The sequence below is a fragment of the Anaerobium acetethylicum genome (assembly GCF_900096945.1).
Classification (GTDB): domain Bacteria; phylum Bacillota; class Clostridia; order Lachnospirales; family Lachnospiraceae; genus Anaerobium; species Anaerobium acetethylicum.
In genome coordinates, this window is record NZ_FMKA01000030.1 from 1 (window position 1) to 45,419 (window position 45,419).

The window sequence follows — 45,419 nt, forward strand, 5'->3', positions numbered from 1 at the left end:
CAGAACCATTAAAGGCAGATACAGATGAAGATGGAGTTTCAGATGGAAAAGAGATTGAATTAGGAACAGATCCACTTACACTTCAGACAAGTTTTTTTCAGTTGGAACAGAAGAATATGTGTTATGGTTATGGAAAGGAGATTACTGGAATCTGCACAGTGGAGCAGAGATGGGCTTGTATACATCTCCTGGCATCTATTCAGGAACCGAACAGTATGATGCCGTTGATTTTGAAGTCCCCATGAACTTGAGTTTGTACAACTATTATGGAAAGAGCAGTATTGAAAATATATTCAATTGGTCGCCGGAGGAAGACCAGTGGTGGATTACAGGTTTTAGTGGACAGAATCCGGATTTTATAGAACCGAATAGAGATTTAATGGCAATAGTTGGAACTGTTGATTTGTCGAAATATACTGATATATATGGAACTAAAAAATAAATATAATAAAAATAAAAGCGATTATTCAAAGAAAAATTTAGAGATGATTTTTGATGATAATGGGCATATGGTATGGATAAACTGGTACGAAGGGGTAACAAAATGAAAATAGGAAAGATATTTTTAAGTTCGTTTTTGTGTCTAATCTTGTTGTCATTAAGCGGATGCGTCAGGTCCAGTGGAGATTACCTTACGGATGAACAGATAACGGAACAAGTCAGCAATGAATTAATGGAAGCCTTGGTAAATAAAGATCTACGGGCTGTAAAAGCATTATTGTGTCCATATTTTCAAGAAACACACTCAGAGCTGGATGAAGAAATCAGTGGTATATTCGATTTCATGGATGGGAACATCATATCCTATGATGAACCAGACGGTGCTCTTTCGGGTGGTGCGACTACAGATTGGGGATGGGTAGAAAAATATGCCATGCCTGAAATAATAAATATTAAAACTAGCAGTGGTAAGAAGTATGAAATATACTATATGTACTATTTTATTAATAAGGAACAGCCGGAATTGTTAGGTATTTCATCTATTAATGTGGTTTTAAATAATGACAAAGATGATACACCGATTATACAATATATTATTGACGCGGAGGAAAGTAGTGATTAAAAGAACATGGTGGGAATTATAAGATTATAGGATTAGGATATCCTTAAGAATTAAAGTTGATCTCGTCCTTTTGGAAACATTAGGGCGAGAGTTTTTTCGTGCTATTATAATTGACAATATCGATACTCGATGATACAATATCGACAAACGATATTATAATTCCATAATGAGGAGGAGCTTATGCCCAGAGAGCAGTTACAGACTTTAACCGAGCCTATGTATTATATTCTATTGGCACTTAAGGAGGAGTGCTGTGGTGTGGATATTATGAAAAGGATAGAAGTGATATCCCATGGGAGAATTACAGTAGGCCCTGGCACTTTGTATGCATTGTTAGATAAGTTTCAGAAAGCAGGATTAATTATTGAGACAAGGGTAGAGGGGAGAAAGCGAAGTTATATCATCAGTGAAAAAGGATATGAGGTGCTGAAGAAGGAGTATTATAGGTTGATAACGATGGTTGAGGAGGGGAAAACCATCCTGGAAAGATAAGGATGGAAGTGTTGCTATGAATAATAAAAAGAAAAAAATCAAAAGAAAAATGTTTTTTGCCAGCTCATATGAAATAAGGGCGATAGAAAATTTTCTGGAGGAAGAAGCAGAAAAGGGTTGGATGTTTGAGCGGTGTTCAGGTATGTTCTACGTGTTTGAAGAATGTGAACCTGTTAAGTTAAAATTCCAGGTAGATTACTTTGACAAAGCTACTATTTTTGATACAAATCCTGAATCTAATACACTGGACTATATCGAATACTGCAGTGAATCAGGTTGGCAGCATGTATTTAGCTCCGGGAAGATGCAAATCTTTTATTCTGTTCAGGACAATCCGGTGCCGATTCAGACAGATGAGAAGATGAAGCTTAAACTTGTTTGCAAGGCTACAATTTTGGCAAACTGGATTAACTGGATTTTGCTTCCGCTCATATGGGGATTGTTCAATGTAAGGGAAATGGTGGATGAACTATTGAATCCGAACTATTACTTTGCCTATTCGAGAAGTTTAACTGAGCTGAGTGAGGTGGGATTTGTGGTTTTCTGGCTGGCATTTACATTGCTTAGCATTGTTAACATGGCTCGATTTGGAATTTTCTGTTTCCGAAATAAAAGAAGATTGAAAAATGGATTGGGTATTCAGTATTACAGCTCAAAAAATATAAAAAAATATGGTGTTTTTCATCAAATATATTTAATATCCTTATTGGTGCTTCTGGCTGCATTATTTACAAAGGATCATGTATCATTATATTTAATGATAGAATTCATTGTTACTATATTAATGATCTTTTTGATCAGTAAAATGACATATAGCAAATGGGCAAATAGAAAAGCCAATATTGTCATTATGCTTGTTTTTCCTATTGTTGTAGCAAATGCGTTAATCTTTGCTTTTATGGGTTCTATTAGCAGGGGCGATGCTAAATTAATCTCTGGCGATGCGATTTATGTTTACTCAACAGATGATATTGATCTGACGCTGGAAGATCTGGGGGTTGATAAGCCGGATGAATTCTTATATGAAGAGACAGTCCATGATAAAGCAAAATCATTTTTGGGCATGAGAGAAGTGTATAGTGACTATTATAATACAGAGGACAATTCATACGGATACTCGATTGAAATATTCTCCAGCAAATATAAGTCAATAATGGATACATATAATCAACTGGTACTTGAAGATGAATATTATACCTACACAGGACTGACAGCTACGAAGAATACCTGGTGTTCTGACCAGGTGCTCTATGGAACGGGTGAAGATGTATCTATGTATGTAGTTGTACAAGATGGTATTACATTTGTGATTGAAGGTCATTTGAATCAGGAACAGGCTGCAGAAGTATCTTCTTATTATATGAACATGGCTAGTGCACTGACACGTTGACATCTTGACAAATGACTTGCCTTAGTTTCCATCTGCGGCGTTGTCGTCAATCAGCGTAGCCACCGCTAGGCCTCATTCCTTCGCCTTGCAGAATGAAAACTAATTCAGCGTCATTAGCTTAAGTGTCAATGTGTCAGCACACTAGAGGGGTATAGACATTTTGTTAATAAATATTTCCATGAAATTGAAAACGCTCCGCACTGCAAAGCGCCTTCGCCCTCAAGATTACGGGCCAAAGGCGCTGTGCATGGCGGAGTCACTTTGTTATAGTTTAATCATGATCAGCAGCAGGAACTCAAAATAATATTCCTAAGCTTTCTGGTCAGTGCTGTCGTTCCGCAATTGGTTTTCTGCATCATAAAAAGAATAGTAAGGTCATCGTTCGGGCAATTGCAGAAATATGCACCAAGCCACCCATCCCAGCCGTATTCGCCAGGACTTCCTAAATCCCCTGCTTTGCTGCAGTCTGTCAATACGCGCATCAGATTGCCGTAGCTGTGTCCGGCCAGGGTAAGCCAGTTGTCGAAGCTGTTCTGCTGGCTGCTGTTTAATGTGGCTGAGGTGAGATAGTTTACAGTGCGGGTCTTCAGGATTCGTTTTCCATCATACTGTCCGCCCTGCATGAGCATTCCAGCAAATTTTGCATAATCGTCCAGGGTAGAAACCAGCCCGGCCCCGCCGGATTCAAATGCAGGTTTCCTGTCCATTCTATTGTTGATGCCCAGGTGGTTTCCTGTATAGACCTGTAATCTTCCGGCTTCGTCATCCTCATAGACCTTAACCAGCCGATTACTTTTTTCTTCTGGCACCCAGAATCCGGTATCCTGCATTTCCAGCGGTCGGAATATCTCATCGGCTAAAAATTCCCCAAAGCGCTTGCCGCTGACGATTTCAATAACGGCGCCCAGCACATCAGCTGATGCACCGTATTCCCAGGAGGCTCCGGGATGGAAGGCAAGAGGGCATTTGCCCAGCCGGTTCATTGCGTCAATGGTATTCAGTGGAGACTTGCTGTTGAGGCCGTTTTCAATCTCCTGGAACAGAGTCTGGGTTTCTCTTCCGGCCGGATGATCTCCGGCGTATACCAGCCCGGATGTCATGGAAAGCAGATCCTTTATGAGCATCTCCCTTGCGGCAGGAATAAGTTGTCCGTTCTGCGCTGCCTTCTGTTCTTTGAATCCGTTCAGGTATTTGCTGACAGGATCGTACAGGTCGATTGCCCCTCTTTCCAGGAGTATCATCATGGCAGCTGCTGTTATAGGCTTGGTCATGGAGTATAATCTGAATATGGAATCCCTTCTGACAGGCCTTTTCTCTTCCCGGTCTGCAAAGCCATCTTCGTGATAAAAAATCTCTTTTCCATTCTTCAGAACCAGTAAATTTCCACCGGCGATTGTTTCGTTTTCAATGTTAGCTGTAAGGACTTTTTTAATCTGATTGATTTCTGTTGTATGCAACATTGTTTCTCCCCTTTGTAGTAGTAGCTTGGATGGTATGGATTTGAATATAATGGTCTTTTTTATAGTAATGGAGTCAGGTATCTGAGTCAACTGTTAATTTGAAGGGCATACCAGGGGCGTTGCGGAAATTCCTGTTAGTTACGGTTCACGAATGGAACGCTGACTTATATATAGTTACTGTTCGCGGAGTGAACAGTAATTATATAATCGAAAACAGGGAAAATGCCGATAAATCTAATTGAGAACGTAATCTGCAAGTGTTACAATAGTAGTAACTGTTCAGAACCCCTGTCTCGCGAGGTGTTTTTATGCTGAATTTGCATAAAAACCCGAGACATGCGTGCGCCAAATTGCTGATTTAGCAATTTGAGTGCATCATCTGTGACTATGAAGGACGTAGTCCTGAATAGTTACTAGTTTACAATGTATGGAGGATGGTTTTTATGCTACATCAAGTTACACAGATTAAAACAGACGGTTCGGCCGATTATGCCAGGCTGAGCACTTATCTTTGGGAGGATTCAGCGGAAATCCCTATTTCAAAGCGTGCGCTTGTGCTGATCTGTCCAGGCGGCGGATATCACAGGACAACAGACAGAGAGGCTGAAGCAGTCGCCCTTCGCATAATGGCAATGGGGCATCACACAGCGGTACTCAGATATTCTGTGGCACCTGCACGATTCCCGGTAGCCTTGAGAGAGGTTGCACAGTGTGTTGCCATGTTCAGGCGTGAGGCTGAGAACTGGCATATCGATCCGGAGCGCATTGTGGTCATGGGATTTTCAGCAGGCGGCCACCTGGCGGCAAGCTACGGGGTTTACTGGAACAGTCCGGAACTGGCCGGGCTGTGTGGATGCGAAAGCGAATTTCTCAGACCAAATGCACTGATTCTCGGATACCCGGTGATTACAGCAGATCAAAATTACCGGCATGAGGGCAGTATACGGAATCTTCTGGGTGAGGACTGGAAGGATAGCGAACTGCAGAAGATGGTTTCCCTTGAAAAGCATGTAGGGGTTCAGACGCCTAAAACGTTCATCTGGAATACATTCGCAGATGAAACGGTACCGCCGGAAAATTCTCTCTTATGGGCGCAGGCGCTGATGCAGAAGAAGATTCCTGTTGAATACCATATGTTTGAAAAAGGCGGCCACGGATTGTCGTTAGCCAATGAGCTGACAGACAATCAGGATCATGTCTGTATCCAGCAAGAATGCCAAAGCTGGATTGATCTTGTTGAGACATGGTTAAGAAATCTATAATAATTGGAGAGGCTTATGGAAAATAAAAAGTATATGATCTTATGTGTGGCGGGGCAGTCTAATGCTGTCGGCTACGACGAATCCCTTATTGCTTCGGACTATCTTTCACAGTTTGACGGGAGCCGCATTCATCAGCTTGGTCTGTATGAGGACGATAACCTGAAAATCATACCGCTTGGAGCATGCGCCCAGAGCTACCAGGATATGAGGCCTTTTGGGAACCCCCAAAATCCTGTTCCCGGGCAGGGAACAAAGGGAATCCACCTTCCATTGTCAAATCTGCTGCTTGACGAAATACCGGAAGACTATGATATTCTGGTGATTTCATGCGCTTACGGCGGATCAGGATTTACAGTGGGAGAAGAGGGCGGCTATGATGAGAAAATGCTGCGCCCCCATCCTGGAATTCTCAGATGGGGGTCCGGTTCGCCATACTACAAGGGGATGAAAGACAGAATCGCATACGCATTGAACCAGAATCCGGACAACCGGTTTTTAGGTGTGGTGTGGATTCAGGGCGAACATGACAACAATGATGCAGCAGGACAAATTGCAGGATTCAAGGGAATGACCGAGGATTTCTTCGGGTATTTCAAGGAAGCGTTTCCGGACCGCGTGTATAAAGGAAGCTGGAACAGAAGCATCTGGTACAATGTCGAAACAGTCTCCCATTGGTATAGTCAGGGACAGTGCCCGCAAATCTGGGAGCATTACCGTGAGTGGAATCCTGACACTTATGTAGAGATCCCAAGAGATACGGATTCCAACGAAGTCAACGGCACAGGAATCACTGCTTCCATACGTGCCTGCCATTATGGAAATAATGCATATCTGAAAGTGGTTGCGCCAAAGACGGCAGCGAAGATGAGGGAACGCTTTTATACGTAAATGATTGAAATTAGAGGCAAAAGATGTTATGCTACCAAAGGTAAATGTGAAAAGTGTATCTTTGTTACATAAAGAATCAATTGCAGAAATACGATTGATAAGATGAATTGTTGAAGAGCTTGCTTTTGCAGGCTCTTTTTTATCTCACCGGGCGAGTGCTGTGTGATAAAAACGCTCCGCGTAAGATGAAATAGAAAGATGCACGAAGTTGAAAAATCACAGATGATCAACTTCTATAAGGGCCTGTTCAGTTTATGGATTGTGCCCGGAATTGAAAGGCAAAGGTATTAAAATGATAAAAGCGGATAAGTTATCCTACTCATTTCCACAAAAGGATCTGTTTCATGAGATTTCATTTTCGTTAGAAGATGGCCAGCATTGCGCTCTCATAGGGGCAAGCGGCAGTGGAAAAAGTACATTGATAGATATGATCATGGATCCGGAAAGATATATGTTTGATGGAAAGCTGGAGATAGCCCCTGGCTGCAGGATCGGATACGTCAGCCAGTTCTCCCAGCTGGACAAGACAAAAGAAATTACCGTGTTCGAATATATAGGTGAAGAATTCATAAAGCTGCAAAATGAAATAACCTCTATCTGTGCCGAAATGGAAACCTCTTCAGATATTGATTCATTACTGGAGAAATACCAGCAGGCGCTGGATGCATTTCAGGCAATTGACGGGGATGATTTTGAAAGTAATATAAATAGGAAGCTGAACTTAGCAAATCTGGGCAGGCATGCAGACCTGCCGGTGTCAAAACTCAGCGGCGGGGAATTTAAACTGGTTCAGGTGATCAAAGAAATGCTCACAGTGCCGGATCTGATGATTATGGATGAACCGGATGTATTTTTGGACTTTGAAAACCTGAATGCACTTAAAAATCTCATAAATTCGCACAAAGGGACAATGCTGATCATCACCCATAACAGGTATCTGCTGAACCATTGCTTCAATAAAATCCTGCATCTTGAAAACAAGGAGATTCAGGAATTTGATGGAAGATATATGGATTATAACTTCTCCTTGCTGCAGAGCAAAATCGAGCTTCAGGAACTTGCGATTGCTGATGATGAGGAAATTGAGAGAATCGAGCTTATGATTGATAAGCTGAGAAATATCGCCTCCGTATTTACGGAAGCTGCAAGAGGAAAGTCCCTGAATGCAAGGGTTAAAATCCTTGAAAGACTGGAAGCGCGCAGAATCAAAGCGCCCTTCGTAGATATTAAACAGCCGGAAATCGTATTGGCTACGGGCAATGAAGTTGAAGAGACGATTGCCTTACAGGTAAGCGATTACAGTGCAGCTTTTGATGAAATTCTTTTGGAAAATGTCAGTTTTGAGATTAAATCCACTGACAAAGTAGCCATTATCGGTCCGAATGGTACCGGGAAAACTACGTTGCTCCGGGAAATCTATGAAAATAAGCATGATTCAATCCGGATAAATGAAAACTTGAAAGTGGATTTTCTGTCCCAGCTTCAGGGAGAAATATTAAATGAGTCCAATACGGTACAGGAAGAGTTCTTCGAGGCTGGTTTTCAGACTTATGAAGAAATTCAATCCTATCTTTCAGGTTATGGTTTTGAGGAAGAAGTCGTTCATCAAAAGATTGAATCGTTGTCAGGCGGGGAAAAGAATATGCTTCAGCTTGCCAAAATTTCTGCCGGCAAGGCGGATCTGCTGCTTCTGGATGAACCGACAAGCCATCTTGATACTTACTCCCAGATCGCATTGGAAAAAGCCATAGAAAACTATAAGGGTGCAATTCTGATGATTTCACATGATTTTTATTCGATCGTCAACTGCATGGATTATGTTTTGATTATTGAAGATAAGAAGATCAGGAAAATGAGTATGCGTAAATTCAGAAAGATGATTTACAGCAATCATTTTGATAAAGACTATTTAGAGCTTGAACGACAGAAAAAGGAAGTTGAAACGAAAATCGGGTTAGCCCTGAAAAATACTGATTTTGCGCTTGCAAAAGTTCTGTCCGAAGATCTGGAGAAGCTGATTAAGCAATTTTAAAGCTGCGGTTCTGTCCGGGTTTTATGTGACTTTCGCTTCGCTACACTCACAAAAAAAATCTTGCGCCGGATGAAGTGTGAACAGTAACTTCAAGTCGAACAGCAATTCACAACAGTACACAGAATATCTTGTAAATGTTGTTTGAGTATGGTATATTTTATTAATAAAATGAAAAAATAAAAAAAGTCTACTGATAATTAGATGTGAGGTTATGATAATGTTTTTGGATGTAATATTAGCGGTAGCTTATGCAAAGATAAAGGGATATAGAATAAAGCCTGCTTTAAAATCTTATTTCCTGTATCCCTTTATGGCTGTTGAGATATTATCTGTATTTCTGCAAATATGCATATTCATGAAAAATTATACCTTCGTGCAATATACAGGAATCATTCAGAATATTTATCTGTATACTCTGATCATACCCATTTTTGCTTACAGGCTATATAAGCCGGGAATCATAGGCTCTGCATTGATTCTGACAGGAACATTCCTGAACAGGTTCGTAATGAGTCAGAATGCCGGTAAAATGCCCGTCTATGTTTCGTTATCAAAGATAACGGGATATGTTGATGAAGCCGCATTGCAGTCAGTCGATAACATACACATAATAGGAAGCCAAACAGCAAACTATAAATTTCTTGCGGATTTCATTGACATCGGATACAGCATACTGAGCATCGGTGATGTGCTGATTCACTCCTTTATCTTTATCGTCATTTACTACACAATAAAGGAAATCAATGTCAGACAGCAAAATAGAGACTAGAAGAGAGAAGGGCAATTCAGATGGAAGTTCTTAAGATTATAATTTTCGAATACTTACTTGGCTATGTTTTACAGGGCTTTACCATAACACTTGGAGTATATGCCTTTAACCGGTGGAGAATAGAATTGAAGCCTTATGTTCTGGCAAGTGCCCTTGTGATTGTCGGCTCCTATTTTGTAAGGCTGCTGCCCATCGGATTTGGGGTACACGCCATATTGAATGTACTGTTTTTGTTTTTGATCTGCACGTTTTTTTTGCAGATGCCTGCACATACTACGGTCCGCTCGGCGTTGTTGGCTACTGTCCTGCTTGTTGTCTGCGAAATGATAGATACCTGGATTATGGTTACTGTTTTTGGGATTGAGAAATTTGAAAAGCTGATGCTTGTCCCATCTCAGAAAGCGATTTTAGGAGTTCCGGGTTCTTTGCTTTTTGTCATACTGACGGGAATTGCTTATTTGGTTTTGAATAATCCCAGAAAGAGAAAAGGTGAAAGCATTGGAGAAGTTAGCGCATAATATTGCAGAAAAGATCTCAGTGCAGATAGCCTGCGATCAGGATAAGAAGGCGGTAATCGCATATGGCTTGACAGCCATGTTACAGATGGCTGTTATCTTTACAGCGATTTCGATAATTGGTATTCTGTTTGATTTCTGGTATGAAAGCATAGTGATTTTTTCTGGAGTCGGAATCATCAGAAAGTCGACCGGGGGCGCGCATGCCAGAACCATGTACGGATGCATCCTCATCAGTATTTTATCCATAGTACTCCTATCAGCGCTATCCAGATATGGTTTGAATTACCCGGTCAATCAGCCAGGTGAATTTGGGATTACCTTACTGGTCTTCCTGTCATGTTTTGTTGTTTTTTATATCCGTGTACCGGTGGATTCCCCTAATAAGCCCATCGTCAAGCCTGAAAAGATAAAGAGATTAAGAAAGCAGAGCTTTCGGATACTGGTCTTGCTATTCTTTGTTTCGATAAATCTGATTATTTTCAAAGGCCGGAACAGCCGGCTTCCCAGCATTGCCAATAGCGTTAGGCTTACCCTATTATGGCAGGCATTTACATTGACAAAAACAGGAATCCGCTTTTTCGATGCAGTTGATTCGAAATGGAACAGGATTGCAGAAGGGGATTGCACGCGGTAGCGGCAATATCCTGAATCAGCGGATTCCCCTATGGTTTCCGGACTATAGGTGTTTGCTTGAATTTACATATAGATATTCATTTCTATATAATTTTCATTGAAAGGAGATCTGATTATGAAGAAAAGAAATCTCGCTGCAATAGTTGCAGCAGTGGCAACTGTTTTTGCTACTACAATTGCTACATCTGCATGTCTTTGGTATTTTTACCAGCCAGAAGAACCTGACTGTCTGAAAGAAAACTAGAAAAAGGAAAATGAGCTGCTGTAAAGATGTGGCAGGGCAGGAAAAAGCATCTGCGCTTTTAAGATTTACAGCAGTTCCCTTCTTCGGCAAGAATATGGCCGATGAAAATCAAACCCTGAGCATGCAGGCTTGCGTGCATCTTTATGACTATGAAGTGCATAGTCGTGAATAGTCAATCAAATACGTTAATATTGAGAAGGTGAAATCATTGGAAAAAAGTGCTTTGAATTTAAGTGAAACAAAACAGGGGAAAATCAGGACGATGTTTTTTACTGTAAAGATGCTCGCCCTTTTCTTTTCGGCGATTCCTTTATTCCAATATTTTTCCGAAAATTTCAGTATGGGTTTCAACAATAATAATTATAATATATTGTATTCAGTCGGGATAACATTGATAAGCATCTGCTTATTGATGCTTTTTTTAATGTTTATTTTCCAGAGGAATGAGAATGATATCATATTGCAGAAATTGGAAATGGCAATTTTTGTAATTGTTTTTATATTTGCGATCTACGTGAGCGGAGCAAACGAAAGTTATAATAAGTTTATTTTCCTGTTTATCATCATATCCTACACGATTGAATATGGTATGACAACCGGGCTTGCGATTGCTTCGATTTCCAGTGGAGTCATTATCCTCATGGATTTCGCATTCGGAGGAGGTCACAAGGTAAACAGATTTTTCGAGGAGGATATTGCACTGTTTGTCATGTTTTTTCTGACTGCATGGACAATCGGCTTTTATGTCAGGCTTGAAAAATCGCACATAGAATATTTGATCGAGCATGCGAATATCGATGGTCTGACAGGCGCATACAACCATCGTTATTTTCATGAAATCATCGGTAAGATATGGGAAGAGAGTATGGAAAAAAAGGAAGCACTCTCTCTCCTGATGATCGATATTGATTATTTCAAGAAGTATAACGATACGTTTGGCCATAAGCGGGGCGATGAGCTGTTAAGGCAGGTATCGGCAGTGTTTAAGAAAAACCTGAGAAAGACTGATATTTTATGCCGCTACGGCGGAGATGAATTTTGTGTTATTTTAACAGATACAGATAAGGAGCAGGCTACTGTCATCGCAAATCATTTGAGGCAGGCAGTAAGCCGGCATCAGTATAAAGGAGATAAGAATCTGTCAAACGAAGGTCTGACTATATCGGTCGGAGTGTCCACCTTTAATGGTGAGCTGGAAGATTATAATGGCTTTATTGAAAATGCGGATATCGCACTGTACAGAGCAAAGTTTTTACGAAGGAACAGAGTTGAGGTGTATTCATCGGTATTTAACGATATTGAGGAAATCGATAATATGAATGCGGATCTGCTGGAAAACCTAAAACCGCTGAAAACCCTTATCACTGTAATAAATTCCAGGGATTCTTATACCTTTAAGCATGTGGACAGGGTTTTTAAATATTGCCTTCTTGTAGCAGATGCTTTTGAACTTTCACTAGAAGACAAACGTATGCTGCTCTATGCTGCGTATCTTCATGATTTGGGGAAAATCAATGTGGCGAAAGAAACTCTGATCGAAAACAAAAAATTGACTCAGCAGCAGTGGGAAGAATTGAAACAGCATCCAAAAGACAGTGAGGACATGCTTAGACAGATTCAGGGATTTGAGGATGTGGCTACAATCGTTCTCCAGCATCATGAGAAATATGATGGCACAGGATATCCGTATGGCCTGCGTGGCGAGGATATCAATTACCTGGCACGTATTCTGACTGTTGTTGACAGCTTTGATGCAATGACAAACCTGAGGCCCTACCAGAAAACCAAGACCTTTGAAGAGGCACTGAAAGAAATCAAGAGATGCCGGGGTACACATTTTGATGCAGACATAGCGGACAAGTTTATTGAGACTATTAATTCGCTGTAAATGCAGACGGGTAGTTAAAAGTGCATAAAGCGGCTCTTTGTCCGGTTGTGGGTGAGGTTTTGAATGAATCTGCGCTGGACCTGGCAAAAGCTGCTTTTTATTTATCTCATAGGAGCAGATTGTCAAAAACGACCTCTCTCAGAATAAAGAGTCTGCAAAGCAGACTCTTTATTCTGTAAAGTGATAGTTGGTTTTGAGATGTTTTTCTATTATAATAAAAGTGCAGAAACAGAAGGGTATGCCTGAAATGGCTGCTCCTGGAGCTATAAAATACAGCAAAACAGTTCAACATAAAAAGGAGAGAAACAGTATGTTCCGTATCGGTATATGTGATGATGAGGAAGCAATCCGCTCCGAAATAGAAAAAATAATATTGCAATACAGCCTTCAGACCATCGAAGAGATAGAGGTGTTCGTTTTTAAATCAGGTGAGGAAATATGCAGGTTCATGCAGGAGCGGCAGCCCTTGGATCTTGTTTTCCTGGATATTGAGCTGAACATGATGAATGGTGTTGAGGTTGCTGGATTTATCAGGGACAATCTGAAAAATGAGGCTGTCCAGATTGTCTTTGTTTCAGCGAAGGACAGCTATTATCAGCAGCTTTTTGATTCCAGACCCATGCATTTTCTGCACAAGCCTCTGGCCGCCGAATTTGTCATAAAGGATATCCAAAAAGCAATGGAACTGTCGGGTAAAATGGGGCAGGTGTTCTTATATAAGCAGGGACATGCCACGTGCAGGCAGCCGCTGAAAGATATCATATACTTCGAGTCGTTAGGGAGACAGATTAAAATGGCAACGGTGAAGGAGGACATCTGTTTTTATGGGAAGCTGGGAGATGTGACAGATTTCCTGAAGAAGTATCGTTTTTTTGCTACCCATAAATCGTATCTTGTAAATTACATGCATGTCATTGAATTCAGGCAGAAGGAACTGGTGATGTCAAACAAGATTATAATTCCGGTCAGCAGGCAGAAAAGCAGTGAAGTTATGAATATATTGTTAAGTTATGAAAAGGAAGGTGTTTAATATGGAGTTGACTGCGAATGACGTGACATATATATTGGTAAATTTGTTCAGAACCTATGCTATTTTCAAATTGCTGAATATATTTTATGATAGAGAAGGAGTTAATGTAAAATTTGAGATTGCACTCTATTCTGTCTATTGTATAGTTTTAACTTTGGTATGCCTAATTGGAAATGTTCCTTATATAATGCTTTTGTGTAATACTTTAGGACTTTTTGTTCTGACATTTAATTATAAAGGTGGTCTGAAGAGTAAATTTTTATCAGTCATATATGTGTATATAATTAGTATCTGTGTAGAAAGCATAGTTGTACTAATGAGCGGATATGTAAATACGCATATACTTTCAGAAAATAACTATACCTCTATTTTTGGGTTGGTAAGTATTCCGATCATTTTATATGCCGTTGCCCTTCTGATGCAGAACTTTAAAAATGTCAAAAAGGGAAAAAGCGTTCCGGTTTTTTACTGGATCAGTGCCGTTGCCATTCCGCTGGCATCCCTGTTTATTATTATTAACATACTGAATGCGCAGGGACTGGGGATTGTCACGAGGCTGCTTTGTATCGCGTTTCTGTTTTGTATCAACCTGATCACATTCACCTTGTATGATGTCATGGTGAAGGCGCTGGAAGAAAGAATGGACAGAAGACTTCTTACTGAGCAGAATAATTATTACGAAAGACAGTTTGAAATCATGAAAACTTCACTGGAAAGCACCAGAGCAGTGCGCCATGACATGGTGAACCACCTTTCGAGCCTGCGTTTCTTTGTGAAGAGCAAAGAGTATGAAAAAACAGAAGAGTATTTGGAAAAACTGCTGAACCAGTGCGAAAAGCAGAGGGAAACTGTACATTCCGGAAATGTGATTATCGACAGCATCATGAACTACAAGCTTCAGGAAATGGAAAATAAAAATATAGAGGCAGATTGCGAAATTCAGGTACCTGAGAGCCTTGAAATAGAATCCTTTGATATGACAGTTATTTTGGGAAATCTGCTTGATAATGCAATTCATGCGTGTAGCAAGATTGAGCCGGGAGCCAGAAAAATTAAAATTGATATCCGTTTCAATAAGGGGATTCTGGTAATAAAAGTAAAGAATAGCTATAACGGCATAGTTGACTATGAAAACAAAGAAATCGTTACAACAAGCGGGGATAGGCAGAACCATGGTATCGGGCTGCAGAATATAAAAAAGGCAGTGGAAAGAAACCACGGGGTGCTGGATATCGTCCATACGGTGGAATACTTCCTTGTGACAGCTATGCTTTATGTGAATGCAGAAACAGAATAGCAGAATTGAGTTGCGATATATCGATGTTTATACATGCGTCCTGACCGATTATTACATAAAAAGTGCTTTTTGTTACATGTTCACCCACAAAATCAGTTTTATGTATTATGATGATGGAGTACACGAAGGGGAACGGTAGAACGATTGAGAATTTTTGATGGGGAGCATCGTAAATTCAGATATAAAGATCTAAACGAATCGTGTAAATTTCTGAAGGGGAGCATCAGAAATAATTTGTTCGTATCGGATGAGACGGTACTTGGGTGTGTTGAAGGTTTCAGTGTAAACCGGATTCAGGGGAGCCAAATTGAACGGAAATAAGAAGGTGTCAGCCACTGTGAGCAGATTGTTCGCAGTGGCTGGCACCTTCTTTTATGCCAACAGGGCATGTCCTGCATGCACACAAATTGCTGATTCTGCAATTTGTGTGCATCATCTGTGACAATAAAGGACGTAGTTCTGAATAGTTACTTTTCTGGTTATTGATTTGCAATTTCACAGAGCTCGTCAAGAAGCTTTGGAAGTTCTGACTCCATATTGTCATTTGAGAACTGACAGGTGCCGACAGCTTTGTGTCCGCCGCCGTTGTATTTCAGCATCAGGCTTCCTACATTAATATCCGATGTCCTGTTCAGGATGCTGTAGCCGACTGCGGCTGAACAGCCAAGGCCGCCACGTCCGCTGACGATCCAGGCGGAAATATTCTGCTCAGGGTACATGCTGTAAATCATGAATCTGTTTCCGGAATAGATAGGATCCACTTTGCGAAGATCCGAAATAATAACATTTCCATCAACACGGGTATATTTCGAAACCATCTCCTTGAACATGGAAGCCTGTTCGAAGTAAACGTCAATACGTTCTCTGACATCTGGAAGCTCCAGGATTTCGGCTGTAGTCATTGAACGGCATGCATCAATCAGGTTTTCCATTAATTTATAGTTGGGAATTGTGAAGTTTCTCCACCTTCCGAGGCCGGTCCTTGGATCCATGATAAATCCAATCAGAATCCATCCGGTTGGATTCTGCACCTCTTCAATTGTAAGGTTTCCGGAATCCACTTTATCAACGGCGGCCATAAGATCGTCGAATTGAGGAAAGCGTTCCCTTCCACCGTAATATTCATAAATAATTTTTGCGCAGGATGGCGCTAAACGGCTTTCGCCATTGTATCTGCCGGCAAGCTGATTTCTTTCATATTCGCTTGAATGATGGTCGAACCAAAGTCCGCAGCCTTCTGCGAAAGGTACATTTGCAAGACAGTCATTTTCAGTTACTGCTACAAGACCATCCTGTATGTCCTTTGGATGGGCAAATTCCCAGCAATCGATGATTCCGGCTTCTCTAAGCAGGGCACCGCAAGCCAGACCATCAAAATCCGAACGTGTTATTAATTTCATAATATCCTCCTCAAGGCAGTTCCGTATTTGTTGAACAGTAATGTTATCGGCATGTTTTTTACTGTTCTGAACTGCTTTTTGGCAATAGTTGCATAAAAACATCACGCAGGGCAAAGGTTTTGAATAGCCGTTCTAAATCTATCCTAAATCCATCCGCCATCAAGTCTGATGATCTGACCAGTCAGATAGTTATGCCCTCCTGCCAGTGTCCAGATGAGATCGGCCACCTCTTCGGCTTTTCCAAGCCGGCAGCCGGGAATTTCATCAATGAGGCACTGCCTCTCATCCTCTGAAAGGAACTGGTTCATCTCGGTATCGATGACGCCGCAGGCAATGGCATTCACCTGGATGTTGCTGGGTGCAAGTTCCTTCGCAAGAGCCTGTGTAAACGCATTGATGCCCCCTTTAGAAGCGGAATAGGCAACTTCACAGGATGCGCCTGCTACTCCCCATACAGAGGAAATGTTGATGATCTTACCTTCATGGACTGAAAGCATGTGGGGAATCGCCAGCTTCGAACAGTAGAAGACAGCGGTTAGATTGGTGTTGATCACCCTGTTCCATTCATCGGGATCCATTTCTGACAGGAGCCCGATATAGGAAATCCCCGCATTATTGACGACTACATCCGCCCCTCCGAATTCCATGTTGATATCGTGAAACATGTCTTTTACGAATTCAAAATCTCCCACATCCCCTAAAAAAGTCAGGACTCTGACGCCATATGCGGTTTCCAGCTGGAACTTCAGATCCTCAATCTGTTCTGCTGATTTCAGGCAGCATGCAGCGATATCATATCCTTCCCGGGCGAGTTTTATTGCGGCAGCCCTTCCGATTCCTCTTGAAGCCCCGGTTATCAGGGCGGTTTTTCTCTTCATACACAATCATTCCTTCCAAATATGCGGCTGAAATAAATTCATCGCCGGATGCAGTTTTCCACAAGTTCATTATAGGAGTTCGGGCGGTATATTACAATAGATTTGAATGTACAGGTGAACTGATATAAAAATGTAAAAATGAAAATAATATGTAATTTCGGGTTGAGTAATCCGGCGCTGTATTATATGATGATACTGTCAGGTTATATTCACGTGCCATGTGAAAAACCAAAAACGGAAAGGGGTGTATGGAGCAGAAATGAAAACCGCGAAAGCGGACATGTATAGGAGGAAGCTGCGGGCACAGGCTTGGGAGCCAGGCGTTCAGGGGGAACGGATCAAACCTGGCTGAAATTCATGAAGGGGTTCATGGATTTGCGACTATGAAGGATGTAATTCTGCATAGCTGCACCAATCTGTCTGGAACAGACAGAGAAGTGTGTCCAATTGGGAAAAGAGGATTTTTACAAACAAAAGGAGAAGGAACGATGAAAACAAAAAGAATATTGAGTTTGATTTTGGCATGCGTCATGGTTTTTACCATGGTGCCTTTTAGCGGACCTGATTATGTGAATGCAGCTGCGATTACGACGAATCTTGCGCTGCAGGGAACGGCTACAGCTTCGGATTCCGAGGCTTCTACACTGGGTGCTGCAAACGCAGTTGACGGTGTTGTGAACTATGATGCGAATTCCGGCCAGTCAAGATGGGCCAGCAACACGACATCAGCATCAGAAACCAGCCCGAAGTGGCTTCAGGTCGATCTTGGAAGCGTACAGACTTTCCAATCTTTGGAAATCGAATGGGAAAGAAAAAATGCTTCCGCATACAAGGTGCAGATCTCAAATGACGCTTCAAGCTGGACAGACGTTTATACAGCTGCATCCGCGCCGGCTGGCTATAGGGAAACCATCAGGCTGTCAGCAGAGGCGACTGCACGTTATGTCAGGCTTTACATTACGGCTTACGGGTCGAATGCGCCGAAAAGGGGTGCTGATGGATCTGACGTGGCGGTAAACTGGAATACCGTATCGGTATTTGAATTCAGAGTACTCCAGACAGTGGAAAACACGAATCTGGCACTTGCGGCTACGGCTACTGCTTCAGGCGCTGAGGCGGCAACGCTGGCTGCTGGCAAGGCAGCAGATGGAGCAGCAGCGACAAGATGGGCAAGTGAAGCAAGACAGGCAAGCGCGGCAAATCCACACTGGCTACAGCTTGATCTGGGTACATCTAAGACCATCAGCAGTTTTGCAATCCTATGGGAGAGAACCAATGCTACAGGCTATTGCGTTGAAGTGTCAGATGACGCACAGACTTGGTCTCCAGTTTTTTCGGCCACATCACAGCCGGCAATGCATCAGCAGCAGGTAAATCTTGCGGCAGCTGTACAGGCGCGTTATATAAGGGTAAGAATCGATACCTTTAATTCCACAGGGGTGAACGCAGCTGGAACCAGCGTCACCTGGAACACTGTCTCCATCTATGAGTTTGAGGTTTACGGACATCCGCTTGATATCCAGACAGAAACGCTGGAATCAGTTGCAGCAGGAATTGAGGTTCCGGCCATTTCAGCCGGCGACACAAAAATGCAGATGCCTGAAGTACCGGATGGATTCGAAATAGAATTTATCGGAGCAGACTATGAACAGATCATAGGCCGCGATCTGACAATCTATACGCCTATCGTTGACAAGACGGTTTCCGTGAACTTTAAAATCACAAAAGGAACTGAATCGAAAGAAACCAATGCGATAGCTGTTCCTGTTCCCGGAAATGCGGGCATAACAGTACCTGAAAATGCAAATCCGGAACCTGCCGTAGTTCCGGAACTTGCAGAATGGAAAGGCAGCACAGGCAACTTCACAATCAGCGATACATCTAAAATCGTTATTAACGCTGCCTACAACGCAGAACTGGCCAAAACAGCAGAGGAATTCAAGGCAGATTATGAGGACGTTACAGGACGGACCATTGAAATTGTATCTGGTTCGGAAGCGGATGCAGCTGCAGGAGACTTCTATTTTACCCTCGGTGCACCGGCATCAGAAGGGTTGATGAAGGAAGGGTATATCGCTGAAATAGGCGATTCGGTAAAAGTCAGAGCGGAAGATCCGACAGGAGCTTACTGGTCAACCAGAACGATCCTTCAGATATTGAAGCAAAATGTGACCACAATTCCAAAAGGAATCACAAGAGATTACCCGAAATTTGAAATCAGGGGATTCATTATTGATGTCGGCAGAAAAACAGTCGAGCTGGAAACATTGAAAGAGATTGCCAAAAATATGGCATGGTATAAACTGAATGATTTGCAGGTGCATCTCAATGACTGTCTGATCTTCCTGGAGGATTATATTACTATTGAAAATGCATATAACGCCTACTCTGGATTCCGATTGGAATCAGGCATAAAGAATAGTGAAGGTGTGGGAATTACCTCGACTGACACCTATTACACAAAAGATGAATTCAGAAGCTTCATCAAGGACTCAAGGGATATAGGAGTAAATATCATCCCTGAAATCGATGCCCCGGCACATGCCCTGGCTATCACAAAAGTATTTCCGGAACTGGCTCTTGAGAGCTTCAGTGGAAGGCGGCCTCTTATTGATCACCTGAATCTTTCCAATCCTGAATCCATAGAACTCGTGAAGGATATTTTCAGTGATTATACAGACGGATCTGATCCTGTGTTTGACAGCGAAACGACAGTCCATATCGGTGCAGACGAATATATGGCAAACGCAGAGCAGTACCGCGCCTTTACAGATGAAATGCTCCGTTACATCCAGGAAGACAAGGACAGGACAGTACGCATGTGGGGCAGCCTTACAATGCTGAAGGGGACAACACCAGTACGCTCAGAAAATGTCCAGATTGACTTGTGGAACAATGGATGGGCAAATCCGCAGGAGATGTATGAAAAAGGCTATGACCTGATCAACACCCAGGATGGCACCCTTTATATGGTTCCGGCAGCAGGGTATTATTATGATTATTTAAATGCACAGAGTTTATACAGCAACTGGAAACCGAACGTTGTAGGAAACTTTACCCTGCCGGCAGGATCTGACCAGATGCTCGGTGCAGCATATGCTCTCTGGAACGACAGCATCGATACCAGAGCAAACGGAATTTCGGAATACGATATTTTTGACCGTTTCTTCAATGCACTTCCTGCATTAAGTGAAAAAATGTGGGGTGAAGGCAAAGACAAGACATATGCAGAACTTACCCAGGTAGTCGCAAAAACAGCAACAGCGCCGAACACGAATCCGTTTGACAAAGTAGAATCAATTGGTTCAGAATATCTGAACTACAGTTTTGATGATGCAGAAATTACGGATGCTTCAGGAAACGGCTATGATGCAGTTAGCAGGAAAAATGTAACACAAGTGAATGGAAAAGAAGGCAACGCAATCAGGCTTGCAGGAGCTGAAAGCTATGTGGAGACTCCTGTTAAAAAGGTGGGACCTGTGAATGCCGTTTCATTCTGGATCAAGAAAGATGGAACTTCCACCCAGGAAGAACAGATCATCTTCGAATCTTCCACAAAATTTGACAATTACGCAATTAAGGCAGTACAGAAAGAAACAGGCAAGGTAGGCTTTTCAAGGGAAGGATATGACTACTCCTTCGACTACACCCTTCCAAATGATACATGGGTACACCTGACGATCAGAGGAATGAAGGATAAAGCTGAATTATATGTAAATAATGAGCTGGTGTCTGCAATCGGTTCCACAGCAGGAGCTCAGATGCATACCACCCTGGTTCTTCCTATTGAAAGAATCGGAAGCAAGACGAATGCATTCACAGGCCTTATCGATGAAGTGAGTGTAACGAATGGAGCAATCCCTGCAGATCCATCACTGATTCCAACAGAAGGCTTTACCATTACATGCGACAACCAGAATGCAGCTGTAAGCGGTAAAGAAGGCCCTGCAGCTTACGCATTTGATGGAAATGAAAGCACCTGGTGGCATTCGAACTATAGCCCGAAAGATGACCTTCCGGCAACTATAGAAATCGATATGAATGCCGTATACAACATCAACAAGTTCACTTATGTACCGAGGACTGACGGTAATTTAAATGGATGTATCACTTCCTATAAACTCTATGTCAGGAAGAATGCATCTGATGAGTGGACTGCAATTACGGAAAATGGTACATGGGAAAACAGTTCAGCAACAAAAGATATCAAATTCGACGCAGCAGAGGCGCGCTATATCAAATTTGTAGCAGTTGCCGGAGGAAGCGGCTTTGCATCAGCTTCGGAATTTAAAATTAACAAGGTAACCGCGGCTGCAGTAACCGGCATATCCCTGAATCAGACTGAGGCAGTCCTGACCGGCATTGGATCAGAACTGCAGCTTTCAGCAGAAGTGACGCCTGATCAGGCATCTGATGCGGCTATAACATGGGAAACGACCGATGCGGCTGTTGCAGCTGTTGACGGAAGCGGAAAAGTGACGGCAACAGGAGAAGGAACAGTAACGATAACGGCAAGAGCAGGAGACCAGACAGCTTCCTGTACCGTGACAGTGCAGACAACACCGCAGGAAAAGATCAATGGCTTTGTAAACAGGCTTTACGACAAGGTGCTTGACAGAACAGCCGCTGCCGAAGAAATAGACTACTATGCGTCATCGCTTGCGAAAAAAGAAAAAACAGGCGCAGATGTAGGATATGGATTCATCTTCAGTGAGGAATTTACAAATCGTGAACTGGGAAATGAAGCTTATGTAGAAGTCCTGTATGAAACCTTTATGGGAAGAGCTTCGGATGCAGGTGGAAAAGCATATTGGATCAATTTTCTTGAAAATGGAGTTTCAAGAAAGTATGTATTCAAAGGCTTTGTAGAATCTCCGGAATATAAGGATATCTGTGCTTCCAGTGGAATCGATAACGGAACTGTCAATCTGCCTGCAGCAGCTGACCAGAATGCGGACCTTACGATGTTTGTCTGCCGCCTGTATGAAAAGGCGCTGGACAGAAGAGCAGAGTCTGATGGGTTGGAATATCATACAGCGAATATCCTTGCAGAAAGGGTAACACCGGTTCAGGCTGCGCAGGACTTCATCTTCTCTCCTGAATTCAAGAACAGGAAACTTTCAGATTCAGACTACGTGAAAGTGTTGTACAGGACATTCATGGGAAGAGAATTTGACCAGGGTGGCCTTGAATATCATATGTCCAGGCTTGAAAATGGAACAGGACGGGAAGAGATCCTGCTTGGTTTTGCGTTTTCACCGGAATTTAAAGGCATCATAGAAGGATTTGGATTGAAATAATTGTAATAAAACAGTAACAAATTACATGAATTAGCAGATGCCGCATATCAGAAGACGTCAAGTCGCTCAATGATATGCGGCATTTATTGGGCTGTTTGGTGAATTTTACAACTTAAATATAAGAAAAGGGCAAGGGAGATATGAAAAATCAACAATTTGCAGGTAAATAGGGAGTTGACAAGAGATATTACGTTTGCTATAATGACAACGTAACAAATTTAATAATTTCGTAACAAATGAGAAATCGGAATATACAGTTATCAAATCAGATAAAGTTAAACATACGTGGAGGTACGTAATGAGTAAATGTGTCATTAAAGTTGCAGCATGTTGTCTTCTTGGTTCACTGATCGTAGGCGGAAATACATTAAAAGCAGACGCCTCACTCCTGGCAGCAAAATTACCTGTAGCAGGAATTACTGTTGCATTGAATGAATGCTATTCAGCTAATCCTAGCGCAGATGTCGTTATAAAAGAATATTTAGCACCTACAGTTAAATCAGAATATGCAGATATCGCGATTGCGCAGGTTGATAATTATATCAACGTAAGGGAAACTGCTGATACGGCCAGCAGAGTCATGGGCAAGCTCTATGACAATTCCGCAGCTACTATTTTAGAAGTAAGCGGAGACTGGTACAGAATTTCATCTGGCAGCGTGGTTGGTTTTGTTAAAGCGGAATATGTAGTAACAGGGGATGCTGCGGCAGAACTTGCAAAAGTAGTAGGAACCAGAATTGCAAAAGTAAATACCACAACCCTTAAGGTAAGGGATCAGGCAAGCACAGATGCAACTGTTCAGACATTAGTGCCGATCGATGAAGAATTCACAGCTATAGAAGAATTAGAAGGCTGGGTAAAAATAGCAGTTGATGCCGATGTAGAAGGATATGTTTCTAGTGAATACGTAGACTTGAGAACGGAATTTGTCCAGGCAGAATCTGCAGAAGAAGAACAGGCAAGATTAGCAGCAGAAGAAGCACAGAGGCAGGCGGCAGCAGAAGCAGCAAGGCAGGCAGATGAAGCGGCAGCAGCAAAAAAGGCAGCGGAAGCAGCGAGAACAGCTTCAGCATCAAAACCAGCAACAACTACTAAATCAACAACAACTTCAACAAGCAAGGTTTCAACACCAAGCGTTGCAGCATCAGGAACCAGACAGGGAATCGTAAGCTATGCCCTTCAGTTTGTAGGCAACCCATATGTATATGGTGGAACAAGCCTCACAAGGGGAACTGATTGTTCAGGATTTACACAGTCAGTATACCGTGATTGCGGAATCAGCATTCCCAGGGATTCAAGATCACAGGCAGCAGCAGGAAATGAAATTTCAGTAAGTGCTGTACAGCCAGGAGATCTGCTTTTCTATTCAAACGGTTCAACGATCAACCATGTGGCTCTTTACATTGGAAATGGCCAGGTTGTACATGCAAGCAATCCATCGAGCGGAATTAAGATTTCTAATATGAGTTACAGAACTCCTTGCAAAGCAGTATCATATATCAATTAAAAACATAAATATAACCACCTCATTGCGAGGTGGTTTTTTATATATAGGAAATTCTTTGAATTTCCTATATATAAAAAACGCTCCGCGAGGAGGCGCATGACGCGCAAGAAGAATATGTCGCAGAAGCGACTGCGCGTCAGCGCGAGAGTTTCGCAAGCGAAACTCTTTGTTCTTTCCAGGAGTGGAGTGTCAAAAGCCCATTTACACAAAGGTGTTCGTCAATTTGCACGGGTTTTCGAATGAGGACGTGATGCAAAACATGTTGATTCGCAGCGCGCTCTCGCTTAGATGAAGACGTAGTGGTACATAGGGCCGCAGAATATGCGGCCCAAGTGCCAACGTCTTCATAAAGCTGCTCGTCAATTCATGTTTTGTATCACTGTGCTGTTGCTGGTGCCTGTGCAAATTGACTAAGCCGGACGTTATAAGAGGGCTTTAGACACGCTGGTCCATATAGGAAATTCCCCGAATTTCCTATATATTAAAAAGGATCTGCGGGGCGGAGCGTAACGCGCAAGAAGAATATGTCGCGGAAGCGGCTGTGCGTCAGCACGAGAGTGTCGCAAGCGAAACTCTTTGCTCTTCCCAGCGCACGTTCGCTTAGAGGAAGACACAGTGGTACGTGGGGGTGCAGAATATAGGGCCAAATACAAACGTCTTCATAAAGCTGCTCATTAAACCGTGTTTTGTATCACTGTATGATAGGTGGAGGATGTGCGTTCGGGCTTGTGCTGCTTGATTGACTGGCGTCAATCGGTTCTCGGCACTGCGAAGTGTCTTCGCTCTCAAGAATGAGGGCGGGAAGAATTTGTTGACAGAACAAGACTTCAGAAAGGGAATTGCACGACAAATAAATCGAAAAGGCAGAAAAGTGTTTTGAGAAAAAACCAAGAATTTTATTGACAAAAAAGGGGTTATACAAGGTGCACAAATACGCCGGAGTTGAATAAAAAAGTCAACAAAAACCCACATAACTGGGAAAAAGTTGTCCACATGAAAAAAATGAGAAAATGGTGAAAAACCGACTTATACACCGACTTATCCACATTGTCCACATTAATCCACACAAAAAGATGTGGGTTGTTTTTATTAAAATTGGAACAGATGTTTTGTGAAGTTATCATAAATCGCAAAATTTTACAAAATAGTACATAAAAATTCTTGACTTTGAAATAGTCAAAATATGAAATGGATAAGCTGAAAATGAATGACATTATTAAGAGTGGAAATAGCCCGGGTTCTGGCCTGAGAATGCGGAATTCATAATAGTCACAGTGTGTTTAGCAAACACAGGTTGTTAAAACAATAATTTATCTGAATACTCTTGAAAAGCAGGGGAAATGTGTTATAATTGTATTACGATATTAAAGGGCATTATGGTTGGTCAGATTGACGGGCTGTGCACGACGATATTGTAGAATAAACCAAAAAGGAGTTGGACAGCATGCGTTATATTATCAGTGGCAGAAATCTCGAAATAACAGAAGGATTAAGGACGGCAATCCAAGACAAATTAGGAAAGCTCGAAAGGTACTTCACTCCTGAAACAGAGGTACATGTTACATTAAGCGTTGAAAAAGACAGACAGAAAATCGAGGTAACTATTCCGGTAAAAGGAAATATAATAAGATCAGAGCAGGTCAGCAATGATATGTATGTTTCTATTGATTTGGTTGAAGAAGTGATTGAAAGGCAGCTTAGGAAATATAGAAACAAGCTCGTGGATCATAAACAAGGAGGCGGCAACTTTACAGAGGATTATTTGGAAAGAGAATACGAAGACGATGAGGAAGTAAGAATCATCAGAACTAAAAAATTCGGTATTAAACCAATGTTTCCAGAGGATGCATGCATCCAGATGGAACTGCTGGGACATAGTTTCTTTGTTTTCAATAATGCAGAAACAGATGAAGTCAATGTCGTTTACAAGCGAAAAGGCAGCACATACGGTTTGATAGAACCAAAATTCTAAACGTATACAGGCTGAAACAATTGGTTGACAATATAAAATAGAACTGGTCATCGGCCATAGAGGATGCTCTCCGTAAGGAGGGCATCTTTTTATGCGTTCGGAAAATTCGCCCAATTATATAAAAACAAAGGTGCTTTTTTTATGAAAAGTTTATAAATGAAGAGGCGCAGGGATGTCAAATATTGTTGAATTAAAGGTTTGGTAGTGTTACAATGTAAGGAGCGGTTATCTCAGGATAATACATCTTTAGAATATAGGAGCGGGAACAATGGGATTTGTAGAAAAGATATTTGGAACGCATAGTGAGAGAGAACTGAAAATTATCAGTCCAATTGTGGATAAAATAGAAGGATACAGGCCATCGATGATGGCTCTTACAGATGAAGAGTTAAGAGGAAAGACAAAGGAATACAGAAAACGACTGGAAAACGGAGAGACAATGGATGATCTTCTTCCAGAAGCTTATGCGACCGTAAGGGAAGCTGCCCGCAGAGTTCTCAACATGGAACACTACAGGGTGCAGCTGATCGGCGGTATCATACTCCATCAGGGAAGAATTGCAGAAATGAAGACCGGTGAAGGAAAGACTCTTGTTTCGACTCTTCCAGCATATCTCAATGCACTTCCGGGAAAAGGAGTGCATATCGTTACTGTAAATGACTATCTGGCTCACCGTGATGCTGAATGGATGGGAAAAGTCCATGAATTCTTAGGTCTTACGGTAGGTGTCGTATTAAACTCCAAGACGAATAATGAGAGAAGAGATGCGTATAACTGCGATATCACATATGTAACAAACAATGAACTCGGTTTCGACTACCTGAGAGATAACATGGTTATCTACAAAGAACAGCTTGTATTAAGGGATCTTCACTACGCCGTAATCGATGAAGTCGATTCCGTGCTGATTGATGAAGCAAGGACCCCGCTTATTATTTCGGGTCAGAGCGGAAAATCCACAAAGCTGTATGAGGCATGCGACATTTTAGCTATGCGTCTGGAGAGAGGAAAAGAAAGCGCCGAATTCTCGAAAATGGCTGCAATTATGGGCGAGGAAATCGAAGAAACGGGCGATTTCGTCGTGAATGAAAAGGATAAAGTCGTCAATCTTACAGAAGAAGGCGTAAAAAAGGTTGAGCAGTTCTTCAATATCGAGAACCTTGCAGATCCCGAAAACCTCGAAATCCAGCATAATATCATTCTGGCACTCAGGGCGCACAACCTGATGTTCAGGGATCAGGACTATGTCGTAAAAGATGACCAGGTACTGATTGTTGACGAGTTTACAGGACGTATTATGCCCGGAAGACGTTATTCGGATGGACTTCACCAGGCGATAGAAGCAAAAGAACATGTAAAGGTAAAAAGGGAAAGCAAGACCCTTGCGAATATAACCTTTCAGAATTTCTTCAATAAATACGAGAAAAAATCAGGTATGACAGGTACGGCTCTTACCGAGGAAAAGGAATTCAGGAACATCTATGGAATGGATGTTATTGAAATTCCTACAAACAGGCCGGTACTCAGAATCGACAGGCAGGATGCCGTTTATAAGACAAAACGGGAAAAACTCCATGCTGTAATCGAAGAGATCATTGAGGCGCATAAAAAAGGACAGCCGGTTCTTGTCGGAACAATCACCATTGAGGCATCCGAAGAAATCAGCCATATCCTGAAAAAACGAGGAATCCAGCATAAGGTCCTGAATGCAAAATTCCATGAGCTGGAGGCGGAAATCGTTGCTGAAGCGGGTGCGCACGGAGCGGTTACAATTGCTACTAATATGGCAGGCCGTGGTACCGATATCAAACTTGATGATCTGTCAAAGAGCGTCGGCGGACTGAGAATCATCGGTACAGAAAGACATGAATCGAGACGTATCGATAATCAGCTGAGAGGACGTGCAGGACGTCAGGGAGATCCTGGAGAATCAAGGTTCTACATTTCGCTGGAAGATGATCTTATGAGGCTCTTCGGTTCCGAAAGGCTTCTGAATATGTTCAATACCCTTGGAGTTCCTGAAAATGAACAGATTGAGCACAAGATGCTTTCGAATGCAATTGAAAAAGCGCAGAAGAAGATTGAAAGCAACAACTACGGAATCAGGAAGAACCTTCTTGAATACGATCAGGTCATGAATGAACAGCGTGAAATCATATATACCGAAAGACGCCAGGTGCTTGAAGGGCAGAGCATGAGGGATGCGATCTACAAGATGATTACCGATATCATCGACAATGTGGTGGACAACTGCATTGCTGATGAACAGGCAGCAGAAGAGTGGGATCTTCATGAGCTCAACTCTCTTCTGATTCCGGTTATTCCTGTGCGCGAAGTCAAATTAGACGCAGTAAAGGATTTAAGGAAGAACCAGCTGAAACAGAAGCTGAAAGAAGACGCAGTGAAGCTTTATGAGGAAAAAGAAGCGGAATTCCCTGAAACCGAAACACTTAGGGAAATCGAGCGTGTCATCCTTCTTAAGGTTATCGACCGGAAGTGGATGGATCACATCGATGATATGGACCAGCTTCGCCAGGGTATCGGCCTCCAGGCGTACGGACAGAGAGATCCGCTCGTAGAATACAAATTAAGTGGATACGATATGTTTGATTCCATGACTGCGAGCATACAGGAAGATACAGTAAGGCTCCTGATGCATGTCAGAATCGAACAGAAGGTTGAAAGAGAACAGGTAGCGAAGGTTACAGGTACAAATAAGGATGACAGCATAGCAAAGGCGCCGGTCAAACGTGATACGCAGAAGGTTTATCCGAATGATCCATGTCCATGTGGAAGTGGGAAAAAATACAAACAGTGCTGCGGAAGAAGCTAGGAATTTTGCGTTTGCCGGAGAATTCTGAACATCACTGAGAAAACAGCTTAAAGAGAAAAATACCAAAAAGTTATACATATTCATACCATATGAAAGAGGTGAGAAAATGGTAGAATTAGATCAATTCAAATACAAGCTAAGCACATACAAAACACCATTAACTGAACTGAGGGATTCACTTTGACCTCGCTAATAAGGAAAAGCGGATTCAGGAATTAGAGAGAAAAATGGAGTTTTCGGATTTCTGGGACAATGCAGAGGCTGCCCAGGAATCGATGAAAGAGCTAAAGGGACTGAAAGATTCCATAGAGATTTATGCGGAATTGAAAGAACAGTACGAGGAAATAGAGACGCTTCTTGAAATGGGTTATGAGGAAAACGACGAATCCCTTATCCCGGAAATAGAAGCGGGGCTGAACAGCTTTATAAAGACTTTCGAGGATATGAAGATCAAGACCCTTCTGTCCGGCGAATATGACAGGGATAATGCGATCGTAACCCTGCATGCAGGCGCCGGCGGCACGGAATCCTGCGACTGGACAAGCATGCTTTACCGTATGTACTGCCGTTGGGCAGAGTCCAAAGGATATAAAGTGGAAGTTCTGGACTATCTGGATGGTGAAGAAGCAGGAATCAAATCGGTTACATTCCAGGTGAATGGAGAGAATGCTTTCGGATACCTGAAATCAGAAAAGGGCGTCCACAGGCTTGTAAGGATATCGCCATTCAATTCGGCCGGTAAAAGACAGACATCCTTCGCTTCCTGCGATGTGATGCCTGATATCGAAGAGGATCTTGACATTGAAATCAATGATGATGATCTCAGGATAGATACCTATCGATCAAGCGGTGCCGGAGGACAGCATATCAACAAAACGTCGTCGGCAATCAGGATCACCCACATCCCTACCAATACTGTCGTGCAGTGCCAGAATGAGCGCTCACAGCACAGCAATAAAGATAAGGCGATGCAGATGCTGAAAGCAAAGCTTTATCTGCTGAAGCAGCAGGAGAATGCTGACAAGGTATCGGATATCAGGGGAGAAGTGAAGGAAATAGGCTGGGGAAACCAGATCCGTTCCTACGTTATGCAGCCATATACCATGGTCAAAGATCACAGGACAAATGAAGAAAGCGGAAATGTCAATAGCGTCATGGATGGCAACATTGACATGTTCATCAATGCATATTTAAAATGGTGCAGCTTAGGTAAAAGTCAGGAGGACTAGTATGAAAAGTATGAAACCTGTTATATTCAAACTGAATGGCGAGAATTATGGAATTGACATCAGTTGTGTGAATTCTATCGAGGAGGCGCAGAAGATCAGTGTTATCCAGAATGCATCAAAGCATATAAGGGGGATACTGAACCTTAGGGGAGAAGCGATACCGGTAATCAGTCTGAGGAGCAAATTCGGATATGCAGAAAATGCTTCTGATCAAAGCAGGCTCATAATTACTGGAATGAGCGGGATGCAGATTGCAGTCGAAGTAGATGAAGTGACTGGAATTAAGGACGTAGAGGGGGAAGATATTCTGGAGGCCCCGTCGATTGTAATCAACAGATCAAATGAATATATCAGCAGGATTGTGAAGATGGAACAGAACATCGTGATAATCCTGGATATGGATAAGCTGGTTACCCCTGAAGAACAGGAAGAGATAAAAGATATGATCGAGTCGCTATGACTTCAGAAATCCATAAATGCAGGATACCCGCAGCGTAAGCTGCGGGTATCCTGCATTTATGGGAGATAGTGCGTTGCTGTCTGCAGAGTGAACAGTAACGAATGTACGGCAAAATAAAATAAAAAACAGTTGCGCCATAGATTCAATTATGTTAATATCTTTGTTGTGAGAACAAATGTATTTCAGGTGCAAACAAAAAAGGAAGAGGCATATGACGGAAAATAGCAAATATTTTGTAGTAAAGCAAAAAGCCGTTCCCGACGTATTATTGAAAGTAGTTGAAGCGAAGAGGCTTTTGGAGTCAGAAAGAGTTATGACAGTTCAGGAAGCCACGGACCGGGTCGGTATAAGCAGAAGCTCGTTTTATAAATACAAAGATGACATATTTCCTTTCCATGATAATGCTAAGGGAAAGACAATAACCATGGTGATCCAGATGGATGATGAGCCGGGGCTGTTGTCGGATGTTCTGAAAATTGTTGCGGATTTCAATGCCAATATCCTGACGATTCATCAGAGTATACCTATAAACGGAATTGCATCATTGACATTGAGCGTGGATGTACTGCCAACAACGGGAGACATCTCGAAAATGATTGAAAATATAGAAGAACAAGAAGGCATTCATTATTTGAAAATACTAGCCAGGGAGTGAAAACATGATTAATATAGGGATTTTAGGATACGGCACTGTAGGTTCAGGCGTCGTAGAGGTATTGAATACAAATCAGGAAAGCATCAACAAGAGGGCCGGAGAAGAAATAAATGTCAAATATGTGCTTGACCTCAGAGATTTTCCGGGAGATCCGATTCAGGACAAAATCGTACATGATTTTGAAACGATAAACAACGATCCGGATGTCAGCATCATAGTTGAAGTAATGGGCGGTGTTGAACCGGCATATACATTTGTCAAGAAGGCCCTTGAAAATGGCAAGAGCGTGGCTACTTCCAATAAAGAACTTGTTGCGAAGCATGGCTCTGAGCTTTTAGAACTGGCAAGAAGCAAAAATATCAATTTCTTGTTTGAAGCAAGCGTAGGCGGCGGAATTCCAATCATCAGGCCGCTGAATTCATCTCTTACAGCTGATGAAATCGATGAAATAACTGGTATCCTGAATGGTACCACAAACTATATATTGAGCAAAATGACCCACGAAGGTCTTGAGTTTGCTGATGTTTTAAAGGATGCACAGGACAAAGGCTATGCAGAAAGAAATCCGGAAGCTGACGTCGAAGGATACGATGCATGCAGGAAAATAGCAATCCTGTCGTCGCTTGCATTCGGCTCCCAGGTTGATTACGAAGATATCTATACGGAAGGAATTACAAAAATCACAGCTTCCGATATCAAATATGCAAAAGAGATGGGGAAAGCAATCAAGCTTCTTGCATCAAGCAAAAAAGTGGGAGACAGCTTCTATGCAATGGTAGCTCCTTTCCTCATCGGAGATGAGCATCCTTTATACAGCGTCAACAACGTGTTCAACGGAATCTTCGTACATGGAAATGTGTTAGGAGATGTGATGTTCTACGGAAGCGGAGCTGGAAAGCTTCCGACAGCCAGCGCCGTAGTGGCGGACGTTGTAGATGCGGCAAAACACATGAACAGAAATATCATGACTTTCTGGAGCAGCGGAAAGCTTGAACTTACGGACATCAGTAAATCCGAAAGAAAGTTCTTTGTAAGGATTTCAGGCGGAACAGAAAAACTGGAAAGTATCAAAGCATTGTTCGGACCGGTATCAGTTGTTGCAGTTCCCGAAATGGACGATGAGTTCGGATTTATAACAGAAGTCATTTCAGAAGCAGAATTCAAAGAAAAGGTGGGTCAGTTAGAAGGTGTTATCAACATGATCCGCGTTCAGGACTAGGAGTAGATAAAATGAAGTATGTAGTAGTGTTAGGGGATGGAATGGCTGATGAGCCGATAGCAGAACTTGGGAATAAAACGCCTTTAGAATATGCCAATACACCAGTGTTAGATGCCCTTTCGAAAAACTCGGAAATAGGCCTTGTAAAAACAATTCCGGATGGAATGAATCCGGGAAGCGATACGGCAAACCTTTCAGTGCTGGGATACGATCCGGAGATCTATTATACGGGGCGTTCACCTCTTGAAGCGCTGAGCATAGGCGTGGCCATGAAAGATACGGATATTGCCATCAGATGCAATATCGTGACGGTTTCGGAAGATGACAAGCCTTATGAAGAAAAAACGATCATTGATCACAGTTCCAGCGAAATCAATACGGAGGATGCTGCAGTGCTTCTTGAAGCCGTAAGAAAAGAACTGGAAAATGATATCTATAAATTTTATTTGGGAACAAGCTACAGACACCTTCTGATCTGGGATAAAGGAACGGTTGCAGACCTCACTGCCCCGCATGACATTTTAGGACGTGTCATCGGAAAGTACCTTCCGGATGAAGAAGATTTGAGGGAAATGATGAGAAAGAGCTATGATGTTCTTGTAAATCATCCTATTAATGTGGAAAGAAAAGCAAAAGGCTTAAATCCTGCAAATTCGGTATGGTTCTGGGGAGCTGGAACAAGACCTTCCTTATCCTCTTTCGAAGAGAAGAACCATAAAAAAGGAGCCATGATATCTGCAGTTGATCTTCTTAAGGGAATTGCGGTCGGCGCCGGCATGAAGAATATAAACGTGGAGGGTGCTGATGGAACGCTTCATACGAACTATGAAGGAAAAGCCGAAGCAGCTGTAAAAGTGCTTGTCGAGGACGGATATGATTTTGTATATGTCCACGTTGAAGCCCCGGATGAAATGGGACACCAGGGAAGCGTTGAAAGAAAAGTAAAGGCAATCGAAAATCTGGATGAAAAAGTAATCAGGATTATCAAAGAGGGCCTTGAAAAATCCGGAGAAGACTTCAGGATGATGGTGCTTCCGGACCACCCAACCCCGATATGTGTAAGGACCCATACCAGTGATCCGGTTCCGTATCTTCTCTATGACAGCACGAACGTGCTTGAGAAAGAATGGGATTACAATGAGGCGGATGCCAAAAAGAGTGGCAATTACATTGCGCAGGGACATAAAGCAATGGACTATTTGTTTTCGAATATAAAATAAAAAAATCAGGACTGCAGGAAATTATTCCCGTGGTCCTGATTTTTGTACGTCTGTCCGGTTTTGAGTGAGTGTCAGATCGTGTCTGCTACATATTTAAATCATTGTATTTTCCGTAATCGATATCTGCTTCCGCAGCTGGCGCTTCCGGCTGTTTCATGTCAAGTTCTCCGGTGAGATCCATATAGAAAAAGCACTGGGTGATAGACATATATGGGGTAATCCACAGGAAGCCGATTCCGCAGCTGCAGATACCAAGGAGGCTCCAGCCGAAAAAGCTCAGAATCAGAAAGAAAAGTCTTCCTTTATGGCCAACCATCATTTCACGGCTTTTTCTGATTGCTTCTAAAGCACCTGCTTCGCTGTCGTCATTCAGGATGTAGAATGCCTGGGAACAGCCCAGGGTAAAGCGGAGGGAGAAGACGATGCCCGCAACGTACAGCAGAACGACAGGTATGATGAGCAGCAGTATTGTGTTCGAGTAGCTCATGAATACCGTCAGGATGGCTGCCGGGATAAGAAAAATAGCGGAACCGAACATGATTATCAGAGTTGCAACAATGAATCTGTCAGGGTGGTTCTTAAAACCATAGGTCAGATCCTTCACCTCGCTTGCCCTGCCTCTGGCAAAATTCAGGAAGTAATGGGTAAGTCCTGCCGTCAGCACGCTTTCCAGTAAAGATACAATAATGGTTGCTGAATAATAGGTTATCACAGAAGCAGCTGATTCTTCGTTATAAATCAGATTGAGGATGCTGTTTATGATAAAGGTGATGACAAAAATAATCGCGTAGGCTCCTACGGGTCCGCCATAACGACCTGACAGTCGCTTTTTTGCCAGCGATTTTAGTTCGGATGAAGATCTGTTCATTCTTTTCGGGCTCCAATCTTTCGTGAATTTACTCATAACGACAGGGTGCTGTCGTTATTTAATATAATGTATATGCATATTTTTTATTATAACATATTTTGTAAGGGAAACAAGGAAATCATTCCATGAATTGACAAAAAGGAATGAGGAGACTATACTTCGGATATCGCAATTACAGAGGGTGGATTTTGGCATCCGTGGTTAAAGGAAGTGGATATAATGGGAAAAACAGAAACGATACATAAACCAGAGGCTGTTTACAAAGCGGAAAAGGCAAACAAAGCAGCGCTCTCTGAAAAAACAGATCATGTGCTATATATATGCGGAATTGTTCTGATTGTTCTGATGGCAGCAGGCTATGCCGTGATAAAGGTTTTTCATATATCGTATACGAGCTATATAATCCCGTGCCTGGTAAAGGTCTTTACAGGATACAACTGTCCCGGATGCGGGGGGACAAGGGCCTTCAAAGCATTGATGCGTGGAGATTTAGCTGCGTCCATAGGTTTTCATCCGCTTGTTGCATACGGAGGCCTGATTTTTCTCTGGTACATGGTCAGTAACACCGCCGAGAAAATCATCTGGAAGATAGGGGGAAGGAAAATCCACATAGGCATGAGATATAAGAATGCTTATGTATGGATCGGCTTCGCTATTATGATGGCCAATTTTATAATCAGGAATATCCTGATTTTCATGGTGAAAAATTGATCAAGGCCGGCAGTTCTGTCCTCTCTGAAGAGACAAAACTGCCGGCCTTGGATATGTGTAGCAAACACCTGAAAAAACGATTCTTTAGTACAGATTAATAAGTGCTTTCATAGCCCTCATAGTAGCTTTCCATAAGCTGGCGCATGAATTCCGAATCCGGATTCTGCACAAACCAGACTATGGCGTATATTGTTATGGCGATTGCAAGAAAGAGCCCGGCAATAGAAAAAGCAATGCCGATTTTTGAATTCACAGGCATCTTCTTATCGTTGCCTTTTGAAAGAATTCCGAGGATTATACTGATCGCACCAATGGGAATCGGTGCAATTATGCAGCAGGCGCTGATAAAAGCGGTAATTCCAAGAATCAGTGAGGCTACGGCCAGTGATCCTGAAGATGTTGTTTCGTTCTGTACAGGCTGTTTGTCCTGCTGATAGTAATATTCCATATATATTCCACCTTTTCCTGAATTTTCAATAATCTAGAATGATTGTAACATGTAGGCGTGAGAAAAACAATTATTTGTTTCTGAGAGCATAAACAATTATTTGTTTCTGAGAGCAGCCTTGAACCTGACCGCCATTTGCATTATAATGACAAGAGTCGAAGATGCCATTCGGTGGAACAGCTGGGTGGTAATTAACTGAAGATGCCTGTCGTTCAATAAACGCAGGCAAAGAACCGAAAAAGGAGCCTGAATTATGGATATCATAAAAGCATTAACCTCAGAACTGGGTGTAGAGAAGTGGCAGGTCGAAGCGGCTGTCAATTTAATCGATGAAGGGAACACGATTCCCTTCATTTCAAGGTACAGGAAGGAAGTAACAGGCTCTCTGAACGATGAGGTCCTCAGAAACCTTGATGAGAGGCTTTCCTACCTGAGAAATCTTGAAGATAAGAAGCAGCAGGTGCTCTCAAGCATCGAAGAACAGGGAAAGCTTACAGAAGAGCTGAGAAAACAGATTGTTTCTGCAGCGACGCTTGTGGTAGTGGAGGATCTTTACAGGCCTTACAGGCCGAAAAGAAGGACCAGGGCGACAATCGCAAAGGAAAAAGGGTTGGAGCCGCTGGCAAATATAATCATGCTTCAGATGGCAGAGAAGCCGCTGCTGGAAATTGCAAAGGACTATGTGTCGGCTGAACATGAAGTGCTGACTCCGGAAGATGCACTGGCAGGAGCAAAGGACATTATAGCGGAATACGTTTCTGATGAAGCTGGTTACAGAATTTATATCAGGGACCAGACCATGCAGTCAGGGAAAGTGATTTCAGCAGCGAAGGATCCGGAGGCTGAATCTGTATTTGAAATGTACTATAATTTTGAAGAAGCAGTCTCAAAAATAGCAGGCCACAGGATTCTGGCGCTGAACAGGGGAGAAAAGGAAAAGGTCCTGGTTGTAAAAATTGAGGCACCTGAGGAAAAAATCCTGCGTTATCTTGAAACGAAGGTGATTACTTCTAAAAATCCTTATACGACCCCGGTGCTGCAGGAAACAATTGAGGACAGCTACAAGCGTCTGATTGCACCGGCAATAGAGAGGGAAATCAGGAACATCCTCACCGAAAAAGCAGAAGACGGTGCGATTAAGGTTTTTGGCAAGAATCTGGAACAGCTCCTGATGCAGCCACCAATCGCCAACCAGATTGTCCTTGGGTGGGATCCGGCATTCAGGACGGGATGTAAGCTGGCAGTTGTGGACGGAACCGGGAAAGTCCTTGACACCACGGTAATCTATCCGACAGCACCCCAGAACAAGGTTGAGGAAGCTAAAAAAACCCTGAAAGCCATGATTAAAAAATATAAAATCAGTTTGATCTCAGTAGGAAATGGAACGGCATCCAGAGAATCAGAGACGATTATCGTAGATCTTTTAAAAGAAATAGATGAAAAAGTCCAGTATATAATCGTGAATGAGGCAGGCGCTTCTGTATATTCGGCGAGTAAGCTTGCAACAGAAGAGTTCCCTAATTTTGACGTGGGACAGAGAAGCGCGGCTTCGATTGCAAGAAGGCTGCAGGATCCGCTTGCCGAGCTGGTGAAAATAGATCCGAAATCCATCGGTGTCGGCCAGTACCAGCACGACATGAACCAGAAGAAGCTGGGAGAAGCTTTGTCCGGGGTAGTGGAAGACAGCGTCAACAAGGTCGGCGTCGATCTGAACACGGCTTCGGCTTCGCTCCTGGAATACATTTCTGGCATCAGTAAGGCAGTAGCGAAGAATATTGTTGCCTACAGGGAAGAAAACGGCAGGTTCAGCAGCAGGAAGCAGCTTCTGAAAGTAGCAAAATTAGGACCGAAGGCTTATGAACAGTGTGCAGGCTTTATGAGGATACAGGAGGGCGAAAATCCACTGGATTCCACAAGCGTACATCCGGAAAGCTATGAAGCGGCAATCGGGCTGCTGAAAAAGCTGGGATATACGGCGGAAGACATAAAAAACAGAAGCCTCGCAGGTTTTTCGAAAAAAATAACTGACTACAAGGCAGCTGCAGCAGAACTGGGTGTCGGAGAGATAACCCTCAGGGATATCGTCAAGGAACTTGAAAAACCGGGACGAGACCCGAGGGATGAAATGCCTAAGCCGATTCTGAGGACGGATGTCCTTGATATGAAGGACCTCACGCCGGGAATGATTCTCAAAGGCACCGTGCGAAATGTCATAGACTTCGGCGCATTTGTTGACATAGGAGTTCATCAGGACGGCCTGGTGCATATTTCCCAGCTCAGCGGCAAAAAATTCATCAAGCACCCTCTCGAGGTCGTCAGTGTAGGGGACATCGTGGAGGTCAAGGTCATGAGCGTGGATCTGGCAAAGAAAAGGATACAGCTCACCATGAAAATATAAAGTCTGTCGTGACTGCGTAATAGTCCTGAATAGTTGCTGTCTTCGGCAGGGGCTTCCGCAGGAATGAGCGGTTGACATAAATACCATTGACAAAAGACGGGAATGGCTGTAATATGATTTTTGAAGATAGAATCTGCAGCAAAGCTTTTCAGCAGACGATATCAGTTGATTTTTAATTGAATAAGGAAGTTCTTCGGGGCAGGGTGAAATTCCCGACCGACGGTATAGTCCGTGAGCTGCTTAGGCAGTTGATTTGGTGAGATTCCAAAACCGACAGTAAAGTCTGGATGAGAGAAGAAAAACGCAGTGATAGTCTGATAGTTTAGCCCTGGATATGTTTTTTTGTCCAGGGCTTTTTTGATTTATAGTAAATTCCACGAATTTCTTAATAAATCAAAAACACTCCGTTAACCAGGAATTTTCCTTTAAACACATGAACACAAATACTGTTCATGTGCTGCAAATTAGTGGAAGGCGGCTGCAAGCGTCCGTTTTCGCCAAAACAGAAAAGGAGAGAAAAAAATGAGTTCAAATTCAAACGTTTTACAACAGACAAAAAACATCTTCGGGGTGAAAGAAATTGCCAAGATAGGAATGCTTTCAGCAATAGCGGTTATTCTGATGCTGTTTGAAATTCCGCTATGGTTTGCACCAGGCTTTTATAAAATCGACCTCAGTGAAGTGCCGGTACTGATCGGAACCTTCGCAATGGGGCCTCTTGCAGGAATATTCATAGAAATCATCAAAATCCTGCTTAACCTTTTAATTGACGGCACGGTGACGATAGGTATTGGAGAATTCGCAAACCTCATGATTGGATGTGCGATCATCGTTCCAAGCGGCCTGGTATATAAAAAGATCAGAACAAGAAAAGGCGCGCTGATAGGAATGGCAATCGGAACAGTAGTGATGACGGTTGTAGGATGTCTGCTGAATGCATATGTGCTTCTTCCTTGGTATGCAGGATTTATGGAGGGCGGTCTTGATGCTCTTATCAAAATGGGCACGGCAGTGAACCCTGCGATTACAAGTCTTTCCACATTTGTACTTTTAGTAGTTGCACCATTCAATCTGCTGAAAGGAATTATTGTATCAGCCGTGACCTTGCTGCTGTACAAAAAAATCAGTCCTGTATTCAGCCGCAGGAACGGATAACAGATCAATATACTGAGAGGCCCCTTATGCATGCAGAATGTATAGGGGGCTTTCGTTTGCTGTTCTGCCTGGAGAGAACAGTAATAGTTGCTTTTTCAGCAGTACCCTGCATCAGGCGGTTCTATTGTCATGCCGGAAACACTGTGTTATAATGAAAAATAATTTGACAGCCTGCAGGACAGGCTGTTGTTTGCATGCTTAGGGCAGATTCAGTAATCTGTTCCGTTGCCTGCCTGAACCCGCAACATATACCAAAAAGATAACAGGATGGAAAAAAATGATAATTGAAACATATTCAGCAGAAGAAACGTTTGCTCTTGGCCGGAAAATTGGAGAACAGGCCAAAGCCGGCGATGTTTATACCCTGGTAGGGGACCTGGGAGTCGGAAAAACCGTATTTACCCAGGGGCTTGCAAAAGGCCTGGGAATTGAGGAGCCGATCAGCAGCCCGACATTCACGATAATCCAGATTTACGAGGAAGGCAGGCTGCCTCTGTACCACTTTGATGTGTACCGCATAGGCGACATTGAAGAAATGGAGGAAATCGGATACGAAGACTATTTTTACGGCGAGGGAGTATGCCTGATCGAATGGGCAAACCTGATAGAGGAAATCCTCCCCGAACAGCTCCGTGAAATTACCATCGAGAAGGATCTGGAAAAAGGATTCGATTACCGAAAGATAACAATCGAAGAAAGGAACAGGCAGTTATGAGAATATTAGCATTAGACAGTTCAGGGCTTGTGGCAACAGTAGCGGTCATTGAAGATGAAAATATGATGGCGGAATACACCGTAAATTATAAGAAGACTCATTCTCAGACGCTTCTTCCGATGCTTGATGAAATCGTCAAAATGACGGAACTGGATCTCGGGACCATAGATGCAATTGCTGTTGCCGGCGGTCCGGGTTCATTTACGGGCCTGCGCATAGGCTCGGCCACTGCAAAAGGCATAGGCCTGGCCCTTGGGAAGCCGCTGATCCATGTTCCTACCCTTGATGCCCTTGCGTATAATCTGTACGGAACGGACAAAGTCATTTGTCCAATCATGGATGCAAGAAGAAATCAGGTCTATACCGGAATCTATGAATTCAGTAATAATACATTTCAGGTTATGGTAAAGCAGAAGGCTGTCTCAATTGACGACATAGTAGGCGCTCTGAATAAAATAGGCAGGGAAGTAATCTTCCTCGGTGACGGAGTTCCGGTATACAGAAAAAGAATAGCGGAAATAGCTGAAATTCCGTATTCATTTGCCCCGGCCCATCTGAGCAGGCAGAGAGCGGGAGCAGTCGGAGTCCTGGGTGGAGAATATTTCCGTCAGGGAAAGACTGAGACTGCAGCAGACCACCAGCCTGATTACCTGAGGCTTTCACAGGCTGAAAGGGAACTGGCCGAAAAGCAGCAGGCTGAACTTTAAATAGAAGAATCAGACCGGAAACGGAGGCATGACATGCTGGAAATCAGAGAAATGACTGAATACGACATAGAACAGGTCGGAGAGATCGAGGAAAGCATATTTTCGGTGCCCTGGTCCAGGAAATCCTTCCAGGAGGCGCTAAATAAAGAAAATACCATATATCTTGTGGCTGAATCGGACGGAAAAATTCTTGGCTACTGCGGCTTATGGAACATCATCGGAGAAGGTGAAATAACCAATGTGGCAGTCAGGAGCGAATACCGGAGAAAAAAAATAGCGCGCGCCCTTCTTGAACAGCTTCTTGCGACCGGAAAAGAAAAGGGTGTCGAAGCATTTACGTTAGAGGTCAGGGAAAGCAACACAGGAGCAATCCTGCTGTATGAATCCCTGGGATTCGTACATGAGGGGATCCGGAAGAATTTTTATGAGAAACCACAGGAAAACGCAATCATAATGTGGAAAAGACAGCTGGATTGACAGCAGGAATGTTTAAAAAAAAAGAAATATCACTTGTCAAAAATAACATATAGGACGATATTAGGAAGAGGAACAATTCATGTTAGACGTTTGTTTATTAGGAACCGGCGGAATGATGCCGCTGCCGTACCGAAGGCTGACAGCCTGTATGGCAAGATATAATGGCAGCAGTATTTTGATAGACTGCGGGGAAGGGACCCAGGTTGCAGTAAAAGATAAGGGGTGGAGCTTCAACCCGATTGATGTAATCTGTTTTACCCATTACCATGCTGACCATATCAGCGGTCTTCCGGGACTTTTGCTGACGATGGGTAATGCGGAAAGGACAGCACCTCTGACCATGATTGGTCCGAAAGGGCTTGAAAGGGTTGTTACCGCCCTACGTGTCATAGCGCCGGAACTTCCTTTTGAAATAAAGTATATAGAACTGAACCAGAAAGAACAGGCAGTCGAATTTGAGGGCTATCGGATAGAAGCCTTCAGGGTAAATCATAATGTTGCCTGCTACGGATACAGCATCGTGATTCCAAGGACGGGAAAATTCAATGTTGAAAATGCCCTTAAAAACAATATACCAAAGGAATTCTGGAACAGGCTCCAAAAGGGGCAGACAATTGAAAATGGAGACATCTGCTATACCCCGGACATGGTTCTGGGATCTCCGCGAAAAGGAATCAAGCTTACCTACTGCACAGACACAAGGCCGACCCAGTCTATTGTAGACAACAGCAAAGGAGCCGATCTGCTCATCTGCGAAGGCATGTACGGAGAAAGCGGAAAAGAATCCAAGGCAGCAGAATACAAGCACATGACATTCTACGAAGCGGCAAGGATTGCCCAGCAGGCGGGAGTTCCAGAAATGTGGCTCACCCATTACAGCCCGTCTCTTATAAGACCAGAAGAATTCATGAGAGATGTGAAGAAGATTTTCCCTAACTCAAAAGCCGGAAAAGACGGAAAGACCACAGTGCTTGAATTCGAAGAAGATTAATGATATCAAGGAGGATTCATATGAAAAAACGTTCATCACTTTATGTCCCGCCAACCAGCAGGGAAGGAAACCTGAACGGCGGGAAGAAAACATTGATCAAGAATATAGCCGTCGTAGTGGTTCTTGCAGCCCTGATTCTGCTTTTCTATTACCATATTTCTAATAAAGACGGAAAAACAGACCAGCTCCCTGCAGAACAGACAGAAGTTGAGAAAATACTGGCAGAAGATCTGGAAAAAGAGTACCCGCTGACACCGAAAGAAGTAGTGAAGCTCTACAGCAGTATCATTAGATGCTTCTATAATGAAACATATACAGATGAGGAATTGAAAGCGCTTGGAAATAAGGCAAGGGGACTTTTTGACGAAGAATTCCTGCATGTAAACCCGGAAAAAACATATTTTGAAAATCTGAATGCGGATATTGCCGAATACAAGGCTGCTGAACGCACGATTTTCAATACGATCATAGATGACAGCAGTGCCGTGCAGTACTACACAGAGGCGGACAGGGAGTATGCGGTCCTTAAGGCATCATACACGCTCTCAGATAAGAATGGATACCAAAAAGCAAATCACGAATTCATATTAAGAAAGGATGCAGAAAGCCGATGGAAGATTCTGGGGTGGAAACTTGCAGATACGGCGGCAGAAGCGAACGAAGATGAGTAAAGAAAAAGATATTACGATATTGGCAATAGAATCCTCCTGCGATGAAACGGCGGCGGCAGTAATCAGAAATGGAAGAGAAGTCCTTTCTAACGTTATTTCATCCCAGATAGAACTCCATAAACTCTATGGAGGCGTAGTGCCGGAAATCGCTTCCAGGAAGCATATTGAAAAAATAAATCAGGTTATAGAAGAAGCCCTTTCAGAAGCAGGCATAACACTGGATGATCTCGATGCCATAGGAGTAACCTATGGACCGGGACTGGTAGGCGCCCTTCTGGTAGGTGTGGCAGAGGCAAAAGCGATCAGTTATGTTAAAAATCTGCCTTTAGTAGGCGTGCACCATATTGAAGGCCATATTTCCGCCAACTATATAGAACACCCTGATCTCGAGCCGCAGTTTCTCTGCCTTGTGGTATCGGGAGGCCATACCCATCTGGTACTGGTTAGAGACTATGGAAAATACGAGATAATAGGAAGAACAAGAGATGACGCAGCAGGAGAGGCATTTGACAAGGTCGCAAGGGCTATAGGTCTCGGCTATCCAGGCGGCCCTAAAATCGACAAACTTGCAAAAGAAGGCAATGCGGATGCGATACCGTTCCCGCGCGCCCATATCGAAGGCTCCGTATATGACTTCAGTTTCAGCGGGCTCAAATCCGCTGTACTGAACTATATAAATTCCTGCCAGATGAAAGGTGTGGAAATAAACCGCGCAGATGTTGCGGCTTCTTTTCAGAAGGCTGTTACTGATGTGCTTGTCCATAATGCAATGCAGGCCGTCAAAGAATACGGTATAAAAAAACTGGCAATAGCCGGAGGCGTAGCATCGAATTCATCACTCAGAAACGCCATGAGAGAGGCCTGTGAGAAAAACAATATAGAATTCTATCACCCATCCCCTGTTTTCTGTACAGACAATGCTGCGATGATCGGAGTGGCAGCATATTATGACTACATAAATGGAACCAGACACGGACTCGATCTGAATGCAGTTCCTAATCTTAAATTGGGAGAACGGCAGGACCAGCCGCAATAGCAGATTCACAGAATCGATTGAAGGGGGCTTATTTTTGATAAAGGAAAAAGCAGAAAAAGTTGTTGCAATCGTTCTGGCAGCAGGGCAGGGAACAAGAATGAACAGTCCGATCCAGAAACAGTTTCTTCTGGTAAAGGGTAAGCCTCTTGTTTATTACTCTTTGCTGGAGTTCCAGGAAAGCGATGTTGATGAAATCATCCTCGTCGTTTCTCCGGGCTGTATAGAATCATGCCGCCAGGATATAGTGGAAACTTATAATTTTGATAAAGTTGTCAAGATAATTGAGGGTGGACAAGAGCGTTACAATTCCGTATATAATGGCATAAAAGCCATAGGTTCGTGCGCCTATCTTCTTATTCATGACGGAGCAAGACCGTTTGTAGACCAGGAAATAATAAAAAGAACGATTGAATCAGTAAAAGAGTACAGGGCATGTGTGGTGGGAATGCCGGTAAAAGATACAATAAAGATTGCCGATGGAAAAGAATTCATAAAAGAAACGCCCGACCGGAGTCTGCTATGGCAGATACAGACCCCTCAGGCTTTTGAGTATAGTCTGGTAAAGGATGCCTACGAAAAGGTGCTGGATCTGGCTGATATAAACGTCACGGATGACGCCATGGTTGTAGAGGCGGCAACAGACATAAAAGTAAAGCTTATAAGGGGCTCTTATGAGAATATTAAAATCACAACGCCTGAAGACCTCAAAATAGCTGAGGTTTTCTGTTGTCGATAGTTGTCGATAGGAATTGTGGCATAAGCATTTTGGAATGCTGATGACCAATGCTGATGACCAATACTGATGACCTCGTGTCCATTCATGATTGAGTAGTGGCATGAGGTCAAAAATATGCTAAATATGGCGTTTTGCGGAGTGGCATCATAGGTAAATTATTGCATCTGTTAAAAAAATAAAAAAAATTGAAAATATTATTGACATACGGAATTAAAGGTGATAGAATAACAAATGTCGCTGAAACAGTTGCGGAAAAAGTGGTCAATATGACGGCTGTTTGTAAAAGTTTTCAAAAAGCGATTGTGAAAAAAGAATAAAAAAGTACTTGACAAACAGTTTTCAATAGTATAAAATAGTCAAGCACAGACATGGAGAGGTGTCCGAGTGGTTTAAGGAGCTGGTCTTGAAAACCAGTGATTCCGAAAGGGACCGTGGGTTCGAATCCCACCTTCTCCGTTTTGTATGAAAGCTATTCTGAATAGCATTTGTACATTAAGTAAATTCGGCTTCAGCTTGGAGAAGTACCCAAGTGGCTGAAGGGGCTCCCCTGGAAAGGGAGTAGGTCGTTAATAGCGGCGCGAGGGTTCAAATCCCTCCTTCTCCGTAGGTCTTCTCAAAAAAATAAAAAACGCTTGACACGAAAGTTGATGGATGTTAGAATAATTGAGCTGACCAAATAGGCAGTACACAGAACATTGATAACTGAACAGTGAAACAACCTTGAAAATTCAAAACCAGACAAAGTCTGGAAAAGAGATTTCATGATCGGCCAGGACTTAGTATCCGGCCAATCAAAGAACAGTGTCGAGAGACACGACCTAAAAAACAGTAAAATATGACCGAGTAGCATCGGCATATACGGAAAAA

General features: G+C 42.8%; 41 protein-coding genes, 2 tRNA genes and 1 riboswitch. Of the genes, 38 read left to right on the plus strand and 5 right to left on the minus strand.

The window, feature by feature from the left end; translation table 11 throughout:
• The 6 genes from BJR36_RS20790 to BJR36_RS15940 form a co-directional block, all read left to right on the plus strand.
• Positions 1-245 (plus strand): thrombospondin type 3 repeat-containing protein (locus BJR36_RS20790; protein ID WP_242875624.1); only part of this gene is annotated, 245 nt, incomplete at its 5' end.
• A complete protein-coding gene (locus BJR36_RS15925; RefSeq protein ID WP_242875627.1) occupies positions 152-442 on the plus strand; it encodes a DUF4474 domain-containing protein in 291 nt (96 codons plus the stop codon). The genes BJR36_RS20790 and BJR36_RS15925, both read left to right, overlap by 94 nt.
• On the plus strand, positions 426-548 hold the full coding sequence (locus tag BJR36_RS20930) for a hypothetical protein (protein WP_278276596.1): 123 nt from the start codon (positions 426-428) through the stop codon (positions 546-548). Before BJR36_RS15925 ends, BJR36_RS20930 begins: the two co-directional genes overlap by 17 nt.
• Positions 545-1,063, plus strand: a complete 519-nt coding sequence (locus BJR36_RS15930; protein ID WP_169823742.1) for a DUF5104 domain-containing protein — start codon at positions 545-547, stop codon at positions 1,061-1,063. Before BJR36_RS20930 ends, BJR36_RS15930 begins: the two co-directional genes overlap by 4 nt.
• 180 nt (positions 1,064-1,243) lie before the next feature.
• Positions 1,244-1,555: a PadR family transcriptional regulator gene (locus BJR36_RS15935; RefSeq protein WP_091236210.1), complete on the plus strand. Its 312-nt coding sequence runs from the start codon at positions 1,244-1,246 to the stop codon at positions 1,553-1,555.
• Positions 1,556-1,571: 16 nt separating this feature from the next.
• Entirely contained in the window at positions 1,572-2,945 is a 1,374-nt protein-coding gene (locus BJR36_RS15940; protein WP_091236212.1) for a DUF2812 domain-containing protein, read from the plus strand.
• A gap of 281 nt (positions 2,946-3,226) precedes the next feature.
• Here BJR36_RS15940 and BJR36_RS15945 read toward each other — a convergent pair whose 3' ends face one another.
• Positions 3,227-4,405, minus strand: a complete 1,179-nt coding sequence (locus BJR36_RS15945) for a serine hydrolase domain-containing protein (protein WP_091236214.1) — start codon at positions 4,403-4,405, stop codon at positions 3,227-3,229.
• 443 nt (positions 4,406-4,848) lie between these two features.
• On the opposite strand from BJR36_RS15945, the gene BJR36_RS15950 reads away from it, so the two are divergent.
• From BJR36_RS15950 to BJR36_RS15995, 11 genes are all read left to right on the plus strand, one after another.
• Positions 4,849-5,667: an alpha/beta hydrolase gene (locus BJR36_RS15950; RefSeq protein WP_091236216.1), complete on the plus strand. Its 819-nt coding sequence runs from the start codon at positions 4,849-4,851 to the stop codon at positions 5,665-5,667.
• Between the two features lie 15 nt (positions 5,668-5,682).
• On the plus strand, positions 5,683-6,555 hold the full coding sequence (locus BJR36_RS15955) for a hypothetical protein (protein ID WP_091236219.1): 873 nt from the start codon (positions 5,683-5,685) through the stop codon (positions 6,553-6,555).
• A gap of 292 nt (positions 6,556-6,847) precedes the next feature.
• Entirely contained in the window at positions 6,848-8,587 is a 1,740-nt protein-coding gene (locus BJR36_RS15960; protein ID WP_091236220.1) for an ABC-F family ATP-binding cassette domain-containing protein, read from the plus strand.
• Positions 8,588-8,804: 217 nt separating this feature from the next.
• Positions 8,805-9,356 carry a DUF5317 family protein gene (locus BJR36_RS15965; protein ID WP_091236222.1) on the plus strand — a complete coding sequence of 184 codons (552 nt, stop codon included), beginning with the start codon at positions 8,805-8,807 and terminating at the stop codon, positions 9,354-9,356.
• 20 nt (positions 9,357-9,376) lie between these two features.
• Entirely contained in the window at positions 9,377-9,874 is a 498-nt protein-coding gene (locus BJR36_RS15970; RefSeq protein WP_091236223.1) for a hypothetical protein, read from the plus strand.
• Positions 9,855-10,508: an accessory gene regulator ArgB-like protein gene (locus BJR36_RS15975; RefSeq protein ID WP_169823744.1), complete on the plus strand. Its 654-nt coding sequence runs from the start codon at positions 9,855-9,857 to the stop codon at positions 10,506-10,508. Before BJR36_RS15970 ends, BJR36_RS15975 begins: the two co-directional genes overlap by 20 nt.
• A gap of 114 nt (positions 10,509-10,622) precedes the next feature.
• On the plus strand, positions 10,623-10,751 hold the full coding sequence (locus tag BJR36_RS15980; protein ID WP_091236226.1) for a cyclic lactone autoinducer peptide: 129 nt from the start codon (positions 10,623-10,625) through the stop codon (positions 10,749-10,751).
• A gap of 10 nt (positions 10,752-10,761) precedes the next feature.
• On the plus strand, positions 10,762-10,923 hold the full coding sequence (locus tag BJR36_RS20410; RefSeq protein WP_169823745.1) for a hypothetical protein: 162 nt from the start codon (positions 10,762-10,764) through the stop codon (positions 10,921-10,923).
• Between the two features lie 303 nt (positions 10,924-11,226).
• Positions 11,227-12,639 (plus strand): bifunctional diguanylate cyclase/phosphohydrolase, encoded by a 1,413-nt coding sequence (locus tag BJR36_RS15985; protein ID WP_169823746.1) that lies wholly within the window; start codon positions 11,227-11,229, stop codon positions 12,637-12,639.
• Between the two features lie 310 nt (positions 12,640-12,949).
• Entirely contained in the window at positions 12,950-13,669 is a 720-nt protein-coding gene (locus BJR36_RS15990) for a LytR/AlgR family response regulator transcription factor (protein ID WP_169823747.1), read from the plus strand.
• 274 nt (positions 13,670-13,943) lie between these two features.
• A complete protein-coding gene (locus tag BJR36_RS15995) occupies positions 13,944-14,966 on the plus strand; it encodes a sensor histidine kinase (protein ID WP_207648891.1) in 1,023 nt (340 codons plus the stop codon).
• Between the two features lie 479 nt (positions 14,967-15,445).
• On the opposite strand, the gene BJR36_RS16000 is transcribed toward BJR36_RS15995, so the two are convergent.
• Together BJR36_RS16000 and ymfI are read right to left on the minus strand one after the other, a co-directional pair.
• Complete coding sequence (locus BJR36_RS16000; protein ID WP_091236232.1) at positions 15,446-16,366, minus strand: DHH family phosphoesterase; 921 nt, start codon at positions 16,364-16,366, stop codon at positions 15,446-15,448.
• 143 nt (positions 16,367-16,509) lie between these two features.
• The gene (gene ymfI / locus BJR36_RS16005; protein ID WP_091236233.1) at positions 16,510-17,244 is read right to left on the minus strand and encodes an elongation factor P 5-aminopentanone reductase; all 735 of its coding nucleotides are present in this window, start codon (positions 17,242-17,244) and stop codon (positions 16,510-16,512) included.
• A 488-nt stretch (positions 17,245-17,732) separates the two neighbouring features.
• Here ymfI and BJR36_RS16010 point away from each other — a divergent pair, with 488 nt between their 5' ends.
• The 9 genes from BJR36_RS16010 (at position 17,733) to BJR36_RS16050 (ending at position 33,639) form a co-directional block, all read left to right on the plus strand.
• On the plus strand, positions 17,733-22,544 hold the full coding sequence (locus BJR36_RS16010; RefSeq protein WP_169823749.1) for a discoidin domain-containing protein: 4,812 nt from the start codon (positions 17,733-17,735) through the stop codon (positions 22,542-22,544).
• A gap of 298 nt (positions 22,545-22,842) precedes the next feature.
• Positions 22,843-24,051 (plus strand): C40 family peptidase, encoded by a 1,209-nt coding sequence (locus BJR36_RS16015; RefSeq protein WP_091236237.1) that lies wholly within the window; start codon positions 22,843-22,845, stop codon positions 24,049-24,051.
• Positions 24,052-25,495: 1,444 nt separating this feature from the next.
• The gene (hpf, locus tag BJR36_RS16020) at positions 25,496-26,023 is read left to right on the plus strand and encodes a ribosome hibernation-promoting factor, HPF/YfiA family (RefSeq protein WP_091236239.1); all 528 of its coding nucleotides are present in this window, start codon (positions 25,496-25,498) and stop codon (positions 26,021-26,023) included.
• Positions 26,024-26,291: 268 nt separating this feature from the next.
• Complete coding sequence (gene secA, locus BJR36_RS16025) at positions 26,292-28,856, plus strand: preprotein translocase subunit SecA (RefSeq protein WP_091236240.1); 2,565 nt, start codon at positions 26,292-26,294, stop codon at positions 28,854-28,856.
• A 106-nt stretch (positions 28,857-28,962) separates the two neighbouring features.
• A protein-coding gene (prfB, locus tag BJR36_RS16030; RefSeq protein WP_139133569.1) for a peptide chain release factor 2 occupies positions 28,963-30,085 on the plus strand; the annotation gives its coding sequence in 2 pieces (ribosomal slippage) (positions 28,963-29,037 and positions 29,039-30,085; 1,122 coding nt in all).
• A gap of 1 nt (position 30,086) precedes the next feature.
• Positions 30,087-30,545: a chemotaxis protein CheW gene (locus tag BJR36_RS16035; protein WP_091236245.1), complete on the plus strand. Its 459-nt coding sequence runs from the start codon at positions 30,087-30,089 to the stop codon at positions 30,543-30,545.
• Between the two features lie 211 nt (positions 30,546-30,756).
• Positions 30,757-31,200 (plus strand): ACT domain-containing protein, encoded by a 444-nt coding sequence (locus BJR36_RS16040; protein WP_091236248.1) that lies wholly within the window; start codon positions 30,757-30,759, stop codon positions 31,198-31,200.
• A 4-nt stretch (positions 31,201-31,204) separates the two neighbouring features.
• The gene (locus tag BJR36_RS16045) at positions 31,205-32,419 is read left to right on the plus strand and encodes a homoserine dehydrogenase (RefSeq protein WP_091236251.1); all 1,215 of its coding nucleotides are present in this window, start codon (positions 31,205-31,207) and stop codon (positions 32,417-32,419) included.
• A gap of 11 nt (positions 32,420-32,430) precedes the next feature.
• Positions 32,431-33,639, plus strand: a complete 1,209-nt coding sequence (locus BJR36_RS16050; protein WP_091236252.1) for a cofactor-independent phosphoglycerate mutase — start codon at positions 32,431-32,433, stop codon at positions 33,637-33,639.
• 85 nt (positions 33,640-33,724) lie between these two features.
• Here BJR36_RS16050 and BJR36_RS16055 read toward each other — a convergent pair whose 3' ends face one another.
• Positions 33,725-34,507, minus strand: a complete 783-nt coding sequence (locus tag BJR36_RS16055; RefSeq protein WP_207648892.1) for a DUF975 family protein — start codon at positions 34,505-34,507, stop codon at positions 33,725-33,727.
• 219 nt (positions 34,508-34,726) lie between these two features.
• Between BJR36_RS16055 and BJR36_RS16060 the strand changes: the two genes are divergently transcribed.
• Positions 34,727-35,218, plus strand: a complete 492-nt coding sequence (locus BJR36_RS16060; protein WP_091236256.1) for a DUF2752 domain-containing protein — start codon at positions 34,727-34,729, stop codon at positions 35,216-35,218.
• A gap of 94 nt (positions 35,219-35,312) precedes the next feature.
• On the opposite strand, the gene BJR36_RS16065 is transcribed toward BJR36_RS16060, so the two are convergent.
• Positions 35,313-35,666 carry a hypothetical protein gene (locus tag BJR36_RS16065; protein WP_091236258.1) on the minus strand — a complete coding sequence of 118 codons (354 nt, stop codon included), beginning with the start codon at positions 35,664-35,666 and terminating at the stop codon, positions 35,313-35,315.
• A 253-nt stretch (positions 35,667-35,919) separates the two neighbouring features.
• On the opposite strand from BJR36_RS16065, the gene BJR36_RS16070 reads away from it, so the two are divergent.
• The 11 genes from BJR36_RS16070 (at position 35,920) to BJR36_RS16120 (ending at position 45,156) form a co-directional block, all read left to right on the plus strand.
• Entirely contained in the window at positions 35,920-38,064 is a 2,145-nt protein-coding gene (locus tag BJR36_RS16070) for a Tex family protein (protein ID WP_091236260.1), read from the plus strand.
• Between the two features lie 185 nt (positions 38,065-38,249).
• A riboswitch (FMN riboswitch) is annotated at positions 38,250-38,367 on the plus strand.
• 219 nt (positions 38,368-38,586) lie between these two features.
• Positions 38,587-39,219 carry an ECF transporter S component gene (locus BJR36_RS16075; RefSeq protein ID WP_091236262.1) on the plus strand — a complete coding sequence of 211 codons (633 nt, stop codon included), beginning with the start codon at positions 38,587-38,589 and terminating at the stop codon, positions 39,217-39,219.
• Positions 39,220-39,496: 277 nt separating this feature from the next.
• On the plus strand, positions 39,497-39,934 hold the full coding sequence (gene tsaE, locus BJR36_RS16080) for a tRNA (adenosine(37)-N6)-threonylcarbamoyltransferase complex ATPase subunit type 1 TsaE (RefSeq protein WP_091236264.1): 438 nt from the start codon (positions 39,497-39,499) through the stop codon (positions 39,932-39,934).
• On the plus strand, positions 39,931-40,641 hold the full coding sequence (gene tsaB / locus BJR36_RS16085) for a tRNA (adenosine(37)-N6)-threonylcarbamoyltransferase complex dimerization subunit type 1 TsaB (RefSeq protein ID WP_091236265.1): 711 nt from the start codon (positions 39,931-39,933) through the stop codon (positions 40,639-40,641). Before tsaE ends, tsaB begins: the two co-directional genes overlap by 4 nt.
• A 33-nt stretch (positions 40,642-40,674) precedes the next feature.
• Positions 40,675-41,118 carry a ribosomal protein S18-alanine N-acetyltransferase gene (rimI, locus tag BJR36_RS16090; protein WP_091236267.1) on the plus strand — a complete coding sequence of 148 codons (444 nt, stop codon included), beginning with the start codon at positions 40,675-40,677 and terminating at the stop codon, positions 41,116-41,118.
• 79 nt (positions 41,119-41,197) lie between these two features.
• Complete coding sequence (locus BJR36_RS16095) at positions 41,198-42,109, plus strand: ribonuclease Z (protein WP_091236269.1); 912 nt, start codon at positions 41,198-41,200, stop codon at positions 42,107-42,109.
• Between the two features lie 20 nt (positions 42,110-42,129).
• Positions 42,130-42,780: a DUF6715 family protein gene (locus BJR36_RS16100; protein WP_091236271.1), complete on the plus strand. Its 651-nt coding sequence runs from the start codon at positions 42,130-42,132 to the stop codon at positions 42,778-42,780.
• Positions 42,773-43,816 carry a tRNA (adenosine(37)-N6)-threonylcarbamoyltransferase complex transferase subunit TsaD gene (gene tsaD, locus BJR36_RS16105; RefSeq protein WP_091236272.1) on the plus strand — a complete coding sequence of 348 codons (1,044 nt, stop codon included), beginning with the start codon at positions 42,773-42,775 and terminating at the stop codon, positions 43,814-43,816. Before BJR36_RS16100 ends, tsaD begins: the two co-directional genes overlap by 8 nt.
• Before the next feature lie 37 nt (positions 43,817-43,853).
• Positions 43,854-44,552: a 2-C-methyl-D-erythritol 4-phosphate cytidylyltransferase gene (gene ispD, locus BJR36_RS16110; RefSeq protein WP_091236274.1), complete on the plus strand. Its 699-nt coding sequence runs from the start codon at positions 43,854-43,856 to the stop codon at positions 44,550-44,552.
• A 370-nt stretch (positions 44,553-44,922) separates the two neighbouring features.
• Positions 44,923-45,008, plus strand: a tRNA-Ser gene (locus BJR36_RS16115).
• A 59-nt stretch (positions 45,009-45,067) separates the two neighbouring features.
• Positions 45,068-45,156 (plus strand) — tRNA-Ser (locus BJR36_RS16120).
• Positions 45,157-45,419 lie beyond the last annotated feature (263 nt).

What these genes read in the sequence shown, in the direction of transcription:
- BJR36_RS20930 (WP_278276596.1), top strand. Translation starts at nt 426, where the DNA reads ATGGAACTAAAAAATAAATATAATAAAAATAAAAGCGATTATTCAAAG.
- BJR36_RS15930 (WP_169823742.1), top strand. Translation starts at nt 545, where the DNA reads ATGAAAATAGGAAAGATATTTTTAAGTTCGTTTTTGTGTCTAATCTTG.
- BJR36_RS15935 (WP_091236210.1), top strand. Translation starts at nt 1,244, where the DNA reads ATGCCCAGAGAGCAGTTACAGACTTTAACCGAGCCTATGTATTATATT.
- BJR36_RS15940 (WP_091236212.1), top strand. Translation starts at nt 1,572, where the DNA reads ATGAATAATAAAAAGAAAAAAATCAAAAGAAAAATGTTTTTTGCCAGC.
- BJR36_RS15945 (WP_091236214.1), bottom strand. Translation starts at nt 4,405, where the DNA reads ATGTTGCATACAACAGAAATCAATCAGATTAAAAAAGTCCTTACAGCT.
- BJR36_RS15950 (WP_091236216.1), top strand. Translation starts at nt 4,849, where the DNA reads ATGCTACATCAAGTTACACAGATTAAAACAGACGGTTCGGCCGATTAT.
- BJR36_RS15955 (WP_091236219.1), top strand. Translation starts at nt 5,683, where the DNA reads ATGGAAAATAAAAAGTATATGATCTTATGTGTGGCGGGGCAGTCTAAT.
- BJR36_RS15960 (WP_091236220.1), top strand. Translation starts at nt 6,848, where the DNA reads ATGATAAAAGCGGATAAGTTATCCTACTCATTTCCACAAAAGGATCTG.
- BJR36_RS15965 (WP_091236222.1), top strand. Translation starts at nt 8,805, where the DNA reads ATGTTTTTGGATGTAATATTAGCGGTAGCTTATGCAAAGATAAAGGGA.
- BJR36_RS15970 (WP_091236223.1), top strand. Translation starts at nt 9,377, where the DNA reads ATGGAAGTTCTTAAGATTATAATTTTCGAATACTTACTTGGCTATGTT.
- BJR36_RS15980 (WP_091236226.1), top strand. Translation starts at nt 10,623, where the DNA reads ATGAAGAAAAGAAATCTCGCTGCAATAGTTGCAGCAGTGGCAACTGTT.
- BJR36_RS20410 (WP_169823745.1), top strand. Translation starts at nt 10,762, where the DNA reads ATGAGCTGCTGTAAAGATGTGGCAGGGCAGGAAAAAGCATCTGCGCTT.
- BJR36_RS15985 (WP_169823746.1), top strand. Translation starts at nt 11,227, where the DNA reads ATGGCAATTTTTGTAATTGTTTTTATATTTGCGATCTACGTGAGCGGA.
- BJR36_RS15990 (WP_169823747.1), top strand. Translation starts at nt 12,950, where the DNA reads ATGTTCCGTATCGGTATATGTGATGATGAGGAAGCAATCCGCTCCGAA.
- BJR36_RS16000 (WP_091236232.1), bottom strand. Translation starts at nt 16,366, where the DNA reads ATGAAATTAATAACACGTTCGGATTTTGATGGTCTGGCTTGCGGTGCC.
- ymfI (WP_091236233.1), bottom strand. Translation starts at nt 17,244, where the DNA reads ATGAAGAGAAAAACCGCCCTGATAACCGGGGCTTCAAGAGGAATCGGA.
- BJR36_RS16010 (WP_169823749.1), top strand. Translation starts at nt 17,733, where the DNA reads ATGAAAACAAAAAGAATATTGAGTTTGATTTTGGCATGCGTCATGGTT.
- BJR36_RS16015 (WP_091236237.1), top strand. Translation starts at nt 22,843, where the DNA reads ATGAGTAAATGTGTCATTAAAGTTGCAGCATGTTGTCTTCTTGGTTCA.
- hpf (WP_091236239.1), top strand. Translation starts at nt 25,496, where the DNA reads ATGCGTTATATTATCAGTGGCAGAAATCTCGAAATAACAGAAGGATTA.
- secA (WP_091236240.1), top strand. Translation starts at nt 26,292, where the DNA reads ATGGGATTTGTAGAAAAGATATTTGGAACGCATAGTGAGAGAGAACTG.
- BJR36_RS16035 (WP_091236245.1), top strand. Translation starts at nt 30,087, where the DNA reads ATGAAAAGTATGAAACCTGTTATATTCAAACTGAATGGCGAGAATTAT.
- BJR36_RS16040 (WP_091236248.1), top strand. Translation starts at nt 30,757, where the DNA reads ATGACGGAAAATAGCAAATATTTTGTAGTAAAGCAAAAAGCCGTTCCC.
- BJR36_RS16045 (WP_091236251.1), top strand. Translation starts at nt 31,205, where the DNA reads ATGATTAATATAGGGATTTTAGGATACGGCACTGTAGGTTCAGGCGTC.
- BJR36_RS16050 (WP_091236252.1), top strand. Translation starts at nt 32,431, where the DNA reads ATGAAGTATGTAGTAGTGTTAGGGGATGGAATGGCTGATGAGCCGATA.
- BJR36_RS16055 (WP_207648892.1), bottom strand. Translation starts at nt 34,507, where the DNA reads ATGAACAGATCTTCATCCGAACTAAAATCGCTGGCAAAAAAGCGACTG.
- BJR36_RS16060 (WP_091236256.1), top strand. Translation starts at nt 34,727, where the DNA reads ATGGGAAAAACAGAAACGATACATAAACCAGAGGCTGTTTACAAAGCG.
- BJR36_RS16065 (WP_091236258.1), bottom strand. Translation starts at nt 35,666, where the DNA reads ATGGAATATTACTATCAGCAGGACAAACAGCCTGTACAGAACGAAACA.
- BJR36_RS16070 (WP_091236260.1), top strand. Translation starts at nt 35,920, where the DNA reads ATGGATATCATAAAAGCATTAACCTCAGAACTGGGTGTAGAGAAGTGG.
- BJR36_RS16075 (WP_091236262.1), top strand. Translation starts at nt 38,587, where the DNA reads ATGAGTTCAAATTCAAACGTTTTACAACAGACAAAAAACATCTTCGGG.
- tsaE (WP_091236264.1), top strand. Translation starts at nt 39,497, where the DNA reads ATGATAATTGAAACATATTCAGCAGAAGAAACGTTTGCTCTTGGCCGG.
- tsaB (WP_091236265.1), top strand. Translation starts at nt 39,931, where the DNA reads ATGAGAATATTAGCATTAGACAGTTCAGGGCTTGTGGCAACAGTAGCG.
- rimI (WP_091236267.1), top strand. Translation starts at nt 40,675, where the DNA reads ATGCTGGAAATCAGAGAAATGACTGAATACGACATAGAACAGGTCGGA.
- BJR36_RS16095 (WP_091236269.1), top strand. Translation starts at nt 41,198, where the DNA reads ATGTTAGACGTTTGTTTATTAGGAACCGGCGGAATGATGCCGCTGCCG.
- BJR36_RS16100 (WP_091236271.1), top strand. Translation starts at nt 42,130, where the DNA reads ATGAAAAAACGTTCATCACTTTATGTCCCGCCAACCAGCAGGGAAGGA.
- tsaD (WP_091236272.1), top strand. Translation starts at nt 42,773, where the DNA reads ATGAGTAAAGAAAAAGATATTACGATATTGGCAATAGAATCCTCCTGC.